This is a genomic window from Kitasatospora sp. NPDC036934, from assembly GCF_055608425.1.
Genome location: NZ_JBVJQR010000001.1, coordinates 447,843 through 505,513, shown reverse-complemented (window position 1 = coordinate 505,513; position 57,671 = coordinate 447,843). Strand labels below are relative to the sequence as shown.

The 57,671-nt window shown below is 73.0% G+C and carries 35 protein-coding genes, 2 pseudogenes and 1 riboswitch (1 of these 38 only partly in view); of the genes and pseudogenes, 23 read left to right on the top strand and 14 right to left on the bottom strand.

Translation table 11 applies throughout. The annotated features are described in order from the left end of the window. From ACZ7BZ_RS02250 to ACZ7BZ_RS02235, 4 genes are all read left to right on the top strand, one after another. Nucleotides 1–1,127: the 3' portion of a glycoside hydrolase family 36 protein gene (locus tag ACZ7BZ_RS02250; protein ID WP_470356709.1), read on the top strand. Its footprint begins 676 nt before the window's first position; 1,127 of the gene's 1,803 nt are visible here — the last part of the coding sequence; the start codon falls outside the window, past its left edge; its stop codon occupies nt 1,125–1,127. Between the two features lie 52 nt (nt 1,128–1,179). Further along, nucleotides 1,180–2,196: a LacI family DNA-binding transcriptional regulator gene (locus tag ACZ7BZ_RS02245; RefSeq protein WP_470356708.1), complete on the top strand. Its 1,017-nt coding sequence runs from the start codon at nt 1,180–1,182 to the stop codon at nt 2,194–2,196. 63 nt (nt 2,197–2,259) lie between these two features. Next, the gene (locus ACZ7BZ_RS02240; protein WP_470356707.1) at nt 2,260–4,647 is read left to right on the top strand and encodes an RICIN domain-containing protein; all 2,388 of its coding nucleotides are present in this window, start codon (nt 2,260–2,262) and stop codon (nt 4,645–4,647) included. Nucleotides 4,648–4,754: 107 nt separating this feature from the next. Next, on the top strand, nt 4,755–5,420 hold the full coding sequence (locus ACZ7BZ_RS02235; protein ID WP_470356706.1) for a hypothetical protein: 666 nt from the start codon (nt 4,755–4,757) through the stop codon (nt 5,418–5,420). A 290-nt stretch (nt 5,421–5,710) separates the two neighbouring features. On the opposite strand, the gene ACZ7BZ_RS02230 is transcribed toward ACZ7BZ_RS02235, so the two are convergent. After that, the gene (locus ACZ7BZ_RS02230; protein ID WP_470356705.1) at nt 5,711–6,712 is read right to left on the bottom strand and encodes a LacI family DNA-binding transcriptional regulator; all 1,002 of its coding nucleotides are present in this window, start codon (nt 6,710–6,712) and stop codon (nt 5,711–5,713) included. A 283-nt stretch (nt 6,713–6,995) separates the two neighbouring features. On the opposite strand from ACZ7BZ_RS02230, the gene ACZ7BZ_RS02225 reads away from it, so the two are divergent. The 7 genes from ACZ7BZ_RS02225 (at nt 6,996) to ACZ7BZ_RS02195 (ending at nt 16,442) form a co-directional block, all read left to right on the top strand. Next, nucleotides 6,996–8,282, top strand: coding sequence for an ABC transporter substrate-binding protein (locus ACZ7BZ_RS02225; RefSeq protein ID WP_470356704.1), 1,287 nt, complete (start codon nt 6,996–6,998; stop codon nt 8,280–8,282). Nucleotides 8,283–8,286: 4 nt separating this feature from the next. Then, on the top strand, nt 8,287–9,249 hold the full coding sequence (locus ACZ7BZ_RS02220; protein WP_470356703.1) for a carbohydrate ABC transporter permease: 963 nt from the start codon (nt 8,287–8,289) through the stop codon (nt 9,247–9,249). Between the two features lie 40 nt (nt 9,250–9,289). Beyond that, a complete protein-coding gene (locus ACZ7BZ_RS02215) occupies nt 9,290–10,135 on the top strand; it encodes a carbohydrate ABC transporter permease (RefSeq protein ID WP_380455903.1) in 846 nt (281 codons plus the stop codon). Then, nucleotides 10,132–12,018, top strand: coding sequence for a DUF5107 domain-containing protein (locus ACZ7BZ_RS02210; RefSeq protein WP_470356702.1), 1,887 nt, complete (start codon nt 10,132–10,134; stop codon nt 12,016–12,018). The genes ACZ7BZ_RS02215 and ACZ7BZ_RS02210 overlap by 4 nt, the downstream gene beginning before the upstream one ends. Nucleotides 12,019–12,183: 165 nt before the next feature. Next, complete coding sequence (locus ACZ7BZ_RS02205; protein WP_470356701.1) at nt 12,184–14,406, top strand: RICIN domain-containing protein; 2,223 nt, start codon at nt 12,184–12,186, stop codon at nt 14,404–14,406. Between the two features lie 177 nt (nt 14,407–14,583). Beyond that, nucleotides 14,584–14,714: riboswitch (FMN riboswitch) on the top strand. A gap of 247 nt (nt 14,715–14,961) precedes the next feature. After that, nucleotides 14,962–15,609, top strand: coding sequence for a 3,4-dihydroxy-2-butanone-4-phosphate synthase (gene ribB, locus ACZ7BZ_RS02200; RefSeq protein ID WP_470356700.1), 648 nt, complete (start codon nt 14,962–14,964; stop codon nt 15,607–15,609). 137 nt (nt 15,610–15,746) lie between these two features. Next, nucleotides 15,747–16,442, top strand: coding sequence for a DnaJ-like cysteine-rich domain-containing protein (locus tag ACZ7BZ_RS02195; RefSeq protein WP_470356699.1), 696 nt, complete (start codon nt 15,747–15,749; stop codon nt 16,440–16,442). Nucleotides 16,443–16,515: 73 nt separating this feature from the next. On the opposite strand, the pseudogene ACZ7BZ_RS02190 reads toward ACZ7BZ_RS02195, so the two are convergent. Both ACZ7BZ_RS02190 and ACZ7BZ_RS02185 read right to left on the bottom strand, forming a co-directional pair. Continuing rightward, nucleotides 16,516–16,754: pseudogene (locus tag ACZ7BZ_RS02190) on the bottom strand (NUDIX hydrolase); the annotation flags it as partial. Nucleotides 16,755–16,808: 54 nt separating this feature from the next. Continuing rightward, entirely contained in the window at nt 16,809–19,361 is a 2,553-nt protein-coding gene (locus ACZ7BZ_RS02185) for a collagenase (RefSeq protein ID WP_470356698.1), read from the bottom strand. Between the two features lie 344 nt (nt 19,362–19,705). Here ACZ7BZ_RS02185 and ACZ7BZ_RS02180 point away from each other — a divergent pair, with 344 nt between their 5' ends. Beyond that, complete coding sequence (locus tag ACZ7BZ_RS02180; RefSeq protein WP_470356697.1) at nt 19,706–22,279, top strand: collagenase; 2,574 nt, start codon at nt 19,706–19,708, stop codon at nt 22,277–22,279. Nucleotides 22,280–22,297: 18 nt separating this feature from the next. Here ACZ7BZ_RS02180 and ACZ7BZ_RS02175 read toward each other — a convergent pair whose 3' ends face one another. Further along, nucleotides 22,298–24,277: an AfsR/SARP family transcriptional regulator gene (locus tag ACZ7BZ_RS02175; RefSeq protein ID WP_470356696.1), complete on the bottom strand. Its 1,980-nt coding sequence runs from the start codon at nt 24,275–24,277 to the stop codon at nt 22,298–22,300. Between the two features lie 103 nt (nt 24,278–24,380). Between ACZ7BZ_RS02175 and ACZ7BZ_RS02170 the strand changes: the two genes are divergently transcribed. Next, nucleotides 24,381–25,262: an alpha/beta fold hydrolase gene (locus ACZ7BZ_RS02170; protein WP_470356695.1), complete on the top strand. Its 882-nt coding sequence runs from the start codon at nt 24,381–24,383 to the stop codon at nt 25,260–25,262. A 370-nt stretch (nt 25,263–25,632) separates the two neighbouring features. Beyond that, nucleotides 25,633–26,640: an NADP-dependent oxidoreductase gene (locus ACZ7BZ_RS02165; protein ID WP_470356694.1), complete on the top strand. Its 1,008-nt coding sequence runs from the start codon at nt 25,633–25,635 to the stop codon at nt 26,638–26,640. A gap of 116 nt (nt 26,641–26,756) precedes the next feature. On the opposite strand, the gene ACZ7BZ_RS02160 is transcribed toward ACZ7BZ_RS02165, so the two are convergent. From ACZ7BZ_RS02160 to ACZ7BZ_RS02145, 4 genes are all read right to left on the bottom strand, one after another. Further along, nucleotides 26,757–27,557 (bottom strand): hypothetical protein, encoded by an 801-nt coding sequence (locus tag ACZ7BZ_RS02160; protein WP_470356693.1) that lies wholly within the window; start codon nt 27,555–27,557, stop codon nt 26,757–26,759. A gap of 106 nt (nt 27,558–27,663) precedes the next feature. Continuing rightward, nucleotides 27,664–28,227, bottom strand: a complete 564-nt coding sequence (locus ACZ7BZ_RS02155; protein WP_470356692.1) for a papain-like cysteine protease family protein — start codon at nt 28,225–28,227, stop codon at nt 27,664–27,666. A gap of 223 nt (nt 28,228–28,450) precedes the next feature. Continuing rightward, complete coding sequence (locus tag ACZ7BZ_RS02150; RefSeq protein ID WP_470356691.1) at nt 28,451–29,221, bottom strand: hypothetical protein; 771 nt, start codon at nt 29,219–29,221, stop codon at nt 28,451–28,453. Next, entirely contained in the window at nt 29,205–30,434 is a 1,230-nt protein-coding gene (locus ACZ7BZ_RS02145; protein ID WP_470356690.1) for a hypothetical protein, read from the bottom strand. The genes ACZ7BZ_RS02150 and ACZ7BZ_RS02145 overlap by 17 nt, the downstream gene beginning before the upstream one ends. A gap of 195 nt (nt 30,435–30,629) precedes the next feature. Between ACZ7BZ_RS02145 and ACZ7BZ_RS02140 the strand changes: the two genes are divergently transcribed. Further along, nucleotides 30,630–30,956, top strand: coding sequence for a putative quinol monooxygenase (locus tag ACZ7BZ_RS02140; protein ID WP_470356689.1), 327 nt, complete (start codon nt 30,630–30,632; stop codon nt 30,954–30,956). A 123-nt stretch (nt 30,957–31,079) separates the two neighbouring features. Here the strand turns inward: ACZ7BZ_RS02140 and ACZ7BZ_RS02135 are convergent, their stop codons facing one another. Beyond that, nucleotides 31,080–31,916 carry a DUF4389 domain-containing protein gene (locus tag ACZ7BZ_RS02135; protein ID WP_470356688.1) on the bottom strand — a complete coding sequence of 279 codons (837 nt, stop codon included), beginning with the start codon at nt 31,914–31,916 and terminating at the stop codon, nt 31,080–31,082. 269 nt (nt 31,917–32,185) lie between these two features. On the opposite strand from ACZ7BZ_RS02135, the gene ACZ7BZ_RS02130 reads away from it, so the two are divergent. Further along, nucleotides 32,186–33,007 carry a S1 family peptidase gene (locus tag ACZ7BZ_RS02130; protein ID WP_470356687.1) on the top strand — a complete coding sequence of 274 codons (822 nt, stop codon included), beginning with the start codon at nt 32,186–32,188 and terminating at the stop codon, nt 33,005–33,007. 234 nt (nt 33,008–33,241) lie between these two features. Here the strand turns inward: ACZ7BZ_RS02130 and ACZ7BZ_RS02125 are convergent, their stop codons facing one another. The 3 genes from ACZ7BZ_RS02125 to ACZ7BZ_RS02115 all read right to left on the bottom strand — a co-directional run bounded on the left by ACZ7BZ_RS02125 (nt 33,242) and on the right by ACZ7BZ_RS02115 (nt 49,542). Then, complete coding sequence (locus ACZ7BZ_RS02125) at nt 33,242–34,786, bottom strand: condensation domain-containing protein (RefSeq protein ID WP_470356686.1); 1,545 nt, start codon at nt 34,784–34,786, stop codon at nt 33,242–33,244. Continuing rightward, nucleotides 34,783–48,060: a MupA/Atu3671 family FMN-dependent luciferase-like monooxygenase gene (locus ACZ7BZ_RS02120; protein WP_470356685.1), complete on the bottom strand. Its 13,278-nt coding sequence runs from the start codon at nt 48,058–48,060 to the stop codon at nt 34,783–34,785. Before ACZ7BZ_RS02120 ends, ACZ7BZ_RS02125 begins: the two co-directional genes overlap by 4 nt. 192 nt (nt 48,061–48,252) lie before the next feature. Beyond that, nucleotides 48,253–49,542, bottom strand: coding sequence for an MFS transporter (locus ACZ7BZ_RS02115; RefSeq protein ID WP_470356684.1), 1,290 nt, complete (start codon nt 49,540–49,542; stop codon nt 48,253–48,255). 530 nt (nt 49,543–50,072) lie between these two features. Here ACZ7BZ_RS02115 and ACZ7BZ_RS02110 point away from each other — a divergent pair. After that, nucleotides 50,073–50,834: an MBL fold metallo-hydrolase gene (locus ACZ7BZ_RS02110; RefSeq protein WP_470356683.1), complete on the top strand. Its 762-nt coding sequence runs from the start codon at nt 50,073–50,075 to the stop codon at nt 50,832–50,834. Between the two features lie 165 nt (nt 50,835–50,999). On the opposite strand, the gene ACZ7BZ_RS02105 is transcribed toward ACZ7BZ_RS02110, so the two are convergent. Then, on the bottom strand, nt 51,000–52,259 hold the full coding sequence (locus ACZ7BZ_RS02105; RefSeq protein WP_470356682.1) for a DUF4190 domain-containing protein: 1,260 nt from the start codon (nt 52,257–52,259) through the stop codon (nt 51,000–51,002). A gap of 619 nt (nt 52,260–52,878) precedes the next feature. Between ACZ7BZ_RS02105 and ACZ7BZ_RS02100 the strand changes: the two genes are divergently transcribed. Next, nucleotides 52,879–53,322, top strand: coding sequence for a hypothetical protein (locus tag ACZ7BZ_RS02100; RefSeq protein WP_470356681.1), 444 nt, complete (start codon nt 52,879–52,881; stop codon nt 53,320–53,322). Nucleotides 53,323–53,669: 347 nt separating this feature from the next. After that, nucleotides 53,670–54,179 carry an SUKH-4 family immunity protein gene (locus tag ACZ7BZ_RS02095; protein WP_470356680.1) on the top strand — a complete coding sequence of 170 codons (510 nt, stop codon included), beginning with the start codon at nt 53,670–53,672 and terminating at the stop codon, nt 54,177–54,179. 24 nt (nt 54,180–54,203) lie between these two features. Here ACZ7BZ_RS02095 and ACZ7BZ_RS02090 read toward each other — a convergent pair. Further along, a pseudogene (locus tag ACZ7BZ_RS02090) lies at nt 54,204–54,620 on the bottom strand (transposase); the annotation flags it as partial. Between the two features lie 299 nt (nt 54,621–54,919). Here ACZ7BZ_RS02090 and ACZ7BZ_RS02085 point away from each other — a divergent pair. From ACZ7BZ_RS02085 to ACZ7BZ_RS02070, 4 genes are all read left to right on the top strand, one after another. Continuing rightward, nucleotides 54,920–56,140 carry a helix-turn-helix domain-containing protein gene (locus tag ACZ7BZ_RS02085; RefSeq protein WP_470356679.1) on the top strand — a complete coding sequence of 407 codons (1,221 nt, stop codon included), beginning with the start codon at nt 54,920–54,922 and terminating at the stop codon, nt 56,138–56,140. Between the two features lie 94 nt (nt 56,141–56,234). Next, nucleotides 56,235–56,558: a DUF7848 domain-containing protein gene (locus ACZ7BZ_RS02080; protein WP_470356678.1), complete on the top strand. Its 324-nt coding sequence runs from the start codon at nt 56,235–56,237 to the stop codon at nt 56,556–56,558. Further along, nucleotides 56,555–56,815: a hypothetical protein gene (locus ACZ7BZ_RS02075; protein ID WP_470356677.1), complete on the top strand. Its 261-nt coding sequence runs from the start codon at nt 56,555–56,557 to the stop codon at nt 56,813–56,815. Before ACZ7BZ_RS02080 ends, ACZ7BZ_RS02075 begins: the two co-directional genes overlap by 4 nt. Next, nucleotides 56,812–57,144 carry a hypothetical protein gene (locus ACZ7BZ_RS02070; RefSeq protein WP_470356676.1) on the top strand — a complete coding sequence of 111 codons (333 nt, stop codon included), beginning with the start codon at nt 56,812–56,814 and terminating at the stop codon, nt 57,142–57,144. Before ACZ7BZ_RS02075 ends, ACZ7BZ_RS02070 begins: the two co-directional genes overlap by 4 nt. The last annotated feature ends 527 nt before the right edge of the window (nt 57,145–57,671 follow it).

Genomic DNA, 57,671 nt, shown 5'->3' with positions numbered 1-57,671 from the left:
AGCTCTTCCTGGACGACGGCTGGCAGCTGCACGCCAACGGCCGCGGCTACGCGGGCTGCGGCGACTGGCAGCCCGACCCGGAGAAGTTCCCCGACCTGCGCGGCCACGTCGCGACCGTCCGCGCCATGGGCCTGCACTACACCGCGTGGATCGCCCCGCTGCTGCTCGGCGAGCGCTCCGCGGCCCACCGGCAGTGGTCCCGCTTCGCCCCGCACCACAGCCACCGGCTCGACTGCCGGATCCTCGACCCCCGGCACGCCGAGGTCCGCGACCACGTCGTGCGCACCTGCCGGGAGGTCGTCGACGCCCACGGCCTGGACGGCCTGAAGATCGACTTCCTGGACGAGGCCGCCCACTACACCGGCACGCCGGCCCCCGCGAACCCGGGCCCCGGCTTCGTCCCCGACGTCGGCGAGGCGATGGCCCTGCTGCTGGGCCGGCTGCGCGAGGAACTGCACGGGCTGCGCGGCGACCGGTTCGTCATCGAGCTGCGCCAGTCCTACACCGGCCCGGCCATGACCGCGTACGGCAACCTGCTGCGCGCCAACGACTGCCCGGCCGACGCCCTGGCCAACCGGGTCCGGACGCTGGACATCGGCCTGCTCGCCCCCGGCGGAGCCGTCCACTCCGACATGCTGATGTGGGATCCCCAGGCGGCCCCGGAGGCCCTCGCCCGACAGGTCCACGGCGCCCTGTTCGCCGTCCCGCAGATCTCCGCCCGGCTCGCCGACCTCCCGGCGCCGCACCACGAGGCCCTCGCCTTCTGGCTGGCCACCTGGCGGCGCCTCAGCCCGGCCCTCACCGGCGGCCACTACGAGCCCGGCCGCCCCGACGAGCTCTACCCGCAGGTCAGCGCCCGCCACGGCGAGCAGTGGGTGATCGCCGACTACACCGGCCGGCCGGTCGCCCTGCCCGTCGAACCCTGGCGCAGCCTCACCCTGATCAACGCCTCCACCGCCGACCGGCTGCTGCTGGAGGTCGCGGAGGCGCCCCGCCGGATGCGGATCGAGGCCTACGACGCGGCGGGCCGGCCGCGGCCGCCCGTCGGCCTCGACCTCGCTCCCGGCCTGCACTCCCTCCCCGTTCCGCCCGGCGGCCTGTGCCGGTTCGAAGAGGACACCGAATGACATAGTTACCGCCGAGCCGAGAGCAAGCGAAGAGCAGGAGTTGGGGACCGCAATGGAGCACGAGAAGGTCGGGATCGTCGAGGTGGCCGAGCGCGCGGGGGTGAGCGTGGCAACCGTCAGCCGGGTCCTGAACCGCAAGACGGGCGTCTCGCAGAAGACCCGCCAGGCCGTCGAGCGGGTGCTGGAGGAGCTCGGGTACGAGCGCAGCATCACCGGCGGCGGCATCATCGGGGTGATCACACCCGGTCTGTCGATCCCGATCTTCGGCGTGCTGGCCGAGAAGATCGGCCTCGCCCTGGCCCCCCACGGCCTTCGCGCCGTCGTCTGCCCCGCCCTTCCGGGCGGCGTCCAGGAGCGGGACTTCCTCAAGTCGCTGCTGGACCTCGGCGCCAGCGGCATCGTGTTCTGCTCCGCCAGCAACACCCTCGACGCCGTCGACCCCGAACTGGTACCGCTGCTGGAGAGCCGGGCCGTCCCCTACGTGTGCATCAACGGCCGCTTCGAGGAGGGCAGTTCGGTCGCGTACTCGACCGACGACGGCTACGCCGCCGAGCTCTCCGTGCGCCACCTGCACCAGCTCGGCCACCGCCGGATCGGCATGGCCGCCGGGCCGGTCGGGAACCGCCCGGCCGACCGGCGGGTCGAGGGCTACCGCGCGGCGATGGCCGCCCTCGGGCTCGACACCGAGGGACTGATCGTGCGTCAGACCTACTCCGTCGAGGGCGGACAGTTCGCCGCCGAGCAACTGCTCGACCAGGGCGCCAGCGCGGTGATCGCCTGCAGCGACCAGATGGCCCTCGGGGCGATCCGCGCCGCCCGCCGCCAGGGCCTCGCCGTCCCCGGGGACGTCTCGGTGATCGGCTACGACGACGGCCCGCTGATGGAGTTCACCGACCCGCCGCTGACCACCGTGCGCCAGCCCGTCGACCGGCTGGCCGCCGAGGTCGCCCGCGGCCTGGTCGGCCTGCTGTCCGGGCGTCAAGTCCCGGTCGGCGAGCTGATGTTCCAACCCGAGGTCGTCGTGCGCGGCACGACCGGCCCCCACCACGACCGGCGGCCGCCCGCCTAGGGCTCCTGCGGCCGCCGGGCCGCCGGGGAGCACAAGCCCCCCCACACCGATGTCGGAGGACCCATGCCCCACCTCTCCAGCCGTCGCGTCCACGCCCACCTGGGCCTGGTGTCACTGGCCGCGAGCGCCCTCGGCCTCGTGCCAGCCACCGCGGCCCACGGCGCGACCGGCACGCCCGTCGTCCCCGGCAGCAGCTACGCCCTGGCCTCCGGCGCGACCGGCCAGTGCCTCGGCGGCCTGTGGGCCGCCACCGCCGACCGCACACCGGTCGTCCAGCAGCCCTGCCAGGGGCTGCTGGACCAGAGCTGGCAGCTCACCCCCGACGGCACCGGCGGCTACACCATCGCCAACCGCGCCGCCCACACCTGCCTGAACGTCCTGGGCGGAGCCACCACCCCCGGTACCCCGATCATCGAGTACGCCTGCAACGGCGGCGCCAACGAGCGGTTCACCCTCACTACCGCGCCCGACGGCGCCACCCTCCTCCACCCGCAGAACAACGCGCTCTGCCTCGACCTGCCGGGCGGCTCCCCGGCCCCCGGCCTCCGGCTCCAGCAGTACCCCTGCCACGGCGGCGCCAACCAGCGGTGGCTGCTCACCCGCACCGACCCGCTGACCTTCTCCGACCCCGGCTTCGAACCGGGCGCCGGCGGCTGGACGTTCACCGCCCACACCGGCACCGCCACGAACAACCCGCACAGCGGCTCCGGCCTGGCCTACCTCGACGCCGGCACCGGGTACCGGATCAGCCAGAGCATCACCGCGCCCCGGAACGGCAGTTACGACGTCAGCGCCTGGATCTCCGCCGGCGCCGCCGGCGGCACCCTCACCGTCCAGGTCAACGGCGGCACCGCCGGCTCGCTGACCCTCCCGGCCCAGACCACCTACGCCCTGTACACCGTGCCCCGCGTCCAGGTGCACGCCGGTGACACCGTCACCCTGGCGATCGGCTCCGCCCCCGGCGGCTGGATCAACGCGGACGACGTCACCGTCACGCCGTCCGCGCCCAACGACCCCCAGATCAGCTCCGCCAACCCGACGGTCACCGCGCTGTTCGAGTGGGCCAAGACCAAGGCCAACTCCTTCGCCACCCAGCCCGGCGCCACCGGCCCGATCAACGGCGACGCCACCCGGCAGGGCGTCTACTCCAACACCGTGTGGGCCGGCTACCCCTTCCGCCCGTACTACTACTCCCGGGACTTCGCCCACCAACTGGTCGGCGCGCACCTGCTCGGCCTCGACGCCGCCAACAAGACCATGCTGCGCTCCTTCGCCGCCTCGGCCACTGCCAGCCAGGGCTACGACCCGTACTGGTCCGTCAACTTCGACGCCAGGACACCCGGCGCGATCGACTACCACGGCCCCACCTCCTTCGTCCGCGAGCTGCCCGCCGCCTTCGAACTCGCCCAGAAGGTCAACGACGCCTACACCTGGACCGGCGACCCGGACTACCTCCACGACCCGGCCCTGTCCACGTTCGTCGCCAACACCGTCGGCCCGTACGTCAGCGGACACACCGGCCCGATCGACAACGGCGGCACTCCCGTCGCCCAGGCCACCAGCGGCGACATCTTCCAGGGCGTGGCCAGCTACAACGAGAACGGCGCCACCCTCGCCGAATCCGGCGACGCCATCGGCTCCCAGTACCAGGCCTACCTGGCCGCCGCCGCCCTGGCCGGCGCCGACGGCGACACCTCCCGTGCCAGCGCGTACACCGACGCCGCGGCGAAGCTGAAGCGCTACTACAACTCCACCTGGAGCGTCGACCCGGCCGACCCCGCCAAGGTGGTCCGCGCCTACGACGTCAACGGCATCGCCTACACGGACTGGGGCAAGGAGAACTCCTGGTTCATGCCGCTGAAGGACATCATGGACCCGGGCCCCCGCAGGGACGCCTACCTCGACTTCATCGACGCCCAGGCCTCCGGCCCTGGCGCACCCGGCAACCTCGAAGCGGACACCTACCTGCCCGACGTCTTCTTCGCCCACGACCGTGGCGCCACCGGCTGGAAGTGGATGCAGTACGTCTACGCCAACGTCAACGCCTCGCACGGCGGCTTCCTCAACGCCGACTACCCCGAGATCTCCTACACCCTCCTCGGCCAGACCGTCCAGGGCCTGCTGGGCGTCCAACCCGACGCCGGCGCCGACGCGCTCACCACCACCTCCCGGCTCCCGGAGGACATCGGCTGGCTCCAGCTCACCTCCATCCCGGTCGGCGGCCACACGGTGACCCTGCGCCACGACGGCACCACCGGCTCCACCCTCACCAACACCTCCACCGGCGGCAGCCTCAGCTGGACGGCCCGCTTCCCCGGCAGCCACGCCGGCATCACCGTCGACGGCACCGCCCGGCCCGTCCGCACCGTGACCGTCGACGGCACCACCTACACCTGCGCCACCGTCACCGTCGCCGCCGGACAGACCGCGGTCGTCCGGGTCACCGGCTGACCCGCTCCCCGGGCTCCGCCGCACGGCGGCACCGCCACCAGGTGACCAGCGCAGAGGCCAAACACGCCCTAGGCTCGATGGATGTTGACGGGCGAGGGAGTGACAGCGTGATCCAGGTACCGGTGCCGCCGTTGGGCGGCTACGAGTCCGGCCGGCTCTTCCACCGGCTGCTGCAGCTCTTCCTGCGCGACCTGAAGGAGGCCGGGCAGCCGGTCGGCCGGCATCAGTACCTGCTCGGTGCCGTGGTGCAGCTGCACGAGCCCGCCCCGGCCGAGGGCCGGGACGCCGGCCCGCGGCAGCCGCGCTGCGCGTGCTGCCGCACGCCCTACCCGTGCCGCACGGTGCTCGGTGTGGCGGTGAGCGCCGGCCTGCCGATCCCCTGGGGCTCCCCGGCCGCCGTGGTCCCCGCGCTGCGTGACGCAGGACTGGACCCCGGGCCCGGCGGCGAGGTCACGGCCGAGCAGGTGCAGTGGGCGCGGGGCTGGAGCGCGCGGCGGACGGCGCACGGGAGTTGGGAGATCGGCGTCCCGGTCGACCGGGGCGAGGTCGAGACCCTGTCCGTGCCGGACGACGCGGCGATGGCCCACTACCTGGCCTCGGCGGCGCTCGCCCTGGGCAGCCCGTTCCCGTACGGCTGGGCCGAGGACGCCGCCGAGGCAGCGGCGGTGCGGCCGGCGGCGCACCAGCAGGTGACGGACTGGCGGGAGCGGGTGCGGCTGCCCTACCTGGACGTGCACCGCGAGTACGGGGCGGCCGGCGACGGCGCGAGCTGAGGGCGGACCGCCGCCCCGTAGGGTCCCCCGGCCCCCGCAAGGGTCACGTCGGAAAGCTGCCAGCCGTCGGCCCGTGCGTCGTCATGGGCGTCCTGACGGTCGGCGTGCTCGTCATGCTGCTGCTGGTGCTGCCGCGGCCGCCCTGCTCGCCGGCGCCGCACTGCTGCTGCCCGTCAAGCGGTGGCCGGTCGGCGGTACCGGGGTTCGGCCGGGGCATTGGTCAACTGAGCTCTCCTGTTCGGGAGGCCGGGAGGCCGGGAGGACCGGTGTGCGTTCCGGGGCCCCGACCGTCACGGTGCGGCGGGCGGTGCCGTGCTGCCCCGGACGATCAGCTCCGGGCGCATCAGCTGCACCGAGTTGGCGGGTGTGCCGGTCTTGGTGAGGGCGCGCAGCAGCAGTTCGGTGGCCTGCCGCGCCATCTCCCGCTTGGGAATGGCCACCGTGGTGAGTGCCGGGTGGGTCAGCAGGACTTCGGAGATGTCCTGGCCGATCAGCGAGAGGTCGTGCGGCACCGAGCGGCCGGCCGCCCGGGCGGCTTCCAGGGCGCCGAGCGCGAGCACGTCGTGGGTGGCGAAGACGGCGGTCAGTCCGGGCTCCGCGGCGAGAGCCGCCTCGGCCGCGGCGAAGCCGCCCGCCGGGGTCGGCGCCGCGGCGTAGCGGACGGCGCCGTCGGGGACGGTGAGGCCGTCCGCGGCGAAGGCCCGGCGGAAGCCCGCCACTCGGGCGGTGTGGGCCGGGCTGGCCAGGACGGCGACCCGCTGGTGGCCGAGTTCGCGCAGGTGGCGGCCGGCCAGGTAGCCGGCCCGCTCGTAGTCGATGGTGACCACCGGGAAGCGGTCCGGTGCCTCGGTCTCCCAGGCGCAGAGCACCACCGGGTAGCGGGCGTCGGAGAGCAGCGGGAGGTGGCCCAGCAGGTCCTGGTCGCCGGCGATCAGCAGCGCGTCGACCGATCGGCTGGTCAGCCCGGCGAGATGGCGGCGGGCCCGTTCGCCGTCCAGCCGGGTGGTGCAGAGCAGCAGGTGGTAGCCGGCCTCCTCCAGGACGTCCTCGACCTCCTCGACCATCTCGCCGTAGAACGCGCCCGCCACGGTGGGGACGAAGAGTCCGATCGTCCTGGTACTGCCGGTGGCCAGGGAACGGGCCACCAGGTTGGGCGTGTAGCCGAGTTCCTCGATCGCCGCCCGCACCCGGGCGGCCGTCGTGGGGCGGACGGCGACCCGGCCGGTGATGACGTTGGAGACGGTCTGCTTGGTGACCCCCGCCCGCTCGGCCACGTCCTGCATCGTCACCATCGGCGTTCCCTCGTATTTGACCGGTTAAGACGAACAGCTCGCAAAGTAGTAACACGCCGTCACCCCGTCAAGCCATCGGTGTCCGATGGCTCCGGAAAACCGGAGATCAACCGTCAATGTGCCGACCCCGCCCCGGCTTTCTAGCGCCTCCCTCTTGTTTTAGCGGTCAAATCCGCACTACGGTTCCGACCCAGTCGACGGCCCCGGTATGACGCCCCCGGTGCGACGGGCCCCGCCGACGGCAACCCCCGCGCGGCTCCCGCGCCTCGGAGAGGACACACTCATGGGCAGAACGACGATGCCGACCAAGCGGGTGGCCGGTGCGGCCGTGGCGGCCGCGCTGGTGGCGGGCCTGACGGCCTGCGGCAGCGGCTCCGGCGGCGGGGGCGGCTTCACCTACTGGTCGATGTGGCGCGCCGACGAGCCGCAGGCGCAGGTGCTGAAGGGCGCGATCGCCGACTTCACCGCCGCCACCGGCATCAAGGTGACCGTCAACTGGACCGGTCGCGACATCGCCAAGAAGATCGGCCCGGCGATCGCCGCCAACCAGGCCCCCGACCTCTGGGACGAGTCCAACGACGTGGTCTACGGCTCGGTGGCCGCGGCCGGCCAGGCGCTGGACCTCTCCCCGGTGCTGTCCCAGCAGGTCCCCGGCGAGAACGTACCGGTCTCCGCCGTCGTCCCGGCCAAGTACCTCGACGTGCTGCCCAAGGACCCGTCCGGCCAGAACCACTACCTGATCCCGTACTACCTGGCCACCACCGGCATGTTCTACAACGCCGCCGACCCCGACCTCGCCGCCGCCATGCCGAGCGCCCCCGCCGACTGGGCCGGCCTGCTCAAGGTGTGCGACGCGCTCAAGGCCAAGGGCAGGGCCTGTCTCGCCTCCGAGGGCGAGGACCCGTGGACCAACGGCCTGTACTTCGACTACCTGCTGAACGCCGCCGGCGTCGACTTCGCCAAGCTCTCGGCGGACAAGTCCGGCGCCGGCTGGGACGCCCCGGCGGTGCTCACCGCCGCGCAGGACCTGGAGCAGCTGGTCAAGGGCGGTCACCTGATCCAGGGCTACGACGCCACCAAGTACCCGGCCCAGGAGACCAACTGGGCGAGCGGCAAGGCGGCCTTCTACATGGACGGCAGCTACGTCACCGGCGAGGTCGCCAAACAGGTCCCGGCGGGCTGGAAGTTCGGCTCGATCCTGCCGCCCGGCGCCAAGAGCCCGGACGTCTCGCTGTTCGGCTTCTCCGTCCCCAAGCGGGCCAAGAACGCCGGCGCCGCCGAGAAGTTCATCGCCTTCTTCCTGCAGAAGAAGCAGGTGGCCGGGATGGCCACCACCGCGCTCAACCTGACCCCGCGCACCGACGTCCCGGCCCCGGCGGGCCTGGAGGACGCCCAGAAGTCGCTCGACGCCCCGACCGTGCGGCTGCCGTACGACGGCGTGGCCGGCGATTGGTCGGCCAAGGTGTTCGAGCAGAACTTCCTGGACTTCTGGCACGGGGGGACGACCGCCGCCCAGTTCACCGCCAAGTGCAAGGCCGACCAGGTCGCGTACTGGAAGACCCAGGGCTGAGCCGGTGGCCACCACGATCCAGCCCCGCCCAAGGACGCCCGGCCTCCGGGCGGCCACCACCCGCCGCCCGCGCACCGCCGGGCCGCACGAACGTCAACAGCGCCGGATGTTCTGGCCGTTCACCGCGCCCGCCCTGCTCGTCTACGCGGTACTGTTCCTCGCCCCGGTCGGCTACGCGGCGTGGACCAGTCTCTACAAGTGGGACGGCATGGGCGCCATGCAGTGGCGCGGCCTGCAGAACTACCAACAGCTGTTCCAGGAACCGGTGTTCCGCACCTCCCTGGTCAACACCCTGGAGCTGATGGCCGTCGGCGGGGCGATCACCTTCCTGATCAGCTTCCTGCTGACCCTGGTCCTGCGGGAGATGAAGCGCCGGCTCTTCGCCCGGTCCGTGCTCTTCTTCCCCTCGCTGGTCAACGGCATGGTCTTCGGCATCGCGGCCGGTTTCCTGTTCTCCCCCTCCGGCCCGGTCAACCAGGCGCTGGAGTTCCTCGGGGTGACCACGCCGCCGAAGTGGCTGTCGACCACCAACCTGTTCCCGATGGTCCTCGGCACGGTGATCTGGACGGCCACCGGCTACTACACCTCGATCATCATGGCCGCCGTCGACCAGATCCCCGACTACCTGTACGAGGCCGCCGAACTCGACGGCGCCAACGCCTTCCAGCGCTTCCGCCACGTCACCCTGCCCTGCGCCTGGGACGTCATCTCGGTCTGCGCGGTGCTCTGGACGGTCAGCTCGGTGAAGATCTTCGAGCTAATCCTGCTCTTCGGCGGCAGCAGCAACCGCTTTCCCCCGGTGGACAGCTGGAACACCGCCATGTACGTGTACGCCGAGGCGTTCCCCCGGGCGACCATCCCCCGGCTGGGCGTCGCCACGGCCGCCGCCGTGGTCACCCTGCTGATGGTCACCGTGGTGACGGTCGTGCTCCGCCGGGTGCTGCGCCGCGAACCGATCGAGTACTGAGCCGATGGCCCTCCCACCAATCCTACGAAAGGCCACTCCCGTGCCCGGCACACGCCGATCGGCGGGGCCGGCGGTCCGGATCGGCACGGCGGTCGTGTGGACCGTCGTCGCCGCCAACCTGCTGCTGCTCCTGTGGATCCTCCTCACCTCGCTGCGCGACGGCCCCGACATCCTCAAGCACAACTTCGCCCTGCCGGACGCCCTGCGATTCGGCAACTACACCACCGCACTGGACGAGGGCGGCTTCGCCCAGGCCGCCGTCAACAGCGTGCTCGTCGCCGTCTGCTCCTCGCTGGCGGCCATCGCCCTCGCCGCGCCCTGCGCCTACGCGCTGGCCCGGCGCCGCTCGCGCACCTCGTCCTCGCTGTCCCTGCTCTTCGCCCTCGGCCTGGGCGTGCCCGGCCAGGTGCTGGTGGTGCCGCTGTTCGTCGGCCTGGCCGAGGTCGACCTCACCGACAGCGACCTCGGCCTCGGGCTGGTCTACGTCGGCCTGGCCATGCCCTTCACCGTCTTCCTGCTGACCGGCTTCTTCTCCGGCATCCCCCGCGTCCTGGAGGAGGCCGCCGTCCTGGACGGCGCCGGACCGCTGCGCACCTTCCTCCAGGTGGTCCTGCCGGTCGCCCGCGGCGGGCTGATCACCGCGTTCCTGCTGCAGTTCATCACCGGCTGGAACGAGACGCTCTTCGCGATCGTGCTGACGAACAGCCAGAGCAAGGTCACCCTCCCGGTGGCCCTCGCCGAGTTCGTCGCCTCGCAGCAGTTCAACGGGCTGGACTACGGCACCACCTTCGCCGGAGTCTGCATCATCCTCGCCCCGATGATCGCGCTGTTCTCCTGGATGGGGACGCGGATCATCCAGGGCATGACGGTTGGGATCGGAAGATGACCTCCACGCTGCGCCAGGACCTGCTGCGGATCGAAGGCACGGCCGATCCGGCCGCCGGGGTGCTGCCGATCCTGCACGGCCTGTCCTCGTACACCGCCGACGGGGTCGGGGTGGACGAGGAGATGCGCCGGAACCTGGCCTACGGCGCCCCGCCCTCGCTGCTGCCGTACACCCGGCAGGGCGACTACGACCGGAACCGCGCCGGGCGTGAACTGCCGTGCGTGGTACTGGAGAACGAGCAGCTGACGGCGGTCTTCCTGCCCTCGCTCGGCGGCCGGATGTGGTCGCTGGTGCACCGGCCCAGCGGCCGGGAGCTGCTGCACCGCAACCCCGTCCTCCAGCCCGCCAACCTGGCGCTGCGCGACGCCTGGCTGGCCGGCGGGGTGGAGTGGAACCTCGGCACCACCGGGCACTGGCCGCTCACCTGCGAACCGCTGCACGCCGCACGCCTTGCCACGCCGGACGGCACCCCGGTGCTGCGGATGTACGCCTTCGAGCGGCTGCGGCGCGTCGTCCTGCGGCTGGACACCTGGCTGCCCGCCGGATCGCCGGTGCTCTTCGTCCACGTCGAACTGCACAACCCCGCCCCACACGCCACCCCGGTCTACTGGTGGTCCAACATCGCCGTCCCGCAGGACGCCGGCACCCGGGTGATCGGCCCGGCGGACCACGCCTTCCACTGCGACTACGTCAGCGACCTCACGCGGGTGGACTTCCCGCACCTGGACGGCACCGACCGCAGCTACCCCGGCCGGGTCACCCGCGCCGCCGACTACTTCCTCGACCTGCCGGCCGGCGAACGCCGCTGGATCGCCGCGCTGGACGCCCACGGCGCCGGCCTCGTCCAGGCCTCCACCGAGCGGCTGCGCGGGCGCAAGCTGTTCTGCTGGGGCACATCGACCGGTGGCCGCCACTGGCAGGAGTGGCTCTCCGGCCCGGACGCGGCCTACCTGGAGATCCAGGCCGGACTGGCCCGCACCCAGCTGGAACACCTGCCGATGCCCGGCGGCGCGACCTGGTCCTGGACCGAGGCGTACGGGCTGCTCGAAGCCGACCCGGCCGCCGTGCACGGGAGTTGGGAGCGGGCCCGGCAGAGCGCCGGGGAGGCACTGGCCCGACTGCTCCCGCCGGCCGGACTGGACGCCGCCCACCAGCTCGCCGCCGACTTCGGGGAGCCCGTCGAGCCGCTGGCCGAGGGCTCCGGCTGGGCCGCCCTGGAGATCGAGGCGGGGTGCCTGCCGCCGTCGGAGCTGCTGCCCTTCGGCACCCCGGGAGTCGAACAGGAACCCTGGCGGCGGCTGCTCACCACCGGAACCCTGCCGGTCAGCGACCCGCCCGCCGCCCCGGTCACCGGCGCCCACTGGCGCGCCCGGCTGGAGCGGCACGCCGAGGACTGGCACGCCCGGTACCAGCTCGGCCTGCTGCGTCTGGCCGACGGCGAACCCGGCTCCGCCCGGGAGGCGTTCACCCGCTCCCTCGACGAGCAGCGCACGCCCTGGGCGCTGCGCGCCCTGGCCTTCCTCACCGCCGATCCGCAGGAAGCCGCCGACCTGATGGCCGAGGCGCACCGACTCCGGCCGCAGCTGCGGGAGTTGACCATCGAGGTGCTGGCCGCCTTGCTCGCCGCCGACCGCGCCCACCAGGCCCTCTCCCTGATCGAGGCCCTGCCCGAGGCGGTCCGCGCCCACGGCCGGATCCGGCTGGCCGAGGCCACCGCCGCCCACGCCCTCGGCGACGACGACCGGGTGCGCCGGCTGCTGGCCGAGGGGATCCGGGTCGACAACATGCGCGAGGGCGAGGTCTCCCTGGACACCCTCTGGCTCGCCGTCCACCCCGGCCGACCGGTGCCTCCGCGCTACGACTTCCGGATGGCGGACGGCTGAGACCGACCGGCACATGGTGAGTGGCACGCCGCTCACCATGTGCCGGTCGGTCCGAACCCACGAGCTGGTCGGGGCCCCCACCCCGACCCTCCGGCGCCGGCCCACGGCACCGGTACCCCCGGGGCCCGCCCCCACGGCGGGGCCCCGAGACGAGAAGGAGTCACTGTGTCAGCTCCTCGACGAAAACTGCTCGGCGCCGTAGCCGCCCTGAGCATGACCCTGGTCGGCGGTACCGCCCTCCAGGCGTCGGCGGCGCCCGCGAAGCACGCACCGGCCGCGCCCGCGTACACCGTCACCATCGGCTCCACCGGGCCCTACAACTACGCCGACGACACCCCCGCCGCCCCGTACCTCGACAAGGACGGCACCTTCCACTTCCAGGAGTCCCACTCCCTCTACGGCGCCACCGACTCCCGCCAGTGGAACTTCTTCACCGGCCGCGACTTCGAGACCGCCACCCCGGACTCCGGGCTCAACAACGCCGTGAACCCCGCCAACACCGCCGACCGGAACGACGACACCACCTGGCGCTGCAACCACAGCCCCACCGGTGTCAACGCCACGTCCGCGCCCGCCGGTTCGGGCTACTCCCAGCCGAACTACTGCGACCTGGTCGGGGTCTGGGTCGACCCGGACACCGGGGACTGGCGCGGCCTGGTGCACAACGAGTTCACCCCGCAGCCGTTCGGCGACGGCCTGCACTACGACGCCATCGACACCGCCGTCTCCCACGACCAGGGCCACACCTGGACCATCTCCGGCCACGCCATCACCTCCCCCTACAGCACCACCCGGGGCGACAACTCGGCCTTCCCCCAGCAGACCTACGACTACGGCGACGGCGACCAGCGGCTGTTCGTCGACACCGCCTCCGGCTACTTCTACGTCTTCTACGGCTCGCGGATCGTCCCCAAGGCGGGCGTCGGCGGCGGCAACGGCGGTCTGGCGCACGTCGCCCGCGCCCCGATCTCCGGCAAGATGGCGGCCGGCACCTGGCAGAAGTGGTACGACGGCGCCTGGACCCAGCCCGGCACGGGCGGTCTGGAGAGCAACATGGTCCCGGCGACCGAGGCCGCCCCGAGCGGCTACACCCCGGTCGCCCAGGACTACCGCCCCGCCAACACCGGCAGCGTCGACCAGCAGGTCGCGGCCGGGGTGCTGCCCGCCAAGTCGCCGCTGTTCATCATGAACGTCTCCTACGACGCCTACCCCGGCCTGTACATCGGCGAGCCCGAGGTGGTCTCCGGCACCGCGCCGCAGCAGTTCTACGTCACCGACGACCTCGCCACCCAGCAGTGGCACCTGGCCGGCGACTCCGGCAGCTACACCTCCGGCTCCTGGTACCGCTGGATGCTGGACAGCGCCAACCTCACCAGCACCACCATCATCGGCAAGAGCTTCCGCTCCTACTGCTCCATCGCATGCGCCAAGTCCGACGGCGAGTACGCCAACGTCACCGTCGACTCCTCCGCCCCCGCCGCCTCCCCCTTCGACCCGACCAGGACCTACCGCATCGCCAGCGGCGACGGCCGGATCCTCACCCAGGCCGCGAGCGGCCCCGCCACCGCCTCCACCGCCGCTCCCACCGGCTCCGCCCGGGAGACCTGGAGCTTCACCGGCAACGGCGACGGCTCCTACCGGATCACCAACGCCGCCAGCGGAGCACTGCTCGGCGTCGACGCCACCGGCACGGCGGGCCGCGCCTGGGGCGCCGAGCCCACCGTCACCGCCCCCGCCGGCGGCACCGCCGCCGTCGGCCAGCAGTGGTTCATCCTCCGCGACGCCACGGGGACCGGCGGCCACCGCCTGGTCAACCGGTACAGCGGCCTGGTCCTCGGCCTGACCGCCGGCAACGGCGGCACCGCCGAGACCACCGCCCCGCGCAACTGGACCGACACCACTGGCAGCACCGTCGGCGGCGGCCGCACCGCCACCCAGCAGACCCTCACCATGACCGCCGTCGGCACCGCCCCCGGCAACCTCGACGGCACCCACACCCTGACCGCCGAGGGCACGGCCCTCGACGACCCCGGCCACAGCACCACCGCCGGCACCCGGCTGATCACCTGGGCCCCCAATGGCGGCGCCAACCAGAACTGGCAGTTCACCCAACAGCCCGACGGCTCCTACCAGCTCGTCAACGCCGAGTCCCGGCTCTGCGCCGACGACGACGGCGGCGCCACCGCCCCCGGCACCACCGTCATCCAGTGGACCTGCACCGGCGGCGACAACCAGCACTGGAGCGCCGGCCGCCGCGCCGACGGCACGTACACCCTCACCAACGTCCACAGCGGCCTGCTGCTCACCACCGCCTCCACCACCGACGGCGCCCCGGTGACCCAGCAGCCGGACAGCGGTTCGGCGCTCCAGCACTGGACCCTCAAGTGACTTACTGACCAGAGCCGTTCAACGACCGGCCGCCCTCGGCGGAACCGCCGCGCTGCGGGCCGAGCACCCCCGGGTGCTCGGCCCGCTCGACCGCCGCGGCGCCGGCCCGATCCCCTTCGACGTGTCATGAACCACCTCCACGGACCGCGGAGGATGTGTCATGATCCTCCCGAGTGTTCGCGCGCTCCGGGGTCGGTGCAATTCCGAACCGGCGGTGAAAGTCCGCGACCCAGCCGAAGCCATCGGCTGGTTGACCTGGTGGAACTCCAGGACCGACGGTGAAAGTCCGGATGAAAGGTAGTGCGCGGCGACACGTCGTCCGCCCGGGCGGGGGTCAACTCCCGTGCCCGCTGAGCGGCTTGGTGCTCGCTTTCCCCGGAACGGCGTCTGTGCACGGGGGCGGGGCGCCAACTCGTCATCCTCCCGCGCACCGGCGCCGTCCATTGCGGAAGGCCGCGTGCGTCGTCACGCGTCCTTCCGGATGGCCGCGTTCTCTCGCAGATCAGCGAACCCCACGGCCCCATCGGCCCGGGGTTCCCGACCAGGAGAGAGCAGATGGCAACCACATTTCCGACCCCCACCGACCGCCTGCACCACGTGGAACAGGCGATCGAGGCCTTTCGCCGCGGCGCCTTCGTGATCGTCTTCGATGACGAGTCCCGCGAGAACGAGGGCGACCTCATGGTGGCGGCCGAGTACACCGACGAGGCCGCGATGCGGTACATGCTGGACCACTCCTCCGGCGTGGTCTGCGCGGCACTGCCGTACGAGCGGTGCGAGGAACTCGGTCTGCCGCAGATGACGGCCGACAACTCCGGTCTGCACGGCACGGCCTTCACCGTCTCGGTGGACCTGATCGCCGGCGGCACCACCGGCATCCCGGTCGACGAGCGGGCCCGCACCACCCAGGCGTTGGCCGACCCGACCACCGGGCCGGACGACCTCGGACGCCCCGGCCACGTCTTCCCAGTGCGGGCGGCCCGTGGCGGCGTGCTGGAGCGGGACGGGCACACCGAAGCCGCGGTGGACCTGTCCCGCCTGGCCGGACTGTCCGGAGTGACCTCCATGTGCGAGGTCGTCCGGCCGGACTGGAGCATGGCCCGCCTCGGTGACCTGCGGGCCCTCGCCGAACGCGACGGACTGGTGCTGATCTCGGTGGGCGACCTGCGGGCCTACCGGCAGGCCACCGAGCCCACCGCCTGACGCAGCGGGTAGCAGTGCCCCCTGTACAGGGTGGTCGGGCCACGGCGCCGCGGCCCGACCACCCGGCCGACGGCCGTGAGACCGGTCACGGCCGCGGGAGTCGGCCCTGTGGTACGTTCCCGCACCAGGGGGCTGACATGGATGAGACATCGGAAGCGCGTGCCGAACTGGACCGGTTGAGGCACTCGCTGCGCGAGCAACTGGTCACGCTGCTCAGGCATTTGACCATTCGCGTGCACCTCCGCCAGCTGTCCCTCGACGAACCGGAGGTAGCCGGCCGGCACGAGCCGCCGCTCCACCACTACGCGACGTGGTACCAGGGCAATCGTCCGAAGACCTCCACCGCCGCCGAGACGGCCTCCCGTGCGACCTACCTCCTCCGCGCCGCCGGTTGGGACGTCACGGCGTCACAGGAGGATGACGACGGGAGACTCTGGACGGTGCTCGTCGCTCACCGGGACGGCAACGAGATCCGCATCCTGACCAGCGACGACACACCCGCCGTGGTGTTCCGCGCGCAGACGCCGGCACTGGACCTGTCCGCCCCGCAACCGGTCCGGCAGCCGGAACCGGAACAGGAGCCGGAACTGGTGCGGACGCCGAAGACCCTCACACCTGGCTACGTCCTCTGCTACGAGTGCGACGGCCTCGGCTGGTGCCCCGACTGCGGTGGCCGCGGCTGGGTGCTCGACCGGACCGGGCGAAAGGGCCGATGCCATGAGTGCCGCACGACGAAGGTCTGCGCCATCTGCCGGGGCGGGGGCGAGCTGAGCGTCTTCGGCCTGTCGCCGTACCAACGCGGCTACTACCCGGAACTGGACGTCACCGACTGACCCGACGTGCTCGCGGGCCTGCTGACGGCCCGCGAGCACGACCTCGACCGGGCGGCCGCCCACGACGGTGGGCTCAGTGCCGGATCAGGCCGCCGACCGGGACGGGGCGACGTGGCCGGTGGCCGGGAGGGTCCGCGCCAGGGCCAGTCCGATGTCGACCAGGAATGACCGGCGCAGTCGGGCGACGTCGGCGATCGGGGTCCAGACCGACCCGGCCACCGCGCCGTTCGGCTCGGGCCGGAGCCGGCCACCGACGATGCGGACCCGGTAGAAGATGCCGACGTTCTGGTGCTCCGGGCCGCCGGGGACGGCCGGGCGGCGGCCCGGAGCCGGTGCTCCGGGCCGCCGCCGTCGTGCGGGTCGGGATCAGTACTGGGTGGTGACGGTGACGCCGCTGAAGTCGGTCTGGGCGTAGAGGCTGATGTAGCGGTAGCCGGCCGTGGTGTTGGTGACGGTCAGGCTCTGGCTGGTGGTGCCGTTGGTGGTGGAGCCGGTGGTGTAGGCACTCGGGGTGGCCCAGGTGTCGGGGTTGTAGAGCAGGTAGGCGGTACCGGTGCCACCGGAGCTGGAAACCTTGAGGGTGGTGGTACCGGCCGGCAGGTAGATGTAGTAGTAGTCCAGGTTGCCGGCGGTCGCGGACTGGCCGGTGCGGGAGCAGTTCTTGTCCAGCACGCGGGCGTCGGCGGCGGTGCAGCCGGTGAGGCTGCCGACCGTGACGGACTGGCTGATGGTGTTGGTCTTGCCGTTGCCGTCGGTCACCGTGAGGCTGACGGTGTAGCTGCCGGCCGCGGTGTAGCTGTGCGCGGGGCTCTGGCTGGTGGAGGTGGCGCCGTCACCGAAGTTCCAGGCCCAGGAGGCGATGGAGCCGCCGGACTCGGTCGACTGGTCGGTGAACTGGACGTTCAGGCCGGACGGGGCGGCGGTGAAGGCGGCGGTCGGGGTACCGCCCACCACGCAGGCGCCGGCGGCGCAGGCGTCCAGCCAGGTGTTGAACTCGGCGTCGTACGCGGTACCGATCGCGTTGTAGACCGCCTGGCCACCGGTGTAGTCGCCGGTGCGGAAGTGGCCCAGCATGTTCGGGATGACGTCCGGGTGCTTCTCGACCATGAAGCGGACGGCCAGGTAGCCCCACGGGTAGGTGCGGGTGGTGTCGCTGTTGTCGTAGGTGTTCTGGAACAGCGTGCTGAGCGCGTAGGTGTGCTTGGGCGCCTCGGCCAGCGCGCCGGTGTCGGTGACGTTCCGGTAGCTGTAGGAGACGTACTCGGCGACGCCCTCGATCCACCAGACGTCCGGTACGGAGATCTGCTGGGTGAAGTCGCCCTTCATGTCGAGGCGACCGTCGAGGGCGTGGGTGTACTCGTGGTTGAGGTTCCAGACGCCCGCGGTGAAGCCGTCGTCGCCGTTCTGGTAGGTCACCGAGATCGGCTTGTTGTCGGGGGCGGTCGGGTCGCCGATCAGGGTCATGCCGCCGTTGTTGGTGCTGATGCCGTAGATGCCGCCCGCGTAGGTCTGGTAGTCCTTCGGGGAGGCGAACACCACCATCTGCAGCGAGTCCTCGTACTGGCCGGCGATCGGACCGTTGTCCTTGACCAGGTTGTGGAAGAACGGGTCCTGGTTCTGCAGGCTGGCGCAGACGGCGGCGAGGTCGGCGGCGGTGAGGCTCTGCGCCAGGATGCTGTGGGTGGCGTCGCAGGTGTGACTGACCGGCAGGGCCGCGGCCTTGAGCTGGTCCGGCAGGTTGCAGACGCCGTAGTCCGAGCAGTTCGCCTTGTCGTAGAAGGCGGCCATGCCCGCCACACCGACCCAGAGCGGCGCGGTGGGGCCGGTGATCGACGAGATGCCCATCAGGCCCTTGATCAGCGGCCGGACGGTGTTGACCAGCGCCGGGTGCTCCATGAAGCGGGCCGTCTCCAGACCGGCGTTGGACGCCAGGAAGGAGTTGGTGCCGCCGAGCATGTCCTTGTGGTTGAGCGCGAAGCTGTCGAGGGTGTTGATGATGCTCGGGTCGGCGGTGACGGCCGCGACGTAGTCGGCGTTCTGGTGGCCGCGGAAGACCGGGGTGTACACGCTGTTCGCGAAGTTCACCATGTACCAGGACGAGTCCCACGAGCTGTTGTACGCGTTCAGCACCCGCTGGTAGGTGCCGAGGTAGTGGGCCTGGAGGTTGGCGCTGTCGGAGAGGATCATCGCCTGGCCGGCGACCTGGCCGTTGCCCTCGTTGACGTCCAGGAAGTGCGGGCTCGCCACCAGGGTGTCGAGCGCGGACCGCACGGCGCCGGTGAGCGTCGCGTCGTAGGCGCCGACGTCGTCCGGGTGGTAGTACTGCACGAAGTAGCCGGCCTGGAGGAAGTAGACCAACTGGTAGATACCGGTGGAGTTGTCGCCGGTGTACGAGGCGGCGGCGGCCCTCAGGCCGTCGGCCACCGCGAGCATCTGGCTCTGCTGGAACACCCCGCGGGCGTCGCCGCCGGTGAGGTGGAAGAGCGAGCTGACGCAGTCGACGGTCGAGCCCTGGAGGTAGCTCACCAGGTCGGCGCCGCTGCGGCCGCTGAAGTCGGCCGGGGTGCAGGAGGTTTGGGCCGCACCGGCCGCGTGCCCGCCGGCGACGGCGGCCCCCTTGGCCGGAGCCTTGGCGAGCTTGGGCGTCGGGGCCTGCGGTGCGGCCGACTGCGGTGAGCGGGGCGGGAGTTGCGCGGGTGCGAGGCGGCCCGCCTGGGTCTCGGCGTGGGTGTCGAGGCCGAAGGCGGCGCCGGTGGGGGCTATGCCCTGGGGATGCGCGGCTTGCGGGGCCCGGCTCACCTGCTGGCCGGCCTGCGCCGTGGGGGCGGCGAAGCTCGGGGCGGCGGCGAGGCCGGTGATGGCGGTGCTGGCGGCGGCGAGCACGGCCAGTGCCCGGGGTAGCCGGAATAGGTGACGCATCGTCACTCCTTGCTGGGGGGCGTGGGGGTGAGCCTCTGGCGTGTTTGCCGCGGAGGCGTCGCCTGGCACCGTGCCACGGACGACCCGTCACAATCAATAGGGTGTGACATGTCACTTTGGTTCGTGCATCCGCTCTTCGGGCACGAAACACGGCAGGGCTGCCGACGGCCGCCCGTCCGCCTCCATCCGCCCCTCTATGCACCCCTGCGCACACCCTTGCGATGACATATAACCTGTGACATTGTTCTGAGCCTGATTCCGGTGACAGGTCACACGTCAACTTCCCCCTCCGCCTCGTGGCCGACGCCGCGTCACCTCCCCCACCTCAGGACAAGGACACCGCAGTGCGCCTGCGCCAATCCCTTCTGCTCCTGGTGGCCGCCGCCCTCGCCGGCCCCGCCACCCTGCTCCCCACCCCCGCCATCGCCGCGTCCACGACCGCCGCCGCAGCGCCGACGGCGCAGACCACCACGGCCGAAGCGCCCGCAGCCCCCGCCGCGCCCAAGCCGTTCGGCGCCGAGGTCGCGGCCCCCGTCTCCGAGGACCTGGGCCGCACCGCCGCGCCGCTGCCGCCGGAGCAGCTCGGCCAGGCGCTGCAGCCCACCGGCACGGCCGTCCAGACCAGCCGGCACCCGACCGCGCCGGCGGCGGCCAAGCACGCGCCGACCGCCCAGGCCGCACCGGCCGCGGCCGGCTGCACGCCCGCCGACTTCGGCTCCCGCAGCGGCGCCGACCTGGTCTCCTTCGTCCAGGGCGCGACCACGGACTGCGTCAACACCCTGTTCAACGTCACCGGCAGCGACGCGACCGCCGTCTTCAAGCAGTCCCAGATGCTCGCCGTCGCCAACGCCTTCAAGGCCCAGGCCGGGAGCTACACCGGCGACAACTCGGCCAACCTCCTGCAGTTGGTGCTCTTCCTGCGAGCCGGCTACTACGTCCAGTCCAACAACGCCGGCACCGTCGGCCCCTACGACGCCTCGCTCACCGGCGCCGTCCAGGCCGGCCTCGACGCCTTCTTCGCCGGCGCGCACTGGAAGGACGTCAGCGACGCCAACGGCACCGTGCTCAACGAGGTGCTGATCCTCACCGACAGCGCCGACATCCAGGGCCACTACCTGAACGTCTACCAGCAGGTCCTGAACAGCTACGACAACGGCTACAACGCCTTCCCCAAGATGGTGAAGGCCGTCAACGCCGTGCTGTACGCGCCGCTGTGGCGGGCCAACTGGAACCCGGACTACGTCAGCGCGATCAGCGCCGACCACGGCGTGATCACCGCCCTGGCGAACTTCGCCCAGAAGCACAAGGACCTGCTCGGCACCGCCAACCAGTTCCTCGACGTCAACGCCGGCAACGACCTCGCCCGCACCACCGGCGACGGCGGCTCCGTCACGGCCTTCACCCGCCCGCTGGTCAAGCAGGTGCTCGACGGCACCCCCGTCGTCGGCAGCACCGGCCCGCTGTACGTCTACACCGCGTACAACGCCAACCAGTACGACGGCTCGCAGTGCTCCTACTACGGCACCTGCGACCTGCCCGGCAAGCTCACCGCCGCCGTCCTGCCCAACACCCTGGAGTGCGACAACCGCACCATTCGCACCGAGAACCTCACCCCCGCGGAGCTGGCCACCGTCTGCGCGAGCCTGCGCGGCGAGGACACCTTCTTCCACTCCATGGTCAAGGACAACGGCCCGATCCCCGGCCAGTACGGCAAGACCATCACCCTCGCCGTCTTCAAGAGCCAGGCCGACTACCTCACCTACTCCTGGGCCATCTACAACAACTCCACCAACAACGGCGGCCAGACCGTCATGGACGTCACCGACCCGAACAACAAGCCGGTGTCGGTGATGTACCGGAAGTCCTACGACGACGGCTTCCCCGCCAACGTGTGGAACCTCAACCACGAGTACACCCACTACCTCGACAACATCTACGACATGAAGGGCAACTTCGGCACCGAGATCTCCGTCCCCGACATCTGGTGGATCGAGGGCGTCGCCGAGTACGAGTCCTACAGCTACCGCGGCACCACCGACACCCAGGCGATGGCCGAGGCCGCCACCCACCGGTACAAGCTGAGCACCGTCTTCCAGAACACCTACGACAACTCGGACACGGTGCGCACCTACCCGTGGGGCTACCTCGCCGTCCGCTACATGCTGGAGAAGCACCCGGCCGACGTCCAGAACATGCTCGGCCACTTCCGCACCGGTGACTACCAGGGCGGCTACGCGGTCTACAACGGCCTCGGCACCTCCTACGACGCCGACTTCGACACCTGGCTGAACGCCTGCGCCGCCGGTGCCTGCTACGCCGACGGCCCCACCGCGCTCTTCGGCCAGGCCGTCGACGGCGCCACCGTCACCCTCACCGACAAGTCCGTCGAGACCAACTCCCAGGCGTCGCTGACCTCCTGGCACTGGACCTTCGGTGACGGCAGCAGCTCCGACCAGCGCAACCCGGTCCACACCTACGCCGCCGCCGGCACCTACACCGTCGCCCTGACCGTGACCGACAGCGCCGGCCGGACCGCCGCCACCCCGACCTCGGTCACCGTCACCGCCGGGGGTGGCAGCACCACCCTGCCGACCTGCACCGACCCGCGCACCGACGCGCTCGGCCAGAACTGCTCCCGGCCGAACCAGGCCCGCACCGCCGGCAGCCTCGACTACTTCTACCTCTACCTGCCGGCCGGCACCACCACCCTGAAGGTCTCCAGCTCGGGCGGCACCGGCAACGCCTCGCTCTACTACAACGCCGACACCTGGGCCTCCCCCACCGCCTTCACCGCCTCCTCCACCAAGCCGGGCACCGCGCAGACGCTCACCGTCACCAACCCGACGGCCGGCTACCGGTACGTCAGCCTGCACGCCGACACCGACTTCAGCGGTGTGACGGTCAGCGCCCAGTACTGACCGGTCGGGACCACCGGCTCACGCCTCGCCCAACCCCTTCGACAGGGCGGCGAGATGACCGTCGACCGGCCCCAGCGTGAGCAGACCGCTGCCCGCCCCGGCGAGTTCGCCGGCGGCGGGCAGCAGTGCGTCCCGGGCCCGTGCCATCGCCGCGCGGTCGCCCGACTCCACGGCCAGCACGGCCTCCAAGGCGTAGCGGGCCTCGTACAGCAGGTCGGCGGGCGACGGCGGCAGCGCCCCCAGCGCCGCCCGGGCCGCGGCGCGGTCACCGGCGGCCAGCAGGGCGAAGGGCTCGGCCCAGGGCCGGTGCGGGCCCCAGTCCAGACTCAGGTCCACCTCGGGGCGGCGCTCCCCGGCCGCGATCCGCAGGGCCAGCAGCGCGAGCGGCAGCAGGCCCGCCGCCAGCCCCGGCATGCCCGCGCCGTGCAGGCCCGCGGCCGCCGCGCGGTAGGCCTCCTCCGCCTCGGCGGTGCGCCCGTGGGCGGCCGAACGCAGCGCCCGGTACCAGTCGGTGAACACCCTTACCAGCGGCAGTTCATGACGGACCGACAATTCCGTTGCCACGTGGGCGTGTTGGTCCGCGTCGGCGAAGTCCCCCCGACTACAGGCGGACTGGAGGCGGATCAGCCGCCCGAGCACCTCGTGGACCGTCAGCCCGTGCCGGGCCGACAGCGCCACCAGCTCGGCGCCGACGGCGTCACGTTCGGCCGCCATCCCGGCCCGGGTGCAGGACTGCATGAACCGTCCGTTCAGGGCGAAGGCGAGCAGCGCCGGGTCGTGCAGCCGGCGGGCGATCGCCTCCGCCTCGCGCGCGGCCCGCGGGGGCCGTGGTTCGCGGCTGCCGCGTGACTCCAGGGCGACGGTGGCGAGCAGCCTGCAGCGGGCGACGCCGTCGCCGGCGGGCAGGGCGGCCAGGGTGCGCTCGGCGGCCGCGACCACCCGGGCGGCGAGGTCCGGGTCGTCGCTCCGGGTCCAGATCGCCGGGACGTCGTACGCGCCGATGATCCGGGCGGTCAGCTCCGGGTCGCCGTACTCCTCCGCGCCCGCGATCACCGCCATCCGCTGTTCACGGGCCGCGTGCAGGCCCTCGCCGCCGCTCACCGCGAGGCTGCGCATCAGGCCGACCGTGCTCTCCAGCCGCGCCCGCGCGCCGAGCGCCACCGTCCGGTCGTAGGCCGTCGCCGCGTCGTGCCACAGCCGGGCCGCCGAGGTGTCGGCCGCCGGGTCGAGCCCCCGGTCCTGGGCCAGGATGTCCGCCTCCAGGCGGCGCAGCGCGGGCCCCGGGTCCAGTCCGAGGCCGTCCGCGAGCACCGTCCGGGCCTCGCGAAGGGCGGCCAGCGCCTCGCCCTGACGGCCGCTCCGGTACTGGGCGAGGGCCAGCAGCCGCCAGGCCTCCTCGCGCCAGGGGTGGTCGGCGAGGTGGGCGCGCAGGTCCGGGACGGCCTGGGCGGACCGGCCGAGCGCGAGCAGGGCGCCGGCGCGCTGTTCGACGGCGCGCAGCCGCAGTTCGGTGAGCCGGGTCCGCTCGGCGCGGCTCCAGTCCTCGTCCGGGTGGTCGGCGTGGGCGGGGCCGCGCCACATCGCCAGGGCCTCGTCCAACACGGCCAGGGCGCGCTCGGCGGACGGGCCGGAGTCCGCGCCGGTGACGGCCGTCCCGGTGACGGCCGCCTCGAAGCGCCAGGCGTCCACCGCCCGCGGTTCGGCGCGCAGCACGTACCCGGGGCCCTCGGTGGCGAGCAGCCGGGCGGGTGCCCGGGGCGGCCGGTCGGGTTCGAGCACCCGGCGAAGGTCGGCGACGAAGGTGCGCAGGGCGCCGAGGGCGGCGGGCGGCGGGTCGGCCCACAGGTCGTCGACCAGCCGGGTGACGGGCACGACCCGGCGGCGGGCCACGATCAGCCGGGCCAGCACCGCCCGGTGCCGGGGCCCCCTGAGCCCGAGGGCGGTGCCGTCCCGCTCCGCCGTCAGCGGACCGAGCACCCCGAAGGTGACCTGCGCCATCCCGTCCTCCCGCCGTTCTCGCAGGTCAGGCTACCGCGCTGATCGAATGCTGATCCGGGCCCGGCAGGCTCGTACCGTCCGCTCCCGTACGAGAGGCTTCGCCATGACCGTCACCATCCCCGGCTTCCGCCACCACCGCGTGCCCGTTGCCGACGGGGTCTCCCTGCACACCGCGATCGGCGGCCAGGGCAGCCCGGTCGTGCTGCTGCACGGCTTCCCGCAGACCCACCTGATGTGGCGGGCCGTGGCCGCCGACCTCGCCGCCGACCACACCGTGATCTGCCCCGACCTGCGCGGCTACGGCGCCAGCGACAAGCCCGCCGAGACCCCCGACGGCCTCGCCTACGCCAAGCGCACCATGGCCACCGACATCGTCGCCCTGGCCGCCGCGCTCGGCCACCGGCGCTTCGCCCTGGCCGGGCACGACCGGGGCGCGCTGGTCGCCTTCCGCGCCGCCATGGACCACCCCGACCGGGTCACCCACCTGGCCGCGCTGGACGTCCTGCCGACCCTCGACATGTGGGAGGTGATGCACGGCACCACGGCGGCCGTCGGCTTCCACCTCTACCTGATGGCCCAGCCGCCGGGCCTGCCGGAGCGGATGATCGCCTCCTCGGCGGACGCGTTCTTCGGCCACTTCCTCGACCTGTGGTCCCGCGACGCCGCCGCGATCCCCGCCGACGTCCGCGCCGCCTACCTGGCCGCCTGCCGCGCGGCCGTCCCGTCCATCGTCGCCGACTACCGCGCCTCGGCCGGCGTCGACGTCGACCACGACAGCGCCGACCGCGCGGCCGGGCGCCGGCTCGCCATGCCCGTCACCGTCCTCCAGCAGGACTGGGGCGCCGCCCTCGGCTTCGACGCCGCCGCCCGCTGGCGCCCCTGGGCCGCCGACCTGGACCACCGCACCGTCACCTGCGGCCACTTCATGGCCGAGGAGGCCCCGGCCCTGGTCACCACCGCCCTGCGCGGCCTGCTGGCCCGGTAGCCGACGACCTCGGGGCTCAGAACCTGCTGGTGTCGAGGTCCGCGACACGGGGGTGATGACTCCCTCGATGGTTTCGGCGCGATCACCCGCTATGTGCTGAATCGCATATTTCAGAGCCTGTTCCGGGTTCGGCACATGGCTGTAGTCGCCAGGGCCGACATGCGCTGTGGTCACCTGCTGTTCTCGCGCTGGTCTCGGCGCTCGGGGGCCGCACAGCGCAGACACCATCGATGCCTCTGCCCTCGCCCCGGCCCGTCACCGCTGCTGCGGGTGAACCGATTTCGGACGATCTCTAGCCAGCTGATTAAGCGCTTGCTTAGACTCGGGCACCTGTCCGTTTTCCGTGCGAGCACGTCCCCGGGAGTTGCCCATGACCGCCGTCAACCGCCAGATCCGCCTTGCCCGTCGTCCGGTCGGTGAGGTCCGGCCGGAGGACTGGGCGCACGGGGAGGAGCCCGTGGGGGTGCCCGGGGACGGGGAGTTCCTGGGGCGGACGCGGTACGTGTCGCTGGACCCGGCGATGCGCGGGTGGCTGGACGACCGGCCGTCGTACCTGCCGCCGGTGGGGCTGGGCGAGGTGATGCGGGCCGGGTCGGTGGTCGAGGTGGTCGCGTCGAACCACCCGGGGTTCCAGGTCGGCGACCACGTGGTGGGCGCCTTCGGAGTGCAGGACTACGCGGTGTCGGACGGCAAGGGTGCGCTCAAGGTCGATCCCGCGCTGGCCCCGCTGTCCACCTACCTCGGGGCGCTCGGGATGTCCGGGATGACGGCCTACTTCGGCCTGCTGGAGGTCGGCGCGCTCAAGGAGGGCGAGACCGTGGTGGTCTCCGGCGCCGCCGGGGCGGTCGGCACGATGGTCGGGCAGATCGCCAAGGTGAAGGGCTGCCGGGTGGTCGGGATCGCGGGCGGGCCGGAGAAGTGCGCGCTGCTGACGGACGAGCTCGGCTTCGACGCGGCGATCGACTACCGCGCCGAGGACGTCCGCAAGGCGCTGCGCACCCACGCCCCGGACGGCATCGACGTCTACTTCGACAACGTCGGCGGCCCGATCCTGGACGCCGCGCTGACCCGGCTGGCGATGCACGCCCGGGTGGTGGTGTGCGGCGCGATCAGCCAGTACAACAACGAGGATTCCGTCCAGGGCCCGTCCAACTACCTGTCCCTGCTGGTGCGTCGGGCCCGGATGGAGGGCTTCGTGGTCTTCGACTACGCCCGTCGGTACGCGCAGGCGGCGGCCGAGCTCACGGGCTGGATCGGCGAGGGCCGGATCAAGGTCAAGGAGCACCTGGTGGAGGGCGGCGTGGCTGACTTCCCGGAGACCCTCGGGATGCTGTTCCGCGGCGAGAACACCGGCAAGCTGGTGCTGCGCCTGGTGTGAGGCGCTCCCCCGGGCCCGTCGGGGTCAGACCTCCGGCAGCAGCGCCCGGGCCCGCACGCCGACCGGGCCCGCAGGGGCGCTCCCCCTGCGGGCCCGACGGGACGGACCGTCCGGGATCAGCCGGTGGTCCGCCGACGGCGGCGGAGCGCCAGGACACCGCCCGCGAGCGCCAGGGCCGCGGTCGAACCGCCGACCAGCATCGGCGTCGAGGACGAGGCCGGCTCCATCGTCCGCGCGGCGCCGTAACCGCTGGACATCCCGGCGGCGGCGTACTCCGAGCCGGGCAGCTTGTCGGCGTAGCGGGCCTTGACCAGCTTCTGGTAGGCGCTCAGCGAGGCCGAGTCCTGGCCGTTCAGCCCTTGCCGCGCCTGGTCGTTGAGCGGCTTCACGGTGCTGACGGTGAGTTGGTACCAGCCGCGGATCTGCGGCTCGCTGAACACCAGGCTCCCCACCGTGGCCTTGCCCGCGTACACGGCGTCGCCATCGCCGTCGCGCACACCGGCCAGGTGCCAGCCGCCACCCTCGGTGGGGGCGAGCAGGACGGTGGCGTTGCGGCCGTTGACCGGGGCGTTCAACGCCGATACCAGATGGCTCAGCCGGATCGCCTCGGTCGGGATCGGCAGCGCCGTCCCCGCGACGAAGCCGGGGGTGATCTCGTTCAGGGCCAGCGGGTCCTTCACGGTGAACGCCGGCATTCCCTCGCACGGCGCGGCGTTGTCGGGGATCCGCTGTGCCGTTCCGGCGGCGTCGCCCTGCGGCAGCGGCACGCTGAGGAAGCGGCAGACGGCGTCGTGGACGTCGGCCGACCGCACCAGGTCGAGGGCGGCTTGGTAGTCCGGGATGTCCGCCGGCACCGGGTCCTTGGCCGGAGCCGCGTGGGCGGGGCCGGCGAGGGCCAGCAGTACGGCGGCGCCCACCGCCAGGACGGCGGCCGGACGGAACGAACGGGAGGGACGGAAAGGGTGGGAGGGCCTGGAGGCCGCCCGCACACTGGATGATCTGGTGTCGCGCATGTCGCCTGCCTTACCTGGAGATGCCGATCCGGGAGTGGGTCCACTTGAACGAGCTGTTGCTGACGTAGTCCTGGTAGTTCCACCACGTGTAGGTGGCGGTGTCCGGCCACGGGTCGGCGACGGCGATGGTGTTGTTCGACGTGTCGAAGCCGTAGACGACGTTCATGTGGCCACCGCCGGACGTCCACCCGATGCGGGCGGCGACCGGCCGGGCCGCCTTGACGTCGGTGTAGACCTGGTTGAACGTGGCCGCGCTGCTCAGGCCCGAGCCGAGGTGGGTCATGCCGAGGCTGTTCCAGCCCCTGGCCATGTCGTCGAGGGTGGCCGGCTGGTTGTTGCAGCCGTAGTAGGGCTGGGCCCGGGTGCAGAAATCCGTCTGGGTACTGCCGTAGCCCTGGAACTTGGCGATCGTCAGCCCGGAAGCGACCCAGCACCACTGGGACTTCTCCTGCTTCAGCATGGCGATGTTGTCCTGCCCCGCCTCGGCGTGGGCCTGGCCCGGTACGGCGCCGAGCAGCGCCGATGCCGCCAGTGCGACGGCCGCCGGCGTGGTCGCGATTGTGGATCTGCCCATGGGTCTGCCTTTCCGCGCGAACGCGAACGTGTGCCGATGGAGCTTGCGGAGCCATGACAACACGAAAGCGGACGATCACGGAGAGTACACGAAGGAGCGTTACCCGGACGGGTGAACCGACACCCGGAGCGGACCCCCGAGCAGGACGGCGCATTGCGGCACCGCAGCACCACTCGCCGACCGCGAAGCCGGGCGTCCGGCCTGCCGGATCAGACAGGCGGCATCAGACGGGCGGCATCAGATCGCTCTCGCTGACGGTGTACGTCAGCGGCGGGTAGCCGAAGTCCGTCTCCTGGTTCTCCCGGCGGCGCAGTCGGTAGAACTCGCGGCTCTGCTCCTCGTCGGCCGGCCGCAGGCGCGCACCCTCCGGGAGGTAGGCGTGCCCGTCGCGGAACCGGAGGAAGGTCTTCGAGGTCCGGAAGGTGACACCCAGCCATGGGTTGTCGGCCGCCCCGGCGGGCGCGTCCAGCACGATCTTGTGCCTGAGCCGCCGATTCGCGTCGACGGAGAACGCGACGACACCGTTGTGGACGAGGGTGACCTCGAACTTCTCGCCGTCGGCTGCCTTCGGCTCGAACACCAGCTTCCGAGGCGGGCCCGCCTCGGGGTTCCGGTAGCAGGAGAAGACGGCGATGAACGAATCGTCCGCCAGGTCGAGGGCCTGGTCGGAGTGGGCGCCCATGGTCGTGTAGGCGTTCGTGTAGCTCTCGATGAGCGCGTTGTTGAAGCCGGCCGCGATTCCCGCGCGCTCCTGGATCCGTTGCGCGAGGCGTTCGTGCACTGGCCGGAAACCCTGCGTCGGGCTGCCGTACCGCGTGGTGGTACGGACCAGGGGCACCCCGCCCGCCTCGTCGACCCGGGTGAGCACGGCGCCCCGCCGGCCCTTGCCCACGTCCTCCCAATCGACCGACGCGGACAGCTCCGCGAAGGGGTCCCCCTCGGCCGGGAGGGCGTACGAGAGGATCTCGTCCGAAGCCCTAGGCGCGGGGGGCACGGTAGTCTCCCGTGTTCATGCTGAAGCGGAATCCGTCGCCGTAGTCGATGAAGGACGACGTCCTGTTCTCCTCGGCGTAGAGCCTGCGCAGCTCGTCCAGGCCGGCCGGCGTGGGCGGCTCCAACTCCACCGGCCCTCCGGCCGTCTTGAGGAACGTGCGGCCGTCCCTGTGCACGGCCTCGGCGCTCGAACAGCGCACCACGTATCCCAGCCGGGTCGGGAGCGACTCGGCGTCCAGCATCGAGGACCGGATCTCGTGGGTGTACAGGCGGTTGGTGGACAGCGGCATGAAGAACACGGAGCCCGGGTGCAGGGTGAGGGTGAACTGTGCCGGGAGCGCGACCCCGTCGAGTTCGGCGCTCGGGTCCTTGAGCCGGAAGTGGAGTCTGGTCAGCCCGCTGACCTTCTTCACCCCGTGGTCGAAGGCGTCGTCGGCCATCGGCTGCAGCTTGTCGAGCCCGTCGTAGAAGGTGCAGAAGGCCATGAGGCCGTTGCCGGGCATGTCCTTGGTCTTGTCCGCGTGGGCCGAGATCTTGGCCTTGGACTGCTTGCGCCCGGCCGTGGCACGGGTGTTGTGGTAGATCTGCGCGAGGACGTGGTTCAGCGGCGCCTGGCCCCGGAACACGGTGGCGGCCTCGCGGTTCAGCGCCTCGACGATCCGGGTGTCGGTCGGGCCGAAGCCCTCGGTCGGCCCCGAGAGGTTCGTGGAGCAGCGGAGCAGACGGAAGTGCAGGTCGTCGCCGTCCCGGGTGACGGGCGTCAGGTAGATCCCGCTGCGATGGGCCGTACCGGGCTTGGTCGACTCCGTCAGGGACTGGAACTCGTGCTCCGCACTGATCCGTCCGAAGTGATCGGCGTCGAGCCCGAAGAAGCGCCGGTAGTACACGCCGACGCCGTGCACCCGGGTGGGAACCCGGCCGAGGCCGACCACGGTCCACGGGGCGTCCGCGCCCTCCTGATGACCATGCGACCGCTCCCGGACGACGAACACCCTGTCAGCCGTCCGCAGTTGACGGACGTCGAGCCCGGAGACGTCGCCGCACAGGTAGACGGTCTTCCCCGCGAGATCGGGCGAACCGGAAGCAAGGCGCTCCGGCGTGACGGTCGCCCCGAAGAACTCCCCGAGCACCTCGTCGTCGTGCAACTCCGAAGGCGCGACCAGGATGTTGCTCGCATCGTCGATGCGGGCCTCTGCCGGCTCCGTCATGTCCATCAACCTGTCCGTCCGCCCCGTACCTGCCGTCCGGCGATGCTCTCACGGGGCCGGACAGCGGGCAAAGGGGATTCACCGCCCGCTGCCGCAGCGCCCCCGGGGGGCTGCCGACTACCCGCCACCGTCCGTTTCGCGCGGCGGGCGGCGCTCGGGCAGGGTGGGGACCCGACCGTTCCACCGAGCCGAGAGACCTCCATGATCTTCATCACCGCGAAGTTCCCCGTCCGCCCCGAGCACAGCGCCCAGTGGCTGGACATCGTCCGCGACTTCACCGAGGCCACCCGCGCCGAGCCGGGCAACCTGTTCTTCGAGTGGTCCCGCAGCGTCGACGACCCGGACGAGTACGTACTGGTGGAGGGCTTCCGGGACGGCGAGGCCGGCCGGGCCCACGTCGAGTCGGCGCACTTCCGGCGGGCGATGGAGACGCTGGCCGGCGCGGTCGCCGCCAAGCCGAGGATCATCAGCGTCGACCTCCCGGACCGCGAGGGCTGGGACCTGATGGGGGAGATCACGCCTCGCTAGGGCATGCCCCGGGCCTGAGCCTAACGGTGAACCTTAGGGTGAGACCGGGGGCCGCTGGCCGCCCCCGGTCCGGCCACCCGCACACTGGACGGATCTTCCCAGGACGATCCGGAGGAACACCCGTCATGGCCGGTCGGACCGGGCGGCGCCCCGTTCGACCGGGCCCGGCACCAGCGGCGCGATGACGTGCCGACCCGGATTCGTGCCGTCGTCGTCGTTGTCCTCGTCGCCGTTCACCGAGGCGGTGACGGAGCCCGTCGCCCAGGAGGCCAGCCCGAGGAGCAGGAACAGGACCACCAGGCCGCGCCCGCCACCGCTCAGCACCAGCGGGCGGGTGGCCGACACCCGCTCGGGCTCGCTGCCCGGCTCCTCGCCGAACAGCCGCTTGGGGTAGGCGGAGGTGAGCATCATCAGGTAGGCGGTGTACCTCAGTTGGTAGCGCAGGATCGCCGTCGTCGCCTCGTACAGCGGCTGCGGCATCCGGCCGAGGACCAGCACCACCAGCCAGCTGATGAACGAGACCGTCCACCAGCCCGCGTGCACCAGGCCCTCCACGATCGACGCCGGGATCACCAGGACGATGCGGAACAGCACGGCCAGCCGGTTCAGTTCGCCCGGTCGCAGGTCCACCTGCACCGGGTACTCGGGGGCCCGGAACCGGAACGGCGGGTAGCGGTCCACGGTGAGCATCAGATAGGCGTTGACCCTGGTCTCGTACGGGACGAACGCGGTCAGGTAGTCCGCCACGAACGCGGGCAGCCGACCGAGGACCAGCGCGCCGAACCAGCCGATCACGGTGACGACGAACGCCACCAGTGACAGCACCCACACCACCACGAACTGCGGGACCAGCAACAGGAGGCGCAGCAGCACCGTCCAGCGGTTCTGCCCGCCGGCCGCCGGCATGTCCAGTACCGGAAGCCACTCACGGCTGACGGGGGCGGGGGGAGCCTGCCACATCCGGGCCTCCACGGTCTCGGGACGACGGGACCCGGCAGTCGGTCACTGCCGGGTCCCTCCGAAGATCGCAGTCGCCCGCCCGCCCCGCGCGCCGTGCTGCGCCGGACGGGTAGGCCGGTACCCCCGCTCGGCGCGGCCGCGGCCCGGCTGACCCCCGGGACCGGGGGTAATCCCCACCATCCGTGTTCCGGTTGGCCGGATGGCTCTGTGGATCTTGAAAAGGAAGGCTGAGGGCAGAAGGAAATCCCACCTCCGAAGGAGAATCCCTGATGCTCAGCGGGAAGTTCATGAAGCGCCGCGCGGCCCGCGCCGCGACCGTGGCCGCGGTCGCCGTCGGGTGCGCAGTGGCGACGGCCGGCAGCGCCGGGGCCATCGTCAACGGGACGGACGCCACCCAGCGCTACCCGTTCATGGCCTCCGTCCCGGTGTCAGCCCCGGGCCTGGACGACGGTGTCTGCGGCGCCTCCCTGATCGACCGCCAGTGGGTGCTGACGGCGGCCCACTGCGTCGACCCGAACCTGGTCAAGCCTGCGGGCATCGTCCGCATCGGAAGCGACGAGCGCAAGTCCGGCGGCACCGTCCGCGGGATCGCCGGCACCTTCACCCACCCCGGCTACCGGCAGGGAGGCGGTACCGGACCCAACCTGAACGACGTCGCACTGATCCACCTGGACCGCCCGGTCAAGGAACGACCCGTCCCCATCGCCGAACGGCCCGGCGTCCCGGGTACCCCGACCCGGCTGCTCGGCTTCGGCACCGTCGCCGACACCAACGACCTCGGCGGCCTGAAGTTCCCCGACCACCTCCAGCAGCTCGACACCCGCCGGGCGGCCGAATCCGAGTGCGACCCCGGCTACGCGGGGCCCACCCGGCTGTGCACCGTCAGCCGGGTCCCCCGGGCGATGGCCTGCTTCGGCGACTCCGGTGGGCCACAGATCCAGCGCGGCCGGGGCGGGCGCTATGAGCTCATCGGCGTCACCTCCGGCCCCGGCGTCGGTGGACACGTCCCCTGCTCCTCCGGCCCCGGCCTCTACAGCAGCGCCCCCGCCTACGCCGACTGGATCCGCGCGACGATCCGCGCGAACGGCTGAGCCCGGTGCCCGGCGCCTCCGGCAGGGCGACCGGGCGGTGCCAGGCGCCGACGGGCTCGGGCGGAACCCGAGCCCGTCACCCGCCGCCGGTCAGTAGGACAGGCCGGGGCTCAGCCGGTGGCCGCAGCCCGTGCCGGCTGGTGAGGCGAAGCCCATCTCTCGCACGGCCCTCTCCGGTCCACGGGGCCAACGCCGCGTCATCCCATGCGTGCGGAGCCCGAGGACCCCGGGCGGTCAGTCCGTCAGGTCCCGGGCCAGCCCCGCCACCAGGGTCTCCAGCCAGGAGCGCACCGTCCCGGGGTCGAAGAGGTCGGCGTCGTACTCGGCCAGGCCCGCGTAGCCGTCCCGGTCCGGGGCGAGCAGCAGGAGCAGGTCGGAGCGGTTGGACGGGCCCGGTACGTCCTCGATCTCGGCGGTGAGGCCGGGGAGGTCGAGGGCGATGGTCGGGGTGCTCTGCACGGTGAGCAGGACCTGCGGGTACGAGTCCGGCAGCTGCACGCCGCGCTCGCGCAGCTCCTCGACCAGCTGGCCGAAGGGCACCGTGGCGTGGTCGAGGGCGGTGGCGATCGCCTGCGCGGCCGCGTCCACCAGCGCCCCGAACCCGCCCGGGCGGCGGGTGGGCAGCCGGATCGGCAGGCCGAACGTGAGCAGGCCGACGACCTGCTCGTCGACCGGCCGGGTGCGGTTGGCGTGCGAGAGCACCACCACGGTCTCCGCCGCCCCGGTCAGCTCCCCCAGTAGCCGGGCGTAGCCGGCGAGGAAGACGGCCGAGGCGGTGGTGGAGCGCCCGGCGGCGTAGCGGCGTACCGCCTCGGCCAGGGCCGCCGGGACGCGCAGGTCGACGGTGCCGCCGCGCCCGGAGCGCTGCTCGGGGCGCGGGCGGGCGGTGGGCAGGTCGACGGTCAGCGGGGCGCCGCCCAGGGTCTCGGTCCAGTGGTCGAGGGCCTCGGCGACGGCGGCCGGGGTGACCACCGTCCGCTCCCAGCAGGCGTGGTCGGTCATCCGACCCGGGTCCGGCAGCGGCTTGCCGTCGGCGCGGTAGAGAGCGCCCAGGTCGGCCAGCAGGGTGGCCAGCGACCAGCCGTCGACGACGATGTGGTGGAGCGTCAGCAGCAGCGTCCATACGTCGTCGGCCGAACGCAGCAGCCGGGCGCGCAGCAGCCGGGCCCCGGCCAGGTCGAAGGCCGTCGCGCCCTCCGCGCGGGTGGCCTCGGCGACGGCCGCGTCCCGGGCGGCGGGGGCGAGCGCCCGCAGGTCGTCGACCGGCAGTGCCACCGGGGTGTTCGGCAGCACCTGCTGGAGCAGGCCCAGGTCGGTGTCCCGGTAGCGGGTCCGCAGGCTCTCGTGGCGGTCGGTCAGCGCTGTCAGCGCGGCGGCCAGCCGCTCGGGGTCCAGCGGCCCGCGCAGGGTGACGCGCTGGCTGATGTTCCACACCGCCGGGTCCGCGGAGCGGCCGTGCGTCCGGTACAGGCGGCGTTGGGCCAGCCCGGCCGGCGCAGCGGCGAGCGCCGTGCCGGAGTCGGTCAGGACGGCCAGCAGCCGCTCCCGGTGTGCCCGGACCAGCCCGGCCACCTCCTCGTCCAGCGCGCCGGGCGGGGCCAGGTAGCCGAGCCGGTCGCCGGTGGTGCGCAGCACGATGTCGCGTTGGCCGAGCAGCCTGACCAGCCGGTCCCAGTCCGTCCCGGAGGCGGACGAGCCGGTCGACGGGGTGACGGACGAGCCGGTCGACGGGGTAGCGGGCGAGGGGGTGGACGGGGCGACGGGTGCGGCGGCGGTCACAGGGTGCCCTCCTCGTAGGCGGGGGCCGGGCGGTGCTCGGTCGCCGGGCGGTGGGCGGCCATCGCCCGGATGGTGGGGCGGCGGAAGAAGTCCAGCACGCCGATCCGCAGCCCGGTCGCCTCGCGGACCCGGTTCAGCAGGCGGGTGGCGGCCAGCGAGTGGCCGCCGAGGTCGAAGAAGGAGGTCTCCACGCCCGCCGGGCCGCCGAGTTCCTCCTCCCACAGCCGCTGCACGGTGCGCTCCAGCTCGGTGGCCGGGGCGACGGCGGCCAGGCCGGCGCCCAGCGGCCGCGGTTCCGGCAGGGCGTCGGCGTCGAGCTTGCCGTTCACGGTGAACGGCAGCGCCGGGACGGCGGCCCAGAGCCCCGGCACCATGTGCTCGGGCAGCAGGTCGGCCAGACGGTCGCGGACCCGGGGCAGGTCGGCGGCCGCGCACTGCACGTACCCGGCCAGCGTGGTGCCCGCCTGGGTGCGGCGCGCCGTCACCGCCGCGCCGCGCACCCCGGGCACGGTCCGCAGCACCGTCTCGACCTCGCCCGGTTCGACCCGGTAGCCCCGCACCTTGACCTGGCGGTCGGCCCGGCCCAGGTACTCCAGGGTGCCGTCCGGCCGCCACCGGCCGAGGTCGCCGGTGCGGTAGCGGCGGCCCTCCGGGGTGTCGGTGAACACGGCGGCGGTCTCCTCCGGCCGATCGTGGTAGCCGAGCCCGACCTGGACGCCGAGCACATGGATCTCACCGACCGCGCCGACCGGGGTCGGGCGCCCGGCGGTGTCCAGCAGCACGATCCGGTTGCCCGGCGCCGGGCGGCCGATCGCCGCGTGGTCCGGTCCGCCCGGGTCGACCTCGCCGGCCGTGACCCCGTGGGTCTCGGTGGGGCCGTAGTGGTTCACCAGTCGGCAGCCGGGGTTGCCGGCCAGGAAGGCCCGCAGCGCCGGGGTGAGCAGCAACTGCTCGCCGCCCTGGATGAGTTCGCGCAGGTGGGGCACCGGTTGGTCGCCGAGTGCCTCGACCAGCGCGGCCAGCGGGGTGTACGGCAGGTGCAGCCGCTCGGCCCGGGTGGCGCGGACCACGGCGGCCAGCGCGGTGATGTCGTAGCGGGTCTCCTCCTCGATCAGCAGCAGGGTGCCGCCGCCGGACAGGGTGGTCAGCACCTCCTGGACGCTGACGTCGAACCCGCAGGAGGCGTACTGGAGGGTGCGGGCGGCCGGGTGGCCGGCGACGTTCCAGGCCAGGAAGGAGGCCAGGCCGAGGGTGTGCATCAGCACCCCCTTGGGCCGGCCGGTGGAGCCGGAGGTGTACAGCAGGTAGGCGCCGGACTGCGCCGAGGGGACGGGCAGCGGCGGCAGTTCGACGGCCTCGGCGCCCGCCCCGGCACCGGTGTGGACGGTCGGCAGGGTGATGCCCATCAGGTCGGCGCCCGGGGCGGTGAGCAGCACGGTCGGTGCGGCGTCCGCGGCGATCAGCCGGCAGCGCTCCGCGCCCTGCACCGGGTCGATCGGCACCAGGACGGCGCCCAGCCGCAGCACCGCCAGCAGCGCGGCCACCTGGTCCACCGAGCGCGGCAGCAGTACGCCCACCCGGCTGCCCTCGCGCACCCCGGCGGCCAGCAGTCGGCGGGCGAGTTCCTCGGCCCGGGCGGCCACCGTCCGGTAGTCGGTCGAGGTGCCGTCGGGCGCGACCACGGCGACGGCGTCCGGCTGGGCGGCCGCCGTGGCGGCCACCCTGGCCAGCGGGTGCGCGGGCGCCGGCTCCGCCTCGGGCCCGCACTCCAGGGCGGGGTCGGCCGGGGCGGCGGTCAGCTCGGCGAGCGGTCGGGCGGGGTCGGCGACGGCGGCGGCGAGCAGCCGCTCGAAGGCGTCGAACAGCCGGTCCACCGTGGCCCGGTCGAACAGGGTCTCGGCGTACTCGACCTGGCAGCGGATGCCGTCCGGCAGGTTGGTGAGGAACAGCGACAGGTCGAAGGCGGAGCGGTCGACCACGTGGTCCAGCGGACGGGCCGTCACCCCGGGCAGGTCCAGCTCGAAGACCGCGTGGTTCTCGAACTCGACCAGTACCTGGAAGAGCGGGTTGCGGCTGGTGTCCCGCTGCGGGTTCAGCTCCTGCACCAGGACCTCGAAGGGCAGTTGCTGGTGCTCGTAGGCGTCCAGCGCGGTGGAGCGGACCCGGTCCAGCGCCTCGGCGAAGTCCGGCTCCCCGGAGAGGTCCAGTCGCAGCGCCAGGGTGTTGACGAAGAAGCCGACGAGGTCCTCCGTGCCCTCCGCCCGGTTGGCCAGCGGGGTGCCCAGCACCACCTCGTCCTGGCCGCCGTAGCGCTGGAGCACCCCGGCGAAGGCGGTGAGCAGCACCATGAACAGGGTCGAGCGCCGACGGCGGGCCAAGTCCCTTACGCCTGCCGAGAGTTCGGCGGGAAGGTGGCGGACGTGGGCGCGGCCGCGGCCGTCCGGCACCGCGGGGCGGGGCCGGTCGGTGGGCAGGGCCAGCACCGGCAGGCCGCCGCCGAGCACCTTGCGCCAGTACCCGAGGCTTTCCTCGTACGCCCCGGCGGCCACCGCGGCCCGCTCCCGGGCGGCCTCCGCGGCCGGGGTGGTGGTGAGCGCCGGCAGCCGGTGCGGCCGCTGCTCCCGGGCGGCCCGGTAGAGCTCCCCCAGCTCCCGGGTGATCACCACGGTGGACAGGGTGTCGATCACGATGTGGTGCATCGAGAGCACCAGGACGTGCCGTTCTGGCCCGGTCTCCAGCAGCCGGGCGCGGAACAGCGGGCCCTCGGCCAGGTCGAAGCGGTGGACGCCCTCGGCGGCCACCAGCGCGGCCACCGCCCCCGGTGCCGAGCCGTCAGCGGCGCCCGCCGCACCGGCCTCGCCCACCGCCTCCACCGCGCTCACCGGGATCCGCTCCAGCAGCGGGCCCTCCGGCGCCGGGATCACCTGCTGGAACGGTTCGCCGTCCTGCTCCCGGAACACGGTGCGCAGCCCGACGTGCCGTTCCACCAGCGCGCGCAGCGCGGCGTCCAGTGCCTCCCGGTCCAGCGGGCCGTCCAGTTCGACGGCCTTGACCTCGTTGTACTGCGCGGCGTCGGGCAGCATCCGGTGCAGGAACCACATCCGCTGCTGGGCGTAGGACAGCGGGGCGCCGCGACCGGTGGCGCGGCGTAGCGCGTCCAGCTGCGGCAGTCCGGCGGCCACCAGGTCGGGGGCGAGACCGAAGTCGACGAAGCAGGCGATCTCGTCCGCGCCGGCCGCCCGTAGCTCGGCGAGCACCGACCGCACGCTCTCCGGGGTGCCGATCAGGGCGCGCGAGGCGCAGTAGCGCTCGTAGGCGCGCTCCAGCACGAACTCCAGGTCCTCCTCGCGGGTGTTCTCGAAGTCCAGGGTCAGGCCGAGGCTGTTGGCCATCTGCCCGAACAGCGAGAGCGAGGAGCGCAGGTAGTGGCAGAACGGGCGGTAGGCCTGGGCGCGGGCGGTGTCGAGGTCGGTGCCCAGGTAGGTGTGGACCAGCACGACCACCCGGCCGGCCTCCGGGTCCAGGCCGTGTTCGGCCCGGGTGCGCCGGTAGAGGGCGACGTTCTCGGCGAGCTGGGCCACGTCCTGGGTCATCAGGTTGGTGATGACCCCGAGGTCGTGCCGGGCGGCCTCGCGGAAGCTGTCCGGGTTGCCGACGATCGCGGTGAACATCGGCGGCTGTTCCTGCAGCGGGCGCGGGTGCAGGGTCACCTCGATCGGCTCCCCGTTGCCGTTGCGGCCGCGGTAGGGCTCGCCGCGCCAGAGCGCCCGCACCGTGTCGATCTGGCGGTGCATCAGTTCCTTGTGGCCGCCGTAGTTCTCCGGGAAGAACAGGAAGTCGTTGGGGTGCCAGCCACTGGCGCAGCCCAGGCCGACCCGGCCGCCGGAGAGGTTGTCGACCACCGACCACTCCTCGGCCACCCGGACGGGGTGGTGCAGCGGCAGCACCGCGCAGCCGGCGTTGAGCCGGATCCTGCTGGTCTCCCGGGCCAACGCGGCGGCCAGCACCGAGGGGTTGGGGAAGATCCCGCCGAAGGAGTGGAAGTGGCGCTCCGGCAGCCAGACGGCGTGGAAGTCGTGCCGGTCGGCGAACCGGGCGCTGTCCAGGACGATGCGGTACTTCTCGTCCTCCGGGGAGTCCAGGGGGTAGTCGCCGAAGAAGTAGAGGCTGAAGTCCACCGGGCGCTGGGGATCGCGGACCGGCTGGTACGAGGTGGAGACGGGCCCGGTGCCGGTGTCGCCGTCCGTCACGAGTTCGGGCAACGCGGCCACCGCCGGGCGCGGGGCCGGGAGCCGTACCCCGGGCGAGGCCGGGAAGAAGCCGCCGCGCCGCAGGCCGCGCAGGGAGTCCCGGACGGCGTCGGCCACGAACTCCAGGTCGCCGTCGGTGTGCGCGGTGGAGAGGAAGAAGTTGCGCCACTCCCAGACGTAGACCCCGCGGGTCAGCAGCTCCGGGAAGAACAGCTCCACGTCGGCCCTCGGCTCGAACCGGAACAGCGAGCCGAAGTGGGCCAGCCGCAGCGGGAACTCCTCCTCCTCGAAGAACCCGTTGAGGGTCGCGGCCAGTTCGTCGGTGCGGGCGTTCAGCCGCTCCTGGAGGCCGGGGCCGGCCTCCTTGAGGTGGCGCAGCACGGCGCCGGCCGCGGTCATCGCCAGCGGGTGCTGGATGTAGGTGCCGCCGAAGAAGGTGGTGTCCTGGGGCGGGTAGCTGTCGTCCCCGTAGTCCCAGTGGCCGCCGTCGATGCCGTCCAGGAGGTCGGCGCGCCCGGCGATCGCGCCGATCGGGTAGCCACCGCCGAGCACCTTGCCGTAGGTGGAGAGGTCCGGGGTCACGCCCCAGAAGCCCTCGGCGCCGTGCAGGTGGGGGCGGAAGCCGGTGAGCATCTGGTCGAAGAGCAGCACGATGCCGCGGCGGGCGGTCAGTTCGCGCAGCGCGCGGACGAACTCGACGGGCTGGCGTCCCGGGTGGCGGCTCTGCACCGGCTCGACCAGGACGGCGGCGATCCGGTCGCCGAGTTCCTCGATGACCTGGAGGCTCTGCGGATCGCCGTACTTCAGCACCACCAGGTCGGCGACCGCGCTGCCGGGGATGCCGCTCGACACCGGGACGGTCTCCCGGTCGGCGCCGTGGCCCACCGTCCGGCCCAGGGTGTGGTCGAAGTGGCCGTGGTAGGAGCCCTCGAACATGACGATCTTGTCCCGGCCGGTGAAGGCGCGGGCCAGCCGGATCGCCCCGGCGTTCGCCTCGGTGCCGGAGTTGGCGAAGGCGACCCGCTCGGTGCCGGTCAGCTCGGCCAGCAGCTCGGCGGCCTCGCCGGTCTCCGGGCCGCGCGGGCCCAGTCGCAGCCCGCCGGCCAAGTGCTCGCGGACGGCCTCGGAGACGAACTCCGGGTCGTGGCCGAAGAGCAGCACGCCGAAGCCCATGGTGATGTCGACGTAGGTGTTGCCGTCGAGGTCCTCCAGCCGGGAGCCCCGGGCCCGGCGGGCCGCCAGCGGGTAGAGCATCTCCTTGGTCGAGGAGCGGAAGCCCACCACGGCGCGGCTGTCCGCGAGGGTGCGCCGGTGGCGGCGGGTGACCGCCTTGGAGGCGGCGGTGCGGGCCGTGAAACGGGCGACCAGTTCGTCCACGTGGGCGCGCTGGCGCTCGGTCAGGCCGCCGGCGGCCATGCCGGACTCGCGGGAGAGGGTCACCCGGGGGCCGTGCACCTGCGGGGCCGATGGTGCGGGGGCCGCCGGGGTGGCGGGCTCGGGGACGGGGACGGGGACGGCCGGGACGACCCCGAGGGCCGGGGCGGCGGACGGCGGCAGGGCGACGGGGGCCGCCGCCGGGACGGGCGCGGCCGGCACCGTACCGGTCCCGGCCAGCAGGCCGAGCTGGTCGCGCATCAGGTCGGAGAACTGGCCGAGCAGCGCGAGCTGGCGCTCGATCAGGCCGGTGCCGTCCGTCACCGGGGCGGGCGCGGCCGGCAGCGGAGGCACCACCGGGGCGGGCGTTGAAGCCACGGGGAGGACGGACGCGGCGGGGAGGACGGGCGCGGCTGCTTGCGGTGCCGGTGCGGCGACGACCGGGGCCGGGGCCGCGACCGGAGCCGGGACGGGCGCAGCCGCCTCGGCCGGGGTCGACTCCGGCTCAGCCGTCGGCAGCAGCGCGTCCCGGACGGCGGGCTCCAGCCGACCGGCGATCAGCCCCGCGAGCCGGGCCGGGGTGTCCGACTCCTCGAAGAGTTCGCGCATCGAGATCCGCACCCGGAAGGCGCGCTCCAGGTCCCGGATCATGTTGATCATCCCGAGCGAGTCGGCGCCCAGGTCGAAGAAGGGGTCGTCCGGGCCGACCGCCCCCTCGTCGTGGCCCAGCTGCCGGGCCGTCTGTTCCAGCACCCGGCGCAGCACTGCCTCCTGGGCGAGCTGCTCGGGGCTCGCGGCTGGAGCCTGGGCGGCGGGTGCGCTCTGCTGGGACGGCGGTGCCTGGTGCATGGCGGGGTCCTCGGTGGTCGGCCCGTCGGGGGCGGTGAACCAGTGGCGGCGGCGTTGGAAGACGGTGGTCGGCAGCGGCACCCGGCGGGCCGGGCCGTCCGGCCAGTCCCGGGCGGCGGCGAAGCGCGCCCAGTCGATCGGGACGCCGTGGGACCACAGCGCGGCGGCCGCGGCGTCGAACCGCGACTCCTGGGGCGCGCCGCGCCGGGCGGCGGCCACGAAGTGGCGGTACGGCAGCTCCCGGCGGCCCATGCCGGTGAGCGTCGAGTGCGGGCCGAGCTCCAGGAACAGCTCGTGGCCCTGCTCGTCCAGGGCGGCCAGCACCAGGTCGAAGCGCGCGGTCTCCCTGGTCTGCCGGACGAAGTAGTCGGGCGCGGGCACGGTGCCGGGGGCCAGCACCTCGCCGCCCAGGTTGCTCACCAGCGGTACGGTCAGCGGCCGCAGGCGCAGCCGGGCGAGCTGTTCGCGGAGCGGATCGAGCACCGGGTCGAGCAACCGGGAGTGGAACGCCCGGTCGGTGGCGAGGCGTTCGGTGGGCACGCCCTCGGCGGCCAGGACGGTCTCCGCCGCCGCGATCGCCTCCGGCGGGCCGGCCAGCACGCACTGGCCGGCGCCGTTGACCACGGCCGGCTCCACCCCGGGCAGCCGGTCGGCGAGTGCGGCGAGCCGCTGCGGGCCTACCATCACCGCCGTCATGGCGCCGGGCGCGGTCGCCCGCTGCATCAGCCGACCGCGCAGCGCGGTGAGGAACATCCCGTCGGCGAGGTCGAGCGCGCCCGCGGCGTGGAAGGCCGCGTACTCACCGGCGCTGTGTCCGGCGACCGCGGCCGGACGGAGCCCGAGCTCCTGCCAGAGCCGCAGCTGGGCCGCCTGCAGGGCGAACAGCGCGGGCTGGGCCGCCTCGGTGGTCCAGGCGTCGTCGGCGCCCTGGGGCACCGGGTCGAGCAGCAGCGGCAGCAGCGGTTCGTCCCAGGCCTCGCGGTGCAGCTGGTCGCACTCCTCCAGGACGGCCCGGAAGACCGGGAAGGCGCGGTGGAGTTCGGCGGCCATGCCCCGGTGCTGGGCGCCCTGGCCGGTGAAGAGCAGCACCGGCTGGACGTCGGTCCGCCGGGCCTCCCGGCGGACCGGTACGGCTCCGGTGGTGCGGCCCGCCAGGTGGGCCTCCAGGCCTCGGCGCAACTCGTCGGGGCCGGTGCCGGTGACGGCGAGGCGGTGGCGCAGTGCGCGGCGCCCGCCGCCCAGGGTGAGCGGCAGGTCGCCGGGGGCGGGCGCGGGCCCGGTGGCGAGGCGGTCGCGGAGCAGGGTGACCAGGGCGGTCAAGCCCTCCTCGGTGCGGGCGGACAGCGGCAGCACGGTCGGCGCCTGCCGGGGGCCGTCGGCGCCGCCGGGTAGGGCCGGGGCGGGCGCCTGCTCCAGCACCAGGTGGACGTTGGTGCCGCCGACGCCCAGCGCGCTGACCCCGGCCCGGCGCGGGGTGGGACCGGCCGGCCAGTCGCGGCGCTCGGCGGAAAGCCGGAACGGGCTGCCGGCCAGCTCCAGCGCGGGATTGGGACGGCTGAAGTTGACCAGCGGCGGGATGGTGCCGTGCCGCAGCACCAGCAGGGCCTTGATCAGCCCGGCCATTCCGGCGCAGGTGTCCAGGTGGCCGATGTTGGGCTTCACCGAGCCGAGCGAGCAGAAGCCGGAGGCCTGGGTGCGGGCGCGGAAGGCCTGGGCCAGCGCCCGGAACTCGATCGGGTCGCCCAGCGGGGTGCCGGTGCCGTGCGCCTCGAGGTAGCCGACGCTCTCGGCCGGCACCCCGGCCAGGTCGAGGGCCCGGCCGACCACCGCCGCCTGCCCGTCCACGCTGGGCGCGGTGTAGCCGACCTTCCGCCCGCCGTCGTTGTTGACGGCCGAGGCCAGGACCACGCCGTGCACGGTGTCGCCGTCCGCCAGCGCCCGGTCCAGGCGCTTGAGCAGCACGGCCGCCACGCCGTTGCCGCCGACCGTGCCGCCGGCCGCCGCGTCGAAGGCCCGGCAGACGCCGTCGGGGGCGAGGATCGACCCCTCTTCGTAGCGGTAGCCGGCGGCCTGCGGGATGTGCAGGGCGGCGGCCCCGGCCAGGGCCAGGTCGCAGTCACCGGCCAGCAGCGACTGCGCCGCGAGGTGCACCGCGACCAGCGAGGTGGAGCAGGCGGTCTGCACCCCGATCGCGGGGCCGGTCAGGCCCAGCCGGTAGGCGACCCGGGTGGCGGCGAAGTCGGCCTGGTTGCCGATCGCGGTCTGCAACGCGGGCACCGGCTCGGCCGGGTCGGCGGTGGCGGCCAGGGTGTGCTGGTAGTAGGTGCGCAGCGCGTACAGGGTCATTCCGGTGCCGGCGAAGACCCCGACCCGGCGCTGGGGGTCGGGCGCGGCGTAGCCGCCGTCCTCCAGGGCCTGGCGGCAGATCTCCAGCAGCAGGCGCTGCTGGGGGTCCATCAGCGCGGCCTCGGTGCCGCTGATGCCGAAGGCCTCGGCGTCGAACCGGTCGGTGTCGGGGAGTGCACCGGTGACCGGGACGTAGTCGGGGTGCCGGTACTCCTCCGGGCGCAGGCCCGCCGCCGCCAGCTCTTCCTCGGTGAACCGGGTGGTGCTGGTGACCCCGTCGACGATGTTGCGCCAGTACTGCTCGGGGGTGTCGGCGCCGGGGAAGCGCAGGGCCAGGCCGACGATGGCCACCCGGCGGTCGGCGCCCTCGGGGCCGCCGGGCGCGGTGGCGGTGGTCGGGGCGGTCGGGGCAGTGGGTGCGGTCGGGGCGGCGGGTGCCTCGGACAGGTGGGCGATCAAGGCGTCCACGGTGGGGTGCCGGAACAGTTCGGTGGGCGCAGGAGGTGTCGGCAGGGCTGCGCTCAGTGCACCGTGCACCCGCATCAACTGCAGTGACCCGATGCCGAGTTCGACCAGCGGACGGGCCGGGTCGAGCGGGGCGTCGAGGACGGCCTCGAAGGCGTCCAGGACGGTCCGGCGCAGCTCGGTGGCGGCGGGCGCGGGTGCGGCGGACGCAGGTGCGGTGGGTTCGACGGGCGTCGCGATCGCCCGGCCCTCGGCCGCCTCGGGGACCGGCCTGGGTGCGGTGGCCAGCAGGTGGCGGCGCGCGGCGGGAGCGGTCGGCTCGGGCCCTGCGTACCAGCGGCCCGGGGGGCCGGCCAGTAGCAGGGTCGCCAGTCGCCGCCCGTGCGCGGCGCTCAGTACGGCGATGCCCCGGGCGGCGGAGGCCTGTTCGTGGTCGGTGGCGCGGTTCATGCCGACCCGGCTCCACAGGCCCCAGGAGATCGTCCAGGCCGTGGTGCCGGTCTCCCGGTGCAGCCGCTCGACCGCGCTCTCCAGGTAGCGGTTGGCGGCGGCGTAGGCGGTGGAGCCGACGGCCTCCTGGAAACCGACCATCGAGGAGAAGCCGACGAACTGGGCGCCGGGCCGCTGCCGGACCAGCTCGATCAGGTGGTCCGTGCCGGTCGTCTTGGCGCGCACCGCCTCGCGCCAGCCGTCCGGGTCGGTGCCGGAGAGCAGGGCGATCCGGTAGGAGCCGGCCAGGTGGAGCACGCCGTCCAGCGGGGCCTGCCAGTCCCGTTCGGCCTCGGCGACCACCGCGGCCAGCTGCTCGCGGTCCGTCACGTCGGCGCGGCGGTAGTCGACCCGGCCGCCGTAGCCCGCGAGCCGGTGCAGTGCCGCGCGGCGTTCGGCCGCCTCGGCGGTCGGCGCGTCCAGGTCGGTGCGGCCGATCAGCAGCAGCCGGGCGCCGTGGTCGCGCAGCAGGCCGGGCAGCATCTCGGCGGCGATCCCGCCGAGGCCTCCGGTGACCAGGTAGCGGGCGCCGGGCGAGAGCAGCGAGCAGCCCTGGGCCTCGATGACGGGTTCGGCCACTCCGAGCCGGGGCACCCACGGGCGGCCTTCGCGCCAGGCGCACTCGGGCTCCGGCCGGGGCTCGGCCAGCAGGGCGAGCAGGGCGGCGGCCTGCTCGGCGGGCGGCAGGCCGGTCGGCAGGTCGAGGTGCCTGGCCACCGGGACCAGTTGCTCGGCTCGGGCTCCGGCGGTCAGCGCTGCCGTCAACGCGGCTGCTGGGTCGGGGAGTTCGCCGGGGAGTACGGCGTGCAGTCCGGCGCTGACGGTGACCAGCTCGCCGGACGGCGGACGGTCGGCGAGGGCCCGCAGCAGGGCGAGCAGTGCTTCGTCCGGCGGTACGGCCTCATCGGGCCGGGCCGCTGCCCCGTCGGCCGCGCCCCTGTCCACCGCGCCCCACAGGTGCAGCACCCGTCCGGGGCGCTCCTCGCCGAGTGCTTGCAGCCACTGCTGGGGATCAGCGGCCGGCGGCCGGTCCACCACCACGGCCCCCGGCAGGGCGGTGCGCAGCGCCTCGACCAGGGTGCCGGGTCCGGCCGGGCCGAGCAGCAGCGTCGGCCCGGCCGGGCCCCCGTCGGTCGGGGAGGCCAGGGAGGTCGAGGCGGTCGGGGCGGTCGGGGCGGTCGGGGCCGCGGGGGCCTCCGGCGCCGGGCGGGGTTCCCAGACGATCCGGCGCACGCAGTCCGGCAGGGTCCGGGAGTTGGCCTCGGCCAGGTCGAGCGCCACGATGTGCTCGTCGAGTTCGCCGTCGAGCAGGCGCCCGCGCAGCGCGGTGCGCTGGATCTTGCCGCTGGTGGTGCGCGGGAACTCGGCCGCCGGCACCGGCAGCACCAGGGCGGGGGCGGGCTGCCGGCGGGCGGCCAGCAGACGGCGGACCTCGGCGGCCACCGGGGGTGCGGGGGCCGCCGGGTCGCTCGGCACGTAAGCGATCACCAGTTGCTCGGTGCCGGTGCGTTCGTCCGGGACCCCGAACGCGGCGACGTACCCGGACCGTACCCCCGCGACCGAGGCGACCACGTCCTCCAGCTCGTGGCAGAAGTGGTGCACCCCGTTGACGATGATGATCTCCTTTCGACGGCCGGTGAGCACCACCTCCCCGTCTGCCAGGAAGGCGAGGTCCCCGGTGTCGAACCAGCCGTCGCCGACGAAGGCTTCGCGGTCGGCGGTCGGGTTGTTCAGATAACCGGGCGTCACCCGGCCGGAGTTGACCTGGAGCCGGCCCACCCGGTGCTCGGGCAGCGCCCGGCCGTCCTCGCCGGCCACCCGGATCCGGGTGCCGGGCGCGGGCCGCCCCATGCTGAGGAAGGCGGTGCCGCGCTCCGGGGAGTCCGGGGCGGCGGGCGCCAGCCGACCGCTCAGCGAGTCGGTGCGCACCAGGCGGCGGGCGCCGTCCTCGTGGTAGCGCTTGTAGGTGATGACGGTGCAGGTCTCGGCCATGCCCCAGCCCAGCAGCACATGGTCGGCCCGGACGCCGAACGGCCCGGTGGCGGCCAGGAACTCGTCCAGCACCGCCTCGGTGCACTGCTCCCCCGCGTTGATCAGGGACTTGACCGAGGAGAGGTCCCAGTGCCGGTCGGGGCCGGCCGCCCGCACCGCCTCGGCGACCAGCCGGTAACCGAAGTTGGGCGACCAGGAGTGCGCGCCCCGGTAGCGCTCCAACGTGTCCAGCCAGACCAGTGGGTCGGCGAGCACCAGCTCGGTGGGCACCTGCACCTGGTCGGCGGCCAGCGCCACGTCCCGCAGGTGGAACATCAGCAGCCCGGCCACGTGGTCAAGCGGCAGCCAGTTGACGGTGACGTCCTCGGGGGTGCTGCCCTGGGCGACCGCGCCGGCCACGTACTCCAGGATGCCGCGGTGGGTGATCTGCACGGCCTTGGAGCGGCCGGTGCTGCCGGAGGAGAGCTGGAGGATCGCGACATCACCCGGGTCGGGGGCGTGCTCGGCGCCGGCGGGGGCTGTCTCGGCACCGGCACTGACGGGCGGTGCGCCGTCGTCGGCGGGCCGGTCGACCGCGATGACCCGCAGGCCGGGCGCCGGGTAGAGCTCGCCGAGCCCCGCCAGACCCGCCACCGCCGGACCGGCGGCGAGCACCGGCGGCTCCTCCAGGGTCTGCCAGGCGTGCCAGAGCTTCTCCAGGACGGGGTCGGGCTGGTCGTACGCCGGTGGGCGGGCCACCGTGACCGGTTGCACCCCGCCCAGAAGGCAGGCCCACAGGGCGGTGAAGTAGTCCTCCGGCTCCGGCACTTGGAGGATCACCCGGTCCCCCGCCCGCAGCCCGGCGGCGGTCAGCAGGGCGAGGGTCCGCCGGGCCCGCTCCAGCAGTCGGCGGTAGGTCAGCCTGGTCGCCCCGCCGCCGGCCCGGACCAGGTGCAGGCCGCGCTCGGGGTGCTGCGCGGCGGCGCGCAGCAGTGCCTCGGGCAGCGTCCGGGGCGCGTCCGGAGCCGGCTCGGGCAGCGGGACGCCGACCGCCTCGGTCCCGACGTCCTCGGCGACTTCCCCCTCGGGGGCGGCGTCCTCGGGGGCGGCGTCCTCGGGAGCGGCCGTCGCGCTGTCCGGGACGGGGCCGGCGGCCGTCCCGGGATCGCCGAACGGCCGCCAGTGCGCGGTGAGTTCACTCAGGTGGCGCAGGGCGGGACCGGGCTCGGCCGGCGGCCGGGCCGCGGCGGCGGCTAGGGCGACGCGGTCGGGCTCGCCCTCCGGGGTGCGGACGATGCCGTCCAAGAGGTGCACCTCGGCGCCCGGGTCGGCATCCCACAGGGCCGCGGTGGCCCGGCGGCGCAGTGCGGCCGGGCCGGTGTCGACGGCGGGCACCAGGTAGGCCAGCAGGCCGGGGCGGCCGTCGGCGCGCTCGACCGGCAGCAGTGCGCAGTCGGCGACCTCGGGACGCAGCAGCAGCCGGGCCTCCAGGGCACGCAGCCGGGCGCGGTCGGAACCGGTGGGGCTCATCAGCGACGGCACCTTTCGGATCGGTGCGGGGCGTGCGCGGGTACGGCGGCCCCGGGGTGCGGAGGGTGGGCGGATCGGGGTGACCTGCCGCCTTGTGGGCGTCGGCGGATCCGGTGGCGCGGTACTTGCGGGTGCGGTGCGGGGCTGCGCGGTACGGCACGCAGGGCTGCGCGGTCGAGCGGGCCGGGCGTTTCAGCGATTGCCGGACCCGGCCTTCCGGGACCAGGTGACGTGGGCCAGGAAGCCCAGCGCCAGCACGATCGGGACGGCGTGCGAGACGCCGACCACGGTCAGCGGGCTGAGCAGCGCCAGCAGCGATCCGCTCAGCAGCATCCCGGTGCCCATGCCGACGTTCTCGGCGGAGGCGAGCAACCCGAAGGCCTGACCGCGCCGTTCATCGGCGAGGGCCTGGATCCGGGTGGTGTACGAGATCTCGGTGAAGCCGTCGCCGAGCCCCGCGCCGATCGCCACCAGCAGGAACAGCGGGGTCGGCAGCCCGGTGAAGACCAGGATGAAGCAGCCGGACATCAGGCAGGTGCCCAGCGCGAAGGCCCGCTCGCCCGGTTCGATGCCCCGGCGCAGCAGGAGCCGGGACACCAGTTGCTGGGCGGCGAGGTTGCCGACCGCCCAGGTGGCCCAGAACATGCCCAGCAGCGCAGCCGGGTTGCCGGGGTCGTGCTGGTCGGCGAAGACCGGCAGGCCGATGTTGTGCGCGGCCGAGCCGAAGGCGTCCAGCAGCCGGATCGCCGCCATCGCACCCACCACGGGGGCGGCGCGGAGCACGGCCAGGGCCTGCCACCGACTGCCGAATCGTTTCGTCTTTCCGACGGCCTCAGCGGCACCCGGGTCAGCGGCACCCGTGGGCTCCTCGACCGCCTCGGGCCGGGTGCGCAGCGGCAGCCGGGCCACCACGAGGGCGAACACCACGAAGCTGGCCGCGTCGATGAGCAGCGCCGCCCGGAACCCGGCCCAGGCGACCACCACACCGGCGGAGGCGAAGCCGAGCACCATGGCGGCCGAACGGCAGCTCGCCATCAGGCTGTTGGCGCGGGCCCGGCGCTCGGAGCCGACCATCTCCGGGATGCTGGTGCGCAGCGCGACGGCGCACACCGCGGCCGCGCCGCCGAACACCAGCGCCAGCGGGTAGAGCACCGGGATCCGCGCGGAGACCGGGGCGAGGGCCACCACGACCAGAGCCACCGCCTGGGCCAGTGCGCAGCCCGTCATCAGCCGTCGCCGGTCGGTCCGGGCCACCAGCCGCCCGGCGAGCAGCCCGCCGGCGAAACCACCGGTCAGCCGCAGGATCAGGTACCCGGCCGTGCCGAGCGCGTTGCCCGCCGCCTCGTACGCGAACAGGCTGAGCGCCACCAGGTCGAGCTGGCTCCCGTAGCTGGACAGGGCGTCACCCAGGGCCAGCCGGTAGAACACCCGGGGCAGCTTCTCGGTGGTCTGGTGCGGTACTTGCTGTGCAGTGTCCGGCACCGGTCCCCCAGGAACGCCGCTTCGGTCGGTTCAGTGTCACATTGCACGGCAATGTAGGGATCCACCCGGCGACAGATCAAGAGCTTGATCGTCCACTGTCCGAAAGACCGTGCCTTCGGCCGATCCGGAACCATCGTTCCGGCCAGGCTGGCGAGTTGGTGCCGGTCCACCCCGCTCCCGGGGCCGTCGGCCCCGGGCCGCGGACACGATGTGCCTCGAAGCCGCTCTCCGGGTCGCGGAAGACGGGGCGATCGCTCTTGCGCATGACGACGGCCGCACCGGACGCGGCAGCGGCCGGCGCGCCGATCAGGTCGTCACCGTGCCGCGGCTCGGCCGCGCTTCCGCCTTGCTCGACCACCGTGCTCCTCGATCGACAGATACCTCGCTACCCCCGGTGCAGGGCTTCCCCTCATGGAAGATTTGATCTTCTATGAGGGGACTTGCGAATGCACCCGACCCGATGGAGGGGTTCCATGCGTTTGATCTCAAGTGGCCCGCACCATGCCACGTTCGAATTCGGCGACCTACAGGTGACCTCGCTGCGAGACGGGTACATCGACATGCCGCCGACCCGGCTGCGCGACGAGGACGGATGCGCGCTCGATGAGCTGCCGGCCACCGTCCCACTGGTCGGCGACAACCTGCGACTGTCGGTCAACGCCTTCTTCGTCACCGACGGCACGTGCTCGGTCCTCATCGACACCGGCGCGTCCGACAACTGGCACGAACCCACCATGGGGCTGATCTACCACGCGCTCGACGAAGCCGGTATCGACCGCGCGCACATCACCGACGTGGCCATCACCCACGACCACCAGGACCACGTGAGCGGCCTGATCGCGCCGGACGGCTCGGAGGCGTTCGCCCGACTCGAGCGCGTCTGGATCGGCGCGGGCGACACCTCGGTGTTCACCGGGCGGCTCGAACCGATCCGCGACCGGGTCGTACCCGTCTCGGAGCAGGTCGCGGTCAACGCCTGGACCACCGCGGTCCCGACCCCGGGCCACACCCCCGGTCACACCGTCTACGACGTCCGGAGCGGCACCGGTCACCTGCTCGTCTGGGGCGACACCGTTCACGTTCCCACGCTCCAGTTCGAGCGGCCGAAGGTGTCCTGGGAGTTCGACGGCGACCAGCCCCGGGCCCGCGCCGCGCGAGCGGCCCTGCTCGAACAGCTCAGCCGGCCGGACCACTTCGTCGCCGGCGCGCACCTCGACTCACCCGGCATCGCCCGCGTGACCCCCTCCGGCGACGGCTACGCGCTGGAGTACCTCGCACCACCGATCGGCTGATCGAGCGCGGTCGGCTCCGGACCGACCGCGCTCGCGAACTCCGGCGGGCGGTGGGCGCCACCGTGCCAGTGACGCCCACCGCGCCGGACGTCGCCTCCGCACCCTCGATCGGACGTCAGGGGACGTCGCCGTGGAGGCGGTCCGAACCGGCCTGCCGGGTCCGGATCAGCTGGGGGAGCCGGTCCAGATGACGTTCTTGCGCTCCAGTCCGCTGCCGTAGTTGAACTCGACGGAGAACCGGTCGGCCGCGCCGTTCGGCAGGGCGTACGCGGTCACGCCGACGGCCTCCCGGCCCGGCCCGAGCGAGCCGCCGAGGAGCTTCTGCCGGGAGCTCCCGTCGATCAGCGAGGTGACGAGGGCACCGTTCGCGTCCCAGACGAAGGGCAGCCCGGATCCGTAGAGCGAGACGTCCTTGGAACCGGTGTTGACGACGGTGATCTTCACCTGGATGATCTTGGCGTTCTTGGGCGCCTCGAACACGGTCTCGTTCGGGACGTACGGCTCCGGCGGGGCCATGGTGACCTTCAGTCCGTCCCCGTACGTGTAGGACTGGCCGAACTCCAGGCGCCGGGCCTTCTCGTCGGCGGCCTTCGCCTGCTGCTCCTCCTCGATCTTCTTCTTCGCGGCGTCGAGCCGTTCCTTCGCCTTCGCCAGCCGTTCCGCCGACGCGCGCTCCTCCTCGTCGGCCCGGATCTGGGCGGCCCTCGACGCCGCCTTGCGGTCCTCGTTCGCCGCGTGCACCCCCAGCGCGAAGAACGCCCCGGTGCCCGCCGAGACGAGCAGGCCCACGACGCCCAGGATGACGCCCGCGAGCGCCATTCCCCGGTTGGTCGCCTGGCCCTTGCGCGCGTAACCCAGGCCGATGATGCCGAAGATCAGGGCGAGCAGGGCCGGCAGCCAGGACAGCCAGAAGAACACCAGGACCAGGCCGAGGGCGACCCCGACGATCCCGAGCACCATCGCCGCGGTGCCCAGGCCGTTGCGGGGCTGCGGCGCGGCCACCGGGTACTGCGGCCAGTACGGCGCACCCGGGTACCCGCCGGGGCCGCCGGCCGGGGCAGCGAACGGCGAAGGGGCGCCGGCGGCCGGGTCGCCCGCCGGCGGCGCGAACGGCGTGGTGGCTCCGACGGCGGCGGGCGCGGGGGCCGGGGCGGGCGCGAGTACCTCGCCCTGCGCCGGGGCCAGCGGCGGCAACTCCGGCTCGGCACCGGCATCGGCATCGGCATCGGCATCGGCCGGAGCGTCAGCGGGAGCAGGGGACTTGGCAAGCGAGACGGCGTCAGCGGGCGCAGGCTCCACGGCGGGGCCCGGGGCCTCGCCCTGCTCCGGAGCCTCGCTCTGCCCCGGGGCCGGCGGCGTCCTCGGCTCGGCGCCGGCGGGCGCCTCCCCGGGCTGCGGGCTGTCGGGCGGGACAGGAACGGTCATACGGGATCCTTCGGGAACGTCGGGATGGTGAGCGGCTTTCCGCCCCGGGCCGAGGTCCCTCCGTGGTTCCCCCCGCACCGACGGCCCGACCTCCGCGAGACGCGCACCGGTCCGGGCCGGACCCGGGCGTCGGCATCCCGGGACGGGAGCGCGGCAGGGTCGGCGACTGATCAACATACAGGTGTCCGATAACGGTTCCGTCACCGCGGTGGCCGCCACGACCCGGGACCGGCCGACGTCCTTCGCCCGCGGAGCGGTCCGGGGAGCGGTCCGGGAAACTCCGGGGAACGGTCCGGGGAAATTCGCTTGCCGTCGGCCCCTGCAGTGGATGCAATGTCCCGCGTGAACGCACAGGCGAGCCCGCCGCGCCGGTCGGCGGTCCGGGAACCGGCCCGCCCCGACCGATTCCGCCTCCTGCACACCGGCTGACGGACTCACCGACTGCTGGAGAGCCCACCCCACGAAGCCTGACGGATCGTTTTCGGTCAGGTGTACCGATCATCCGATCAGGATCTATCGATGAACTGATCACCACCGCTAGGGTGCGGCGCATTCCCGCAGTTACGCCCGCCCGCGCCGCCCCGGCGGCGCGGAGCCGACCGATCGGACCGGTGTCGTCGTGACCAGAACCTTCCGCCAGCTGATGACCCGCATGGGACGGGCCGCCGCCACGGTCGCCGTGCTCGCGGCCGCCCTCACCGGCACGGCGGCGGCCGGCACCGCCTCCGCCACCGGCGGCTGGAGCTGCTCCGGGGCGCCCGTCCCGAGCGGCTACGTCATCACCATGTACAACCCCGGCGGCTGCAACAACCACGGCGCATGGTTCCAGCGGCCCGCCCAGAACCGGCTGTGGACCTGCTCCGGCTCCCCGATCGTCTCCGGCTACGTGCTGACGGACTACGACGTCAAGGGCTGCAGCGGCGTCGGCGCCTGGTTCCACGAGCAGGTCCGCAACGGCATCTGGACCTGCCCGTACTCGCCGATCCCGGCCGGCTACCGCAGCACCAGCTACGACGCCCGCGGCTGCGCCGGCCTCGGCGCCTGGCTCACCATCAAGGCCTGAACCACCCCGGTGGGGGGCTGACCGGTCAGCCCCCCGTTGGTCGGCCGGGGCTCTCTTGTGCCCGCAGACGGCTGCCTGTGGCTTCGGGCTCAGCCGGCCCCGGACCGGCCAACAGCGGCAAGAGGGGTGATGAGTGGTGGTTCTTACCTATTTTTTTTGAACGCATAGAAAAACTAAGAAAAACAGAAACAGGACCACTCTCGCCACCTCGCCACCGGGACTCGGCAAGGTCCGTTCTTCACTACTGAAGTTGATTGGGTGATGTCGGGAAGAGTCACCCGACAGGGTTGCTCGCCCCGTAGGTCTGCGGGTGTTGGCGGCACAGTCCTTCGGGAGAAGATCTCCCCGTGAGTCAGCCCCTGCCGCCGTTGCCGAAGTCCGAGTTCGTCTTGATCCGCGTGGAGGCTCCGCCTGAGGCACCCGCTCAGATCGCTGTCGCTCTCGGTGAGACTGGCATCCCCGCCGGGTTGATCGGATACGAGTACCGGCCGCTGAGTGAGCCGGTGTTCCTCGGGGAGATCGGAGAGCGGGGGCTGGTCGCCATCGCGACGAGTGGCTTGTTCGGACGCATCGCCATCGACGTTGCCACTGGTCACGTGGTGCAGGTTCCCACGATCGAGTCAGTCAGCACCTGGCACGCCAACAGCGATCTCGGTTCCTTCAACCAGTGCGTGGCCGCGGTGATCGAGCGCTTCCCGTTCTACGCGGCCGGCGACGAGGACAGGCATGAGGAGGTGGCGGAAGAGCTTCGCGATCTCATCTCCAGCATCGACGAGACCGCTCTCGCGGACACCGGGTTCTGGGAGACGTTCTGCGACGACGTGGCGATCGGGGACTATACGGACTGGGACGCGTGAGTCGGCAGCGAACACGGCTGCGGGTCAGCCGTCCGTGATCAGGTCCGTGCCGGCCAGGCACCCGTCGACCAGGTCCGGGCGGTACTGGATCTGTTTGAGCCCGCGCTTGACGGCGCGGGTGACCTGGCCGAGGTCGGCCGCGGCGAGGTTGCCGATGTCTCGCTTGGCCAACGACCAGATACCCTCCTGCGGATTCAAGTCAGGTGAGTGACTCGGCAGCTGGAAAACTGTCAGCCAGTCGGCGTGGTCGGCGATGAACTGGCGCATCGGTTCGACCAGGTGCATGCGCAGGATGCCCCACACGAGCACGATCGGGCCGCCGAGCTGGACGCACGCCCTGACCAGCAGGTCGCGCACGTCGCGCCAGCCGATCCCCTTTGGCTCGCCTTTGCGGCCCCGGTACTCCCGGACCGAGTAGAACATCCGCCACCGCCCTCCCGGGCTTGAAGCATCGCAGCAAAGTACCGCACTTATCCCAACTTGCTGGCTATATAAGCGACTTGGGACTGTCGCCGAGTGCGCAAGTGGCTGTTGCCCCGCCGGGGTCCGCAGACGACTCCGATATCTGGGACTGACCGGTCCCACCTTCCGCGAACGCCCCCGTCCCTTCCTCCCTCATCGAGTGGTTGGGGCGGGGGCCTTCTTGCGTTCCCGCTTGCTGCCCTGCCGTCACTCGCCCCTTCCCGCGTGCCCGGTTCGAGCCGGTGTTAGCCCGGCAGCGCTGGTCCTACTCTTACCCCATGGCTATGGCTGTCGATCCGGCGCTGTCTGTTGGTCAGCGCATCAAGCTCTTCAGGGAGCGCGCGGGCAAGTCCCGTGCCGTGCTGGCCGGGCTGGTAGGCCGCTCAGAGGGATGGTTGAAGGCAGTTGAGAACGGTCGCCTCCTGCCGCCGAGACTGCCCATGCTCGTCAAGATCGCAGAACACTTGGGCATCGAAGACCTGTCGGCCCTGACGGGGGACGTGTCGATGCCCCGAGCATTGTTCTCCGGGGCGGAGCATCCGGCGCTGTCGGTGGTCCGGCGGGCCGTTGACTCGGCGCCGCTGGGCCTGGCGGATGGCCCGGTCCCGAGCGTCAATCACGTTGCGGCCCAGGTGGCTGCGGCTTGGCAAGCTCGGGACTCCCGGGGCGACCACCGTACGGCTCTTGGGGACCTGCTCCCGGCGCTGGTATCGGCTGCCTCGGCCGCCGCATCGCACCCTGACTGCCCGGATCGTCGGCGCGCTGAGGTGCTGTACGCCTCGGCTCTGAATCTTGTCCAGATGTTCGCCGCCTACCAGGGGGATGGAAACCTGGTCTGGCGCGTGGCTGAGCGCTCCTTGGCGACCGCCCGAGCGTCCGGTGATGCCGTCGCCGTTGCGCAGGCTTGTTGGTTCCTGGTGGAGGCGTTCCGGAAGTCCGGGCAATGGGACAGCGCCCAGACGCTCACGGAGGAGGCTCTGCGGCTGCTGGGACCGGCCCGGGGTGATTCTCCGTCGCTTGCTGCGGCATGGGCAGACATGGCGTTCCACGCGGCCATTACGCACGCTCGCGCGGGAGAGTCGGGCGAGGCTTGGGGCTGGTTCGATCGAGCCGAGGAGGTCGCCAGGACCCTGCCGGCTGACTTCTGGCACTCGCCGACCTCCGCATCTGCACGGGTAGTCCCGGTGCACGCTGTGACAGTCGCTGTCGAGCTGCGACAGGTCGGTGCCGCCTTGCGCTGGGCTGACCGGCTGGCACCGGCAGAACTTCCTGCACGGCCGAGGCGGGCACGGCACTTGATCGAGGTCGCACGGGCATACGCCCTGCGGGGCGAACCGGATTGGGTGGCGTCGCTGCTCACCGACGCAGTGGAGGCAGCGCCCGACACCGCCCGGTGGAACCACGAAACCCATGACTTGGTAAGGGGCCTGCTGGACGGCCCGCCGTCTGTTCGACCCGCCGCCCGTGAGCTTGCAACCGCCACCGGGCTTGCCGCCTGACTGATAGTTAGGGGCACGAACTGTGCCTCTCGGCCGCCTTGAGTGCCCGTACCGTCCATGTGACGTGACGGGCATTCAGCGTTTTGGAGGCCGAATGAGCAGCATGCCGACCAGGGAACTCCCGTCGGTGCTGACGCACACGGACTGCCAGGAGACGAACCGGATCGTTACTCGGTTCGGGGGTTGGAAGTTGCGCCCGGATGACCCTCGGATCGCTCCGGCCTGGTACGTCCTGTCCTGCGTGTCCGAGGACGAGGACGGCACCATGTGCGGCGAGACGTCCCGGCCGAGTGCCGACGTGGCGGCCGTGGCGGAGTGGGCGCGTACTCACACGTGGCTCAACCAGGACCACCGGTCGTACAGCCTGGACGCTGCCTCGGTCCCGATGGTGCTGGTGCCCGAGGAGGAACCGGCGTGAGCCGCAAGACTCTTGCCGCCTGCGCCGTGGCCGTGGCGGTCATTCTCGGGCCTGCCGCTCTGGTGGTCGCCCTCGCCAAGCTCGCCCCGCACGCCGCGCGTCGGTGGGTGCGGTGGTTCTTCGCCCTGGCGGTCGCCATGCTCGGCATCGTCTACGGCGGTGACTGGGAGACGTGGTTCCGACACCGGAGACGTGCCGCCAGGCGGTCCCGGTTGCGGGTCACTGTTCGTCACATCCACCCCGGAGAACCTCCGTGACCCTCGCTGCCGAGGCGTTGCCCACGCTGGCCGAGATCGGCGCGGGACGGCTGCCGGAGCCGCCCGAGACCCACGACGGGAACCCGTGGGCGGCCGGGGACTGCTGGCTCTACCGCGGGCGCACCTCGGTCCGCGCGCTCTGGCTCGGCCCGGTCACCGCAGCCGGCGGAGTCACGGCCGGGCTGCTCGCCTGCGCCGACTGCATATCGACCTTGCACGGCAAGGCAGTTGCCGCGATGGCCAAACGGGACAAGTCGGCGACCGGGCGCACCCACCGCGCTCGGCACGCCCGGCCCCGGTCGAGATGGGGCACCAGGGTTCGGCAGTAGCCCGACCGCTCGACTCCCGGCGTTGCCTGCGTTGCACCGGGCTGCACAACCCCCGCCCCGGTGACGGGACTTGGACGGCTCGGACGACCGGGGCGGGGCACAGACGGATCACGGTATGGAGCGGAGATGCGCGAGTGCCCCGAGGGCGCCGGACACGAGGTCGAGACGACCACGGAACCGGGTGCCTTGTTGAGCGGTCCGGGCGGGCCGGTCTGGCGGTGCCTGACGTGCGGCCGGTGGGGCGGTGTCATGACCGCCGAGTGGGCCGCGCTGTTCCCGGGTGAACCGGTGCTGTTCCCCCTCGGGTGGACGCGCCCCGGCGAGTCGGCCCCGCTCCGCAAGGCACGTCCCCTCGGGCGCGGGTAGCCGCGCCCCCATGAACTCCCGTTCCGGCGGGCGGGGAAGGGTCGACACCCCCGCCGGGACGGGCCCCAACTCCCGCTCCCGGCACTTCAACCCCCATGCACGGCGCGGGGCACGGCCACTCCGGCCAGCTCGGCCCTGGACAGGGCGACTCGGTCGGGGTG

Bases quoted from the DNA above. Each gene is read 5' to 3' on its own strand.
- ACZ7BZ_RS02245 (WP_470356708.1), top strand. From the start codon at position 1,180: ATGGAGCACGAGAAGGTCGGGATCGTCGAGGTGGCCGAGCGCGCGGGG.
- ACZ7BZ_RS02240 (WP_470356707.1), top strand. From the start codon at position 2,260: ATGCCCCACCTCTCCAGCCGTCGCGTCCACGCCCACCTGGGCCTGGTG.
- ACZ7BZ_RS02230 (WP_470356705.1), bottom strand. From the start codon at position 6,712: ATGGTGACGATGCAGGACGTGGCCGAGCGGGCGGGGGTCACCAAGCAG.
- ACZ7BZ_RS02225 (WP_470356704.1), top strand. From the start codon at position 6,996: ATGGGCAGAACGACGATGCCGACCAAGCGGGTGGCCGGTGCGGCCGTG.
- ACZ7BZ_RS02210 (WP_470356702.1), top strand. From the start codon at position 10,132: ATGACCTCCACGCTGCGCCAGGACCTGCTGCGGATCGAAGGCACGGCC.
- ribB (WP_470356700.1), top strand. From the start codon at position 14,962: ATGGCAACCACATTTCCGACCCCCACCGACCGCCTGCACCACGTGGAA.
- ACZ7BZ_RS02195 (WP_470356699.1), top strand. From the start codon at position 15,747: ATGGATGAGACATCGGAAGCGCGTGCCGAACTGGACCGGTTGAGGCAC.
- ACZ7BZ_RS02185 (WP_470356698.1), bottom strand. From the start codon at position 19,361: ATGCGTCACCTATTCCGGCTACCCCGGGCACTGGCCGTGCTCGCCGCC.
- ACZ7BZ_RS02175 (WP_470356696.1), bottom strand. From the start codon at position 24,277: ATGGCGCAGGTCACCTTCGGGGTGCTCGGTCCGCTGACGGCGGAGCGG.
- ACZ7BZ_RS02170 (WP_470356695.1), top strand. From the start codon at position 24,381: ATGACCGTCACCATCCCCGGCTTCCGCCACCACCGCGTGCCCGTTGCC.
- ACZ7BZ_RS02165 (WP_470356694.1), top strand. From the start codon at position 25,633: ATGACCGCCGTCAACCGCCAGATCCGCCTTGCCCGTCGTCCGGTCGGT.
- ACZ7BZ_RS02155 (WP_470356692.1), bottom strand. From the start codon at position 28,227: ATGGGCAGATCCACAATCGCGACCACGCCGGCGGCCGTCGCACTGGCG.
- ACZ7BZ_RS02145 (WP_470356690.1), bottom strand. From the start codon at position 30,434: ATGGACATGACGGAGCCGGCAGAGGCCCGCATCGACGATGCGAGCAAC.
- ACZ7BZ_RS02140 (WP_470356689.1), top strand. From the start codon at position 30,630: ATGATCTTCATCACCGCGAAGTTCCCCGTCCGCCCCGAGCACAGCGCC.
- ACZ7BZ_RS02135 (WP_470356688.1), bottom strand. From the start codon at position 31,916: ATGTGGCAGGCTCCCCCCGCCCCCGTCAGCCGTGAGTGGCTTCCGGTA.
- ACZ7BZ_RS02130 (WP_470356687.1), top strand. From the start codon at position 32,186: ATGCTCAGCGGGAAGTTCATGAAGCGCCGCGCGGCCCGCGCCGCGACC.
- ACZ7BZ_RS02120 (WP_470356685.1), bottom strand. From the start codon at position 48,060: ATGAGCCCCACCGGTTCCGACCGCGCCCGGCTGCGTGCCCTGGAGGCC.
- ACZ7BZ_RS02105 (WP_470356682.1), bottom strand. From the start codon at position 52,259: ATGACCGTTCCTGTCCCGCCCGACAGCCCGCAGCCCGGGGAGGCGCCC.
- ACZ7BZ_RS02085 (WP_470356679.1), top strand. From the start codon at position 54,920: ATGGCTATGGCTGTCGATCCGGCGCTGTCTGTTGGTCAGCGCATCAAG.
- ACZ7BZ_RS02080 (WP_470356678.1), top strand. From the start codon at position 56,235: ATGAGCAGCATGCCGACCAGGGAACTCCCGTCGGTGCTGACGCACACG.